We start from the raw sequence: 57,671 nt of genomic DNA on the forward strand, positions 1-57,671 counted from the left end.
CGGGCAGTCGTGCCTCCCCCAGTGCCTGAACGGCCTGGGAGGTACCCCCAGGCGGCACGGGTGGGCGCAGCGGCACCCCGCTCCGCCGGGCTGCGTCCCCACCCCCCCCACCCCCCTGGCGCCCGCCTCCGCGCCGGGTGACCGGGGAACGCCGGACCACTGCCCGGCGTCAGGAACCGACGTTGCTACTTCTTCCCGGCGTCCTCCACCGGAGGTGTCGGCGGAGCCGTCGGTCGCAGCTTCAGCCAGGTCAGGAAGAACACACCCAGGACCAGCATCCCCACCCCGGTCCACAGATTGATGTTCACCCCCTGCGCCTTGTCGATGTCCTCGTCGGACGCCACGAGGCCCGCGATCGTCACGATGACGCCGTAGATCACGAACAGCCCGCCGATGATCCGCCGGATGTCGAACAGCCGCGCGGCGGTGACGGACTTGGTCTCCAGCTCGGAGACCTCGTCCTGCACGTTCTTGTCGGAGTAGGAATCAGACATGCTCTCTCAATCCTCCCGCGATCAGAACGAGAACGGGATGTAGCAGGCGGCGGCCAGGACGACCGCCCCCCAGCCCAGCAGCGCCGGCTTGCGGTACCACGCGTCGTCGCCCTTGGCCGGCGGCTCCGCCATGCCGGGGGAGGTGGTGCCGTAGACCAGGCCCTGGAGGTCGGCGGTGGGCTTCGGCGCGGTGAACAGGGACACCACGACCATGACCACCGCGCCGGCGACGAAGCCCGCGATCGCGGAGACGAAGTTGGCGCCCTGGTCGGAGGGGATGTCGATGATGCCCTGCTTGTAGATGACGAAGTAGTTCACCATCGCGGCGGTCGTGCCCGCGATCAGGCCCCAGAAGCCGGACTTCATCGACGCCCGCTTCCAGAACATGCCGATGATGAAGACCACGAACATCGGCACGTTGAAGAAGGAGAAGAGCGTCTGGAGGTAGCTCATGATGTTGGAGAAGGAGGAGGCCAGGAACGCCGTGCCGATCGAGGCCAGGACGCCGATCACCGTGATCAGGCGGCCGAAGCGGACGTAGTAGCCGTCCTCGCGGTCCTTCACCACGTACTTCTGCCAGATGTCGGTGGTGAAGACGGTGTTGAAGGAGGAGATGTTGGCCGCCATGCCGGCCATGAAGGCGGCCAGCAGGCCGGTCACCGCGATGCCCAGGACACCGTTGGGCAGCAGTTGCTGCATGAGGTACGGGATCGCGTCGTTGTACTGGAGGTCCGAGCCGGGGGTGCCGATCTTCGGGACGAGGACCGCGGCGACCAGGCCCGGGATCATGACGACGAAGACGATGAAGATCTTCGGGAAGGCCGCGATCAGGGGCGTGCGCTGGGCCGCGGAGAGGTTCTTCGCCGACAGGGCGCGCTGGACCTCGGCGAAGTTCGTCGTCCAGTAGCCGAAGGAGAGGACGAAGCCGAGGCCGAGGACGATGGTCAGCCAGTTGGCGCCCAGGGGGTTCTCGCTGCCGATGCCCGTGCCGCCCCACGCCGTCATGAAGTCGGAGCCGTGGGACTTGGAGAGGGAGTCGGACAGGCCGTCCCAGCCGCCGACCTTCTTCAGGCCCAGGATGGTGATCGGGATGAGGCCGGCCAGGATCACGAAGAACTGGAGTACCTCGTTGTAGATGGCCGAGGAGAGGCCGCCCAGGGTGATGTACGCCAGGACGAAGAAGCCTGCCACCACGATGGCCACCCACTCCGGCCAGCCGAGGAGCGCCTCGACGACGATCGCGAGGGCGTAGAGGTTCACGCCGGCGATCAGGATGGCGGCGACGGCGAACAGGGCCGAGCTGAGCAGGTGGGAGGCCTTGTCGAAGCGGAGGAGGAGGAACTCCGGGACCGAGCGGACCTTCGAGCCGTAGTAGAACGGCATCATCACCAGGCCGAGGAAGACCATCGCCGGGATGGCGCCGATCCAGTACCAGTGGGTCGTGTAGACGCCGTACTGGGCGCTGTTGGCGGCCATGCCGAGGATCTCGGTGGCGCCCAGGTTGGCTGCGACGAAGGCGAGGCCGGTGACCCAGGCGGGCAGCGAGCGGCCGGACAGGAAGAAGTCCAGGCTGGTCTTGACCGAGCGGCGGGCGGCGAAGCCGATGCCCAGGACCACCACGAAGTAGATCCCGAGGATCGTGTAGTCGAGCCAGTTGGTGGGGAGTCGAAGCTCTGCGGCTAGATATGTGGAGCTTGTGGGGGTTTGCATTAAGCACTCGCTTCGTTCGCGAACTGATCCGCAGCGGAACCTACGCCTCCGCGTTCAGTAATTGAACACTTCCGGTGATGAACTTTGTTGGATTGTGATGTGCCGTGGGGATGGTGGGTTGTGATGTGTTATGTTTGATTGTGTTGAGTGTGCGTTCTGGTGACCCTCGTGGGTGGGTGCAGAGGAGTGCGGCAGTGAAGAAGACCTCGACCCGGCTGGCCGACGGCCGTGAGCTGGTCTACTACGACCTTCGCGACGACACCGTGCGCGACGCCGTGGACCGCCGTCCGCTGGAACGGACCGTCACCACGTCCGAGGTGCGCCGCGATCCGCTGCTCGGCGACTCGGTCGCCGTCGCCTCGCACCGGCAGGGGCGCACCTACCACCCGCCGGCCGACCAGTGCCCGTTGTGCCCCTCGGCCGGGGAGCGGCTGAGCGAGATCCCGGACTCGTCGTACGACGTGGTGGTCTTCGAGAACCGATTCCCCTCGCTGGCCGGCGACTCCGGCCGCTGCGAGGTCGTCTGCTTCACCTCCGACCACGAGGCCTCCTTCGCCGACCTGAGCGAGGAGCAGGCCCGGCTCGTGCTCGACGCCTGGACGGACCGCACCTCCGAGCTGTCCCATCTGCCCTCCGTGGAACAAGTCTTCTGCTTCGAGAACCGGGGCGCCGAGATCGGTGTGACGCTGGGTCACCCGCACGGGCAGATCTACGCCTACCCGTTCACCACCCCCCGCACCGCCCTGATGCTCCGTTCCCTCGCCGCCCACAAGGACGCGACGGGCGGGGAGAACCTGTTCGACGCCGTGCTGGAGGACGAGCTGGCCGGTGAGCGGGTCGTCCTGGAGGGTGAGCACTGGGCGGCCTTCGTGCCGTACGCGGCGCACTGGCCGTACGAGGTGCACCTCTACCCGAAGCGGCGGGTGCCCGATCTGCTCGGGCTGGACGAGGCGGCGCGCACAGAATTCCCCAAGGTCTACCTGGAACTGTTGAGGCGCTTCGACCGGATCTTCGGCGAGGGGGAGCCGCCGACGCCCTACATCGCGGCCTGGCACCAGGCCCCGTTCGGGCAGCTGGAGGAGTTCGAGGGTGTGACGCGGGACGACTTCGCGCTGCACCTGGAGCTTTTCACGATTCGCCGTACGTCCGGCAAGCTGAAGTTCCTCGCGGGCTCCGAGTCCGGCATGAACGTGTTCATCAACGACGTGCCCCCGGAGCACGCGGCCGAGCGACTGCGAGAGGTAGCGAGTTCATGAGCGGGAAGTACCTGGTGACAGGTGGTGCGGGATACGTCGGCAGCGTCGTCGCCCAGCACCTGGTGGAGGCCGGGCACGAGGTGGTCGTGCTCGACAATCTGTCGACCGGCTTCCGTGAGGGTGTGCCGTCGGGGGCCTCGTTCGTCGAGGGCGACATCCGCGACGCCGCCAAGTGGCTGGACGCCTCGTTCGACGGCGTGCTGCACTTCGCCGCCTTCTCCCAGGTCGGCGAGTCGGTCGTGAAGCCCGAGAAGTACTGGGACAACAACGTCGGCGGGACCATGGCCCTGCTGGAGGCCATGCGGGGCGCAGGCGTGCGGCGGCTCGTCTTCTCGTCCACGGCCGCCACGTACGGCGAGCCCGAGCAGGTGCCGATCGTCGAGTCCGCGCCGACGAGGCCCACGAACCCCTACGGCGCCTCGAAGCTGGCCGTCGACCACATGATCACCGGCGAGGCGGCGGCCCACGGGCTGGGCGCGGTCTCGCTGCGGTACTTCAACGTCGCGGGGGCGTACGGGGAGTACGGCGAGCGCCACGACCCCGAGTCGCATCTCATTCCGCTGGTCCTCCAGGTGGCGCAGGGCCGCCGTGAGGCCATCTCTGTCTACGGCGACGACTACCCGACGCCGGACGGCACCTGCGTGCGCGACTACATCCACGTCGCCGACCTGGCCGAGGCCCACCTGCTGGCCGTGGCGGCCGCCACCCCGGGCGAGCACCTCATCTGCAACCTGGGCAACGGCAACGGCTTCTCCGTCCGCGAGGTCGTCGAGACCGTGCGGCGGGTGACGGGCCACCCGATCCCCGAGGTGGTGGCCCCGCGCCGGGGCGGCGACCCGGCGGTCCTGGTGGCGTCGGCGGACACCGCCCGGGAGAAACTGGGCTGGAACCCGTCCCGCGCGGACCTCGCGGGGATCGTGTCGGACGCGTGGGAGTTCGCGCAGCGGCGCGCGGGCTAGTACTTACCGCAGTTACCGGAAGGGCGAGGGGTCAGGGCATGGGCGAGGCTGTCGCGGGGACCGTCGGCGAGCGGTTCCTGGAGCTGTACGGGGCGGAGCCGGAGGGGGTGTGGGCGGCGCCGGGCCGGGTGAACCTCATCGGGGAGCACACCGACTACAACGACGGCTTCGTGATGCCCTTCGCCCTGCCGCACCAGGCCGTCGCGGCCGTCTCCCGGCGCGAGGACGGCATCCTGCGGCTGCACTCGGCCGAGATCGGCGCCGACCCGGTCGAGCTGCGCGTCGCCGACCTGACCCCCGGCTCGGACAAGTCCTGGACCGCGTACCCCTCGGGCGTCGTCTGGGCGCTGCGCGAGGCGGGGCACGAGCTGACCGGCGCCGACGTCCACCTGGCCTCGACGGTCCCGTCGGGCGCGGGGCTCTCGTCCTCGGCGGCCCTGGAGGTCGTCGTCGCCCTGGCGCTCAACGACCTGTACTCCCTCGGCCTGCGCGGCTGGCAGCTGGCCCGGCTGTGCCAGCGCGCCGAGAACGTCTACGTGGGCGCCCCGGTCGGCATCATGGACCAGACGGCGTCGGCCTGCTGCGAGGCGGGCCACGCCCTGTTCCTCGACACCCGGGACCTGTCCCAGCGCCAGATCCCCTTCGACCTGGCCGCCGAGGGCATGCGCCTGCTGGTCGTCGACACCCGCGTCAAGCACTCCCACAGCGAGGGCGAGTACGGCAAGCGCCGCGCGGGCTGCGAGAAGGGCGCCGCGCTGCTCGGCGTCGACGCGCTGCGCGACGTGCCCTACGCCGAGCTGGACGCGGCACTGGAGCGGCTGGGCGACGAGGAGGAGGTGCGCCGCCTGGTCCGGCACGTGGTGACCGAGGACGAGCGCGTCGAGCGGGTGGTCTCGCTGCTGGAGTCCGGCGACACCCGGGCCATCGGCCCCGTCCTCGTGGAGGGCCACGCCTCGCTGCGCGACGACTTCCGCATCTCCTGCCCCGAGCTGGACCTGGTCGTCGACACGGCTCTCGCCTCCGGCGCCCTGGGCGCCCGGATGACCGGCGGCGGCTTCGGCGGCTCGGCGATCGTCCTGGTGGAGGCCACCGACGTGGACGCCGTCACCAAGGCCGTCGAGGACGCCTTCGCGGCGGCGGCCCTGAGGCCCCCGCGCGTCTTCGAGGCGGTGCCCTCGCCGGGGGCGCGGCGGGTGGGGTGACGGGCCGCGGGTGGCACCGGTTGCGGTTCGGTCTCCTCAGCCCCACCGCTTCACCAGCGTGTACTCCGTGATCCCCGGCGGGTAGTCGGGGATCACGCACAGGACGTCGTAGCCGTGCTTCGTGTAGAAGCCGGGGGCCTGGAAGTCCCAGGTCTCCACGCGGGCGGCGGTGCAGGCGCGTTCGGTGCGGGCGGTGCGTTCCGCCTCGTCGAGGAGGGCGGTGCCGAGGCCCGCGCCCCGGCACCGGTCGTCCACCCACAGGTAGGTCACGTGCAGCCAGGTCGCCCAGGTGTGGCCGACCAGGCCGCCCGCCAGGCCGCCGGACTCGTCCAGCACCCAGACGTGCAGCGGGAATTCGCGTTCGTGAGGGGTCCCGCGCAGGGAACGCAGGACGGAGGAGGCGGCTGTGTTCGTCTCTCGCAGGCGGGTGCGCAGCAGATCGCGCCGTTCCTTGTCGACTTCTGTCACAAGACGAAACATGCGGCTCACCATAAACGCGCCGCCGAGTCAGTTCTGCAAATAGCCTTCCGCTCCCGGCGCCCGTCCGTACTCTGATGAGCAGCACCGGTGGGGGCCGGTGCCGTTCAGGGGGCGAGACAGCCGGGTACGACACCCGGGGCGGGGGTAGCGGTTACTGCATGGCGGCGGCCGTGCGGCTGCGGCGACCCGTCCCGGAGTACCGAGCACAACAGCACAGCTGGATGCGGGGCCCTGGGCGTCGTACCCGTGCCGGTGCCGTCATCCGAGGACGGACAGACGATGGGTATCCCCTGCTCCTCGCCGGAGCTCGGGGGAGGGGGTTTCGTGGTTCGTATCCGAGTCCTGGTCGTCGACGACCATCGCATCTTCGCCGAGTCGCTCGCGGCCGCCCTGGCCGCCGAGCCCGACGTCGACGTCTCCGCGGCCGGCAGCGGTCCGGCCGCACTGCGCTGCCTGGAGCGGGCCGCCTCCGAGGGGCGGCGCTTCGACGTGCTGCTCGTCGACGCCGACCTGGGCGGCCGGGTGCCCGGCGCCCGGCCCGCCGTGCCCGTGCGGGAGGGCAACGAGGACGGGCTGGTGGACGGGATCTCGCTGGTCGCCGGGGTGCGGTCGGGGCAGCCGGGGGTGCGGATCGTCGTCCTCGCCGAGAAGGACGATCCCCGGCGGGCGGCCCTCGCCCTGGGGGCCGGAGCCTGCGGGTGGGTGGCCAAGGACTGCTCCCTGTCGCGGCTGCTCAGCGTCATCCGGGGCGTCCTGCGCGACGAGACGCACCTGCCGCCCGCGCTGCTCACCGGCGTCCTGCGCGAGCTGACCGCGGCCCGCAAGCACCGCACCGAGAGCGAGCTGCTGGTGGAGTCGCTGACCCCGCGCGAGCGCGAGGTGCTGCGCTGCATGGTCGCCGGGCTCGGCCGCAAGGCGGTCGCCGAGCGGCTGTACCTGTCCCCGCACACGGTGCGCACCCACATGCAGAACGTCCTCGGCAAGCTGGGCGTCCACTCCACCCTGGCCGCCGTGGCGCTGGCCCGCAGGGCGGGAGTGGGGCCGGCGGACCTGGACCAGCCCTCAGCCGGGGATGTTGTCGAACGGGGCGGTCAGCTGGCGTAGCAGGGCCGCCAGTTCGCCGCGCTGGGCGCGGGAGAGCTCGCCCAGGATCGCCCGCTCCTGCGCCAGCAGGCCCGCCAGCGACTGGTCGGCGCGGTCCCGGCCCTCGTCGGTGAGCCGGACCAGCACGCCGCGCCGGTCACTGGGGTCGGGCAGGCGCTCGACCAGGCCCTTCTTCGCCAGCCGGTCGATCCGGTTGGTCATCGTGCCCGACGTGACCAGGGTCTGGGTGAGGAGCTGTCCCGGGGAGAGCTGGTACGGGGTGCCCGCGCGGCGCAGCGCCGTCAGCACGTCGAACTCCCACGGCTCCAACTGGTGTTCGGAGAAGGCCAGCCGACGGGCGCGGTCCAGGTGCCGGGCCAGCCTGCTGACGCGGCTCAGCACCTCGAGCGGTTCCACGTCGAGGTCCGGGCGCTCCCGGCGCCACGCTGCGACCAGCCGATCGACCTCGTCCTCCATGACGATCAGTGTAGTGGTTGTGTCGACGTGAAGTCTCTTGAGGTCAACTGTCTTGACGTCGAGATACTTTCGGGTGACGCTGGGTACCCGTCCCGCACGGACACCCTCTGGAGGCTCCATGCCCGCCACCGCCCCCACCTGGGACCCCGCCCAGTACCTGCGCCACGCCGGCCACCGCGCCCGCCCCTTCACCGACCTCCTCGCCCGGATCCCCGACCTCCCCACCGACCCGCCCCGCATCGCCGACCTCGGCTGCGGACCCGGCAACGCCACCGTCCTGCTCACCGACCGCTGGCCCACCGCCCGCGTCACCGGCTACGACAACTCACCCCGGATGCTCGAACGGGCCCGCCAGTACGCCGGCCCCACCCCCGGCGGCGGCCACCTCGACTTCGCCCCCGCCGACGCCCGGACCTGGACCCCCGACGAGCCCTGCGACCTCCTCGTCAGCAACGCCACCCTCCAGTGGGTCCCCGGCCACGCCGACCGCTTCCCCGACTGGATCGACCGCCTCACCCCCGGCGGCACCCTCGCCCTCCAGGTGCCCGGCAACTTCGACGCCCCCAGCCACCGGCTGATGCGCGAGCTCGCCGGCTCCCGGCGCTGGCGGGACCGCCTCACCGGCGTCCTGCGCCACGACGACGCCGTCCTCACCCCCGAGGGCTACCTGGCCCGCCTGACCGCCGCCGGCTGCACCGCCGACGTGTGGGAGACGACCTACGTCCACCTGCTGCCCGGCGAGGACGCCGTCCTCGACTGGGTGAAGGGCACGGGACTGCGACCCGTACTCGACGCCCTCGCCGACGACCCGGACGCCCGCGACGCGTTCGTCGACGAGTACCGGGCGGTCCTGCGCGCCGCCTATCCCGCCGAGGCGCACGGCACCCCCTTCCCCTTCCGCCGCGTCTTCGCCGTCGCGCACAAGCCCGCGGGGGAGGCGGCCCGATGATCACCGGCCTCGACCACGTGCAGCTCGCCGCGCCGCCCGGCGCCGAACAACCACTGCGCGCCTTCTGCACCGGCGTCCTCGGCATGACCGAGATCCCCAAGCCGCCCGCGCTCGCCGCCCGCGGCGGCTGCTGGTTCGAGGCCGGCCCCGTCCAGCTCCACCTGGGCGTCGAGACGACCGGCTTCCGGCCCGCCCGCAAGGCACACCCCGGACTGCGGGTCACCGGCCTCGACGCGTACGCCGCCCGCCTCAAGGCCCACGGCACGCCCGTCACCTGGGACGACCACCTGCCCGGCCACCGCCGTTTCCACTGCGCCGACCCGGTCGGCAACCGCCTGGAGTTCCTGGAACCGGACGGACCCGACCGCCGGTGACCACCGACCGCGCCGGCGACCACCCGGCCGGTCTCACACCACGCCGTCCGCGGCGAGCGCGTCGATGTCCTCCCGCGACAGGCCGAGACCGCCGAGTACGGCGCGGGTGTGCTCGCCCAGCGCCGGGACCGCCTCCATGCGCGGCGCCCGGCCGGTCGGTCCCGGCGGGGCCAGCGCCGGGACGGGGCCGACCGGGGTGGGCACCTCGTGCACGCGCCCGCGCGCGGCCAGCTGCGGGTGGTCCCACACCTCGGTGAGCGTGTTCACCCGGGCGTTGGCCACCGGCACCGCGTCGAGCAGCCCGATCGCCTCGGTACTGGTCAGCTCCGCGAACCGGGCCGCGATCACCGCGCCCAGCTCCTCGCGGTGCGCGTCCCGGTCCGCGTTGGTGGCGTAGTGCGGGTGTCCGGCGAGCTCCGGACGGAGCAGGAACCCCGCGCAGAAACCGCGCCACTCCCGTTCGTTCTGCACCGCCGTCATCACGACCTTCCCGTCGCCCGCCGTGAACGGGCCGTACGGATAGATCGTCGCGTGCGCCGCGCCCGCCCGGGGAGGCGGCGGCGCGCCGTCGAGGGAGTAGTACAGCGGAAAACCCAGCCACTCCACGGTGGCCTCCAGCATCGACACGTCCAGATGCGCGCCCCGCCCCGTACGGCCCCGTTCGAGCAGCGCCGCCAGGATCGAGCTGTACGCGTACATCCCCGCGGCGATGTCCGACACCGGGACCCCCGCCTTGGCCATCTCCTCCGGCGTGCCCGTGACCGACAGCAGCCCCGCCTCGGACTGCACCAGCAGGTCGTACGCCTTGCGGTCGGCGTAGGGGCCCGGAGCGCCGTAGCCGGAGATGTCGCACACGATCAGCCCCGGATGCGCCGCCCGCAGCTCCCGCGCGCCCAGTCCGGCGCGGGCCGCGGCGCCCGGCGCCAGGTTCTGCAGGAAGACGTCGGCATCCGCGACCAGCCGGCGCAGCAGCTCCAGGCCCCGCGGGTCCTTGAAGTCCAGGGTGAGGGACTCCTTGTTGCGGTTGACCCACACGAAGTGCGAACTCAGACCCCGCGCCCGGGAGTCGTACGCCCGGGCGAAGTCCCCCGTCCCCGGCCGCTCCACCTTGATCACCCGCGCGCCGAGGTCGGCGAGCTGACGGCTGGCGTAGGGAGCGGCGATCGCCTGCTCCAGCGAGACGACGGTGACGCCGCGCAGTGGCTGCATGTGTTCTGCCCTCGCGGACCTGGCTCGTGGGGGACCCGGCTCTCGGGGACCCGCCTTCGCGGACCCGGCGCTTGCGGACCTGACTCTCGCCTACCTAGCTCTTGCGGTGCCCGATCAGCCGCGGCTTCGGCTCCAGACCGTCCAGGCCGTGCCACGCCAGGTTCACCAGGTGCGCCGCCACCTCCGCCTTCTTCGGGCGGCGCACGTCCAGCCACCACTGGCCGGTCAGCGCCACCATGCCGACCAGCGCCTGCGCGTACAGCGGGGCCAGCTTGGCGTCGAAGCCGCGGCTCTTGAACTCACGGCCCAGGATGTCCTCCACCTGGGTCGCGATGTCCGAGATGAGCGAGGCGAACGTACCCGTCGACTGCGGGATGGGGGAGTCCCGGACCAGGATGCGGAACCCGTCCGTGTACTCCTCGATGTAGTCCAGCAGCGCGAAGGCGGCCTGCTCGCACAGCTCACGCGGATGCCCGGCCGTCAGGGACCCGGTCACCATGTCCAGCAGCCGCCGCATCTCGCGGTCCACGACCACCGCGTACAGCCCCTCCTTGCCGCCGAAGTGCTCGTACACCACCGGCTTGGACACCCCGGCCCTCGCCGCGATCTCCTCCACCGACGTGCCCTCGAAACCCTTCGCCGCGAAGAGGGTGCGGCCGATCTCCAGCAGCTGCTGGCGGCGCTCGGCACCGGTCATCCGGGTGCGACGCGCTCGCCGCGGCTTCTCGTTGCTTGGGGTGCTGCTGGAGTCGGTCGCCACGGCGTCAATCATGCCGCCTTCGCCGTGTCCTTCCGGCGGCGGGCACCGTCCTGATCCGTGTTGCGGCGCGAATCGATACGCGAGCGTGACGGCCAGCGCACGTCGTACGCCCACCCGAACTGCTCGAACCAGCGGATCAGCCGGGCACTCGAATCGACCTGGCCGCGCATCACACCGTGCCGCGCCGACGTCGGGTCCGCGTGGTGCAGGTTGTGCCAGGACTCGCCGCAGGACAGGACGGCCAGCCACCACACGTTGCCCGAGCGGTCCCGGGACTTGAAGGGGCGCTTGCCCACGGCATGGCAGATCGAGTTGATCGACCAGGTCACGTGGTGCAGCAACGCCACCCGCACGAGTGAACCCCAGAAGAACCCGGTGAACGCACCCCACCAGGACATCGTGACCAGCCCGCCGATCAGCGCGGGCAGCGCCAGGGACAGCACGGTCCACAGGACGAACTGCCGGGAGATCGCACGCAGCGCCGGGTCCTTGATCAGGTCCGGGGCGTACTTCTCCTGCGAGGTCTGCTCCTCGTCGAACATCCAGGCGATGTGGGCCCACCACAGGCCCTTGATCAGCGCGGGCACCGTCTCCCCGTACCGCCACGGCGAATGCGGGTCGCCCTCGTCGTCGGAGAACTTGTGGTGCTTGCGGTGGTCGGCCACCCAGCGGACCAGCGGTCCCTCGACCGCCATCGAGCCCGCGATCGCCAACGCGATCTTCAACGGCCGTTTCGCCTTGAAGGAACCATGGGTGAAGTGGCGGTGGAACCCGATGGTGATGCCGTGGCAGCCCAGGAAGTAGAAGAAGACCAGCAACCCCAGGTCCAGCCAGCTCACGCCCCAGCCCCAGGCCAGCGGCACCGCCGCCACCAGCGCGAGGAACGGAACGGTGATGAACAGCAGCAGCGTGATCTGCTCCAGGGACCGCTTCTGCTCACCACCCAGCGTGGCGGAGGGCGCTCCTGCGGAGTCGGCCGGCTTCGGAGCGTCTGGGATCACATCGGAACTCATGGTCATGCGCGTCCCCTGTGGGGTCGAGGGTGGGTCCGGTGCCGGGCCGCGGAACCTGCACGGTCTTCCCTACGGTTCCGTAACCTACGGCGACGTAAGTATGGCAGTGCGTGGCCGCGCGGCAAGAGCCCCAGAGCCTGCGCGTCCTGACCGACACCTATCCTGGGAGTCGGTCGGACAGCGCGGTCCGCTCTGATTACTTCCCGGACGTCCGGCCCGGTAAGCGGCGCCCGCCGCGCGAGACGGCCGTACGGGTTCCCTCCCAGACGAGCTTCAACACTGCAAGGAGCCGCACCTGTGAGCAGTGCCGACGACCAGACCACCACCACGACCAGCAGCGAGCTGCGCGCCGACATCCGCCGACTGGGTGATCTCCTCGGGGAGACCCTGGTCCGGCAGGAAGGCCCCGAGCTGCTGGAACTCGTCGAAAAGGTACGCCGACTCACCCGCGAGGACGGCGAGGCCGCCGCCGAACTGCTGCGTGGCACCGAACTGGAGACCGCCGCCAAGCTCGTCCGGGCCTTCTCCACCTACTTCCACCTCGCCAACGTCACCGAGCAGGTGCACCGCGGCCGCGAACTGGGCGCCAAGCGCGCCGCCGAGGGCGGACTGCTCGCCCGCACCGCCGACCGCCTCAAGGACGCCGACCCCGAGCACCTGCGCGAAACGGTCCGCAACCTCAACGTGCGCCCCGTCTTCACCGCGCACCCCACCGAGGCCGCCCGCCGCTCCGTCCTCAACAAGCTCCGCCGCATCGCGGCCCTCCTGGACACCCCGGTCAACGAGTCCGACCGGCGCCGCCTCGACACCCGCCTCGCCGAGAACATCGACCTCGTCTGGCAGACCGACGAACTGCGCGTCGTCCGCCCCGAGCCCGCCGACGAGGCCCGCAACGCCATCTACTACCTCGACGAACTGCACGCCGGCGCCGTCGGCGACGTCCTCGAAGACCTCACCGCCGAACTGGAACGGGCCGGCGTCAAGCTCCCCGACGACACCCGCCCCCTCACCTTCGGCACCTGGATCGGCGGCGACCGCGACGGCAACCCCAACGTCACCCCCCAGGTGACCTGGGACGTCCTCATCCTCCAGCACGAGCACGGCATCAACGACGCCCTGGAGATGATCGACGAGCTGCGCGGCTTCCTCTCCAACTCCATCCGCTACGCGGGCGCGACGGAAGAACTGCTGACCTCCCTCCGGACCGACCTCGAACGACTCCCCGAGATCAGCCCCCGCTACAAGCGCCTCAACGCCGAGGAGCCCTACCGGCTCAAGGCCACCTGCATCCGCCAGAAGCTGGAGAACACCAAGCAGCGCCTGGCCAGGGGCACCGCCCACGAGGAAGGCCGCGACTACCTCGGCACCGCCGAGCTCATCGACGACCTGCGCCTCGTCCAGACCTCCCTGCGCGAACACCGCGGCGGCCTCTTCGCCGACGGCCGCCTCGCCCGCACCATCCGCACCCTCGCCGCCTTCGGCCTCCAGCTCGCCACCATGGACGTCCGCGAACACGCCGACGCCCACCACCACGCCCTCGGCCAGCTCTTCGACCGACTCGGCGAGGAGTCCTGGCGCTACGCCGACATGCCCCGCGAGTACCGCACCAAGCTCCTCGCGAAGGAACTGCGCTCCCGCAGGCCCCTGGCCCCCACCCCCGCCCCCGTCGACGCACCCGGCGAGAAGACCCTCGGCGTCTTCCAGACCGTCCGCCGCGCCCTGGAGGTCTTCGGCCCCGAGGTCATCGAGTCCTACATCATCTCCATGTGCCAGGGCGCCGACGACGTCTTCGCCGCGGCGGTGCTCGCCCGCGAGGCCGGACTGATCGACCTGCACGCCGGCTGGGCGAAGATCGGCATCGTGCCGCTCCTGGAGACCACCGACGAACTCAAGGCCGCCGACACCATCCTGGAGGACCTGCTCGCCGACCCCTCCTACCGGCGACTGGTCGCCCTGCGCGGCGACGTCCAGGAGGTCATGCTCGGCTACTCCGACTCCTCCAAGTTCGGCGGCATCACCACCAGCCAGTGGGAGATCCACCGCGCCCAACGCCGCCTGCGCGACGTCGCCCACCGCTACGGCGTACGGCTGCGCCTCTTCCACGGCCGCGGCGGCACCGTCGGCCGCGGCGGCGGCCCCACCCACGACGCCATCCTCGCCCAGCCCTGGGGCACCCTGGAGGGCGAGATCAAGGTCACCGAACAGGGCGAGGTCATCTCCGACAAGTACCTCATCCCGGCCCTCGCCCGGGAGAACCTGGAGCTGACCGTCGCGGCCACCCTCCAGGCCTCCGCCCTGCACACCGCACCCCGCCAGTCCGACGAGGCACTCGCCCGCTGGGACGCCGCCATGGACGTCGTCTCCGACGCCGCCCACACCGCCTACCGGCACCTGGTCGAGGACCCCGACCTGCCGACCTACTTCCTCGCCTCCACCCCGGTCGACCAACTCGCCGACCTGCACCTCGGCTCGCGGCCCTCCCGCCGCCCCGGCTCCGGCGTCTCGCTCGACGGACTGCGCGCCATCCCCTGGGTCTTCGGCTGGACCCAGTCCCGGCAGATCGTCCCCGGCTGGTACGGCGTCGGCTCCGGCCTCAAGGCCCTGCGCGAGGCCGGCCTCGACACCGTGCTGGACGAGATGCACCAGCAGTGGCACTTCTTCCGCAACTTCATCTCCAACGTGGAGATGACCCTCGCCAAGACCGACCTGCGCATCGCCCAGCACTACGTCGACACCCTCGTCCCGGACGAACTCAAGCACGTCTTCGACACCATCAAGGCCGAACACGAGCTGACGGTCCGCGAGGTGCTCCGCGTCACCGGCGAGACGGAACTCCTCGACGCCGACCCGGTCCTCAAGCAGACCTTCGCCATCCGCGACGCCTACCTCGACCCCATCTCCTACCTCCAGGTCGCCCTCCTCGGCCGCCAGCGCGAGGCCGCCGCCGCCGGCGAGGAAGTCGACCCGCTGCTCGCCCGGGCCCTCCTCCTCACCGTCAACGGCGTCGCCGCCGGCCTGCGCAACACGGGCTGAGGACCCGCACGCGAACACACCGGTGCCCCCGAGCTCGTACCAGAGCCCGGGGGCACCTCACGTCGAACGCGACGACCTCACACCGCGAAGAACGCCGCCGTCAGCAGCACGACCCCCGCCCCCGCCATCCCCCACGCCACCCGAGTCCGCCGCAACCCCCCGGCCACGACCACCGACGCCAACAGCAGCGCCCCACCCAACGGCACCCACGCGTACAGCACACCCGCCGGCCCCGACCGCACCACCTCGTCACCGCCGGGCTTCACCACCACCGAGTACGACCGCCCCCTCGCCACCGCGACCGAGTCCTCGATGACGACCCGCTCCCGCGCCTGCGACCCCGCCGACACCGGCACGTACGGACCACTGCACGTCCCGCCGCCGCACCGCGTCACCTCGACCGTGCCCCGCTCCCGGCCCTTGGTCAGCAGCACGTGCTGCGCCGTGCCCCACGACGCCCACACCCCCGCGATCAGGATCAACGCCGTGACCGTACCCATCGCAGCGACCCGGCCGAACCGCAGCAGGACGGCGGACACCGAGGACGCGGAGGAGGCCTGACGGGGACGAGCGGCGGCGGCGGAGGCAGGCATGGCCGGGATCATTGGCCATACCTGCGCGCCCGGTCAACTCACCCGCGCACCATCACCGGACAAGTCAGGAGTTGTACGTGCTCTGCGCCCGCTCCAGCCCCTCGATCACCAGAGCCTCCACCGCGTCCGCCGCCCGGTCGACGAAGTAGTCCAGCTCCTTGCGCTCCGTCGAGGAGAAGTCCCGCAGCACGAAATCCGCCACCGGCATCCGCCCCGGCGGCCGCCCGATCCCGAACCGCACCCGGTGGTAGTCGGGGCCCAGCGACTTCGTGATCGACTTCAGCCCGTTGTGCCCGTTGTCCCCACCGCCCAGCTTCAGCCGCAGCACGCCGTAGTCGATGTCCAACTCGTCGTGCACCGCCACGACGTTGCCGACCGGGACCTTGTAGAAGTCCCGCAGCGCCGTCACCGGACCGCCCGACACGTTCATGAACGACATCGGCTTCGCCAGGACCACCCGCCGACCGGCCGGCCCCGGCGGACCGATCCGCCCCTCGACCACCTGCGCCTGCGTCTTGCCGTGCCGCTTGAAACGCGCCCCGATCCGCTCCGCCAACAGGTCCGCCACCATGAAGCCGACGTTGTGCCGGTTCGCGGCGTACTCGGGGCCCGGATTGCCCAGACCGGCCACCAGCCAGGGCGCACCCGCGTCCGTCGTCACGTCCATCCCTCCTCACCGCCCGTTCGTCCACACATACACGTCGGCCGCTGCCCCGCACGGGAACAGCGGCCGACCACACGATGACCGTGCCGGAGGATCAGGCCTCCGCGGCCTCTTCGCCCTCACCCTCGGCGGCGGGCTCCTCGGCCTGCGCGGCCAGGACCTGGAGGACGACCGTCTCCCCGTCGACGCCCAGCTTGGTGCCGGACGGGAGCGCGATGTCCTTCGCGAGGATCGAGGCACCGGCCTCCAGACCCTCCACGGAGACCGTGACGGACTCGGGGATGTGCGTGGCCTCGGCCTCGACCGGCAGCGCGTCCAGGACGTACTCCAGCAGGTAACCGCCCGGGGCCAGCTCGCCCTCGGCCTGCACCGGGATCTCGACCGACACGGTCTCGCCGCGCTTCACCAGCTGCAGGTCGACGTGCTCCAGGAAGCCCTTGATCGGGTCACGCTGGACCGACTTCGGGATCGCCAGCTCGTTCGACTTGCCGTCGATGTCCAGCGCGATCAGCACGTTGGACGTACGCAGCGCCAGCAGCAGCTCGTGACCCGGCAGGGTCAGGTGCAGCGGGTCCGAACCGTGGCCGTACAGCACACCGGGGACCTTGTTGTCACGGCGGATACGACGCGCGGCACCCTTGCCGAACTCGGTGCGCGTCTCGGCGCTGAGCTTCACCTCGGACATGATCACTCCTCGTGGAAAACAGAAACGGACGTGGTCACCCGGCCACGAACGGCCTGCTACGAAGAGCGCGTCGATAACGGAGCGCCACACCCGCACACACGGGTACGGCCTCCCTCGCCGAGCAACTTCAGCAGTCTACTCGGAGAGGAAGGCCGTACCCAAAACGATCAAACAAGGGCACCGAACAGGCGGAACCCCGCCTGCAGAACGGTTACTGCACGACGCTCACTGCTCGTCGAACAGGCTCGTCACCGAACCGTCCTCGAACACCTCACGCACCGCACGCGCGATCGTCGGCGCGATCGACAACACCGTGATCTTGTCCAGCTCCAGCTCACTCGGCGTCGGCAGCGTGTTCGTGAACACGAACTCACTCACCTTCGAGTTCTTCAACCGGTCCGCCGCCGGACCCGACAGCACACCGTGCGTCGCCGTCACGATGACATCCTCCGCACCATGCGCGAACAACGCGTCCGCCGCCGCACAGATCGTGCCACCCGTGTCGATCATGTCGTCGACCAGGACGCAGATACGCCCCTCCACATCACCCACGACCTCGTGCACCGTGACCTGATTCGCCACGTCCTTGTCACGCCGCTTGTGCACGATCGCCAGCGGCGCGCCCAGACGGTCGCACCACCGGTCCGCCACCCGCACCCGGCCCGCGTCCGGAGACACCACCGTCAGCTTCGAACGGTCCACCTTCGCACCCACGTAGTCCGCCAGCAGCGGCAACGCGAACAGGTGGTCCACCGGACCGTCGAAGAAGCCCTGGATCTGATCCGTGTGCAGATCCACCGCCAGGATCCGGTCCGCACCCGCGGTCTTCATCAGATCCGCGATCAGACGCGCCGAAATCGGTTCACGCCCACGGTGCTTCTTGTCCTGCCGCGCGTAACCGTAGAACGGCACGATCACGGTGATGGAACGGGCCGACGCACGCTTCAACGCGTCGATCATGATCAACTGCTCCATGACCCACTTGTTGATCGGAGCCGTGTGGCTCTGGATCAGGAAACAGTCCGCACCACGCGCCGACTCCTGATACCGCACATAGATCTCACCGTTGGCGAAGTCGAAGGCCTTCGTCGGGACAACCCCGACACCCAGCTGCTGGGCGACCTCCTCGGCAAGCTCGGGGTGTGCGCGGCCGGAGAAGAACATCATCTTCTTCTCGCCGGTCGTCTTGATCCCGGTCACAGCACTTTCTCCTCAGAGGTTCGCAGCTGAGCTCATGAGCGCTCTCCCGACTGGCCGCGGGGGCGTCTCAGCTGGTGGGGTGCGGATGTGCACTTATCACGGTACGCCGAGTTCGACGCGCCGGTTTCCGGTCAGTCTTCGCCGCCCGCCTCACGGGACACCGCCTCGGCCGCCTTCGCCGCCGCGCTCCCCGGACGCTTCCGGGCCACCCAACCCTCGATATTCCGCTGCTGGCCACGGGCCACGGCCAGCGAACCGGGCGGCACATCCTTCGTGATCACCGACCCGGCAGCGGTGTAGGCACCGTCCCCGACCGTGACAGGCGCCACAAACATGTTGTCCGAACCGGTACGGCAGTGCGAGCCGATCGTCGTGTGGTGCTTGTCCTGACCGTCGTAGTTCACGAACACACTCGCGGCACCGATGTTCGTGAAGTCCCCGACCGTCGCGTCACCCATGTACGACAGGTGCGGAACCTTCGTCCCCTCACCGATCGACGAGTTCTTCGCCTCCACGAACGTACCGATCTTCGACTTCAGCCCCAGCCGGGTACCCGGCCGCAGATACGCGTACGGACCCACCGACGCCTGCGGACCCACATGAGCACCGTTGGCCACCGTGTTGTCCACCCGCGCCCCGGCCTCCACCCGCGTGTCCGTGAGCCGCGTGTTCGGCCCGACCTCGCAGCCCTCGGCGAGATGGGTGGCGCCGTGCAACTGCGTACCCGGGTGCACGACCACGTCCTGCTCGAACGTCACCGTCACGTCCACCCACGTCGTCGCCGGATCCACCACCGTCACGCCGGCCAGCATCGCCCCGGTCAGCAGCCGGTCGTTCAGGATCCGGCGCGCCTCGGCCAACTGCACCCGGTTGTTGATCCCCGCGATCTCCCGGTGGTCACCCGCCACCGACGCGCCCACCCGGTGCCCCGCCTCACGCAGGATCCCGAGCACGTCCGTCAGGTACTCCTCGCCCTGGCTGTTGTCCGTGCGCACCTTGCCCAGCGCGTCCGCGAGCAACTGCCCGTCAAAGGCGAACACACCCGAGTTGATCTCCCGGATCGCCCGCTGCGACTCCGACGCGTCCTTGTGCTCCACGATCGCCGTCACGGCACCCGAGGCCCCGTCCCGCACGATCCGCCCGTACCCCGTCGCATCCGGCACCTCGGCCGTCAGCACCGTCACCGCGTTCCCGTCGGCGGAGTGCGTGGCCGCGAGCGCCTTGAGCGTCTCGCCGGTGAGGAGGGGAGTGTCCCCGCAGACCACGACCACGGTCCCGTCCACGGCACCGCCCAGCGCCTCCAGACCCATCCGCACGGCGTGCCCGGTGCCGTTCTGCTGCTCCTGGACGGCGGTGCGTACGTCGGGGGCGACCTCGGCGAGGTGCGCGGTGACCCTCTCGCGGGCGTGCCCGACGACGGCGACCAGGTTCTCGGGGTCCAGCTCACCGGCGGCGGCGAGCACGTGCCCCACGAGGGACCGGCCGCACAGCTCGTGCAGGACCTTGGGTGTGGCCGACTTCATACGGGTGCCCTCACCCGCTGCGAGAACGACGACGGCTGCCGGGCGAATGGCGCTCACGGGATGCCCTTCGGCTGTTGAGGAGGTGGGGACATCCGCAGGATACCGGGGCGGTTTGCGGGGGACATGGGTGCGGGCCCTGACGGTCATGTCAGGGCCCGAACAAGAGCTCCCCCATCAGGATTTGAACCTGAACTTAAGGGACCAAAACCCTCAGTGCTGCCTGATTACACCATGGGGGATGAAACTCGACTAAACCGGACATTCGGTTAAGTCGCCGAGTCGGCACCCAACACTATGCCGTACCAAGCGCCTTCGATGCGACGGTACAGGTCGGCGCTCTTGAGGACTTTGATCGCGAGGCATCCGCGGTAGGAGTCTCCTACGTTCTTGCGCACCGTCTTGGGGTTGTGGCGCTTGAGAGCCGTAGCCGGCCCGCCGTAGCGCGACCGCCCGCTCCCGCGGTCCTTCGAAGTCCGCGTACGTGTGCTGTGCACGTGCCATGGGCATACCGTCCGGCCGGAATGCTCGCCTCCGGAGATGCATGGCTGAGGGTTCACCAGTTCGAGGGATATCGCGTCGTATCGTTTGTCGAAAGTCACCGGAAAAGGGGCGCCCGCCGCCCGTAGGCTGGAGGCATGACCACGACGGGGGAAGACCACGTGCCGGCCCGGGGTGGGCCTGGGTGGTGGGACAGGCGGCGCGGCGCGGTGCTCGATGTGAGCCTTGGTGCCGTGTCCGCGCTGGAGTGTGCGGCGGAGGGGATCCCGTTCGCGCGGGATGCCGGGATTCCGTTGGCGATGGGGGTCGTCTTCGGGCTGCTGGCCGGTTCGGTGCTGGTGGTGCGGCGGAAGTGGCCGATCGCGGTGGTGCTGGTGGCGATCGCCATCACGCCGGCGGAGATGGGCTTCCTGCTGGGTGTCGTCGGCCTGTACACGTTGGCGGCGTCGGAGTTGCCGCGGCGGATCATCGGGGCCCTGGCCGGGATGTCGTTCCTGGGGACGTTGATCGTGACGTTCGTGCGGTTGCGGCAGGACATGGGCCGGGACGGTGTGGACCTGGGGGACTGGTTCTTTCCGTTCGCGTCGGTCGGGTCGTCGCTGGGGCTGACCGCGCCGCCCTTGCTGCTGGGTCTGTACGTGGGGCAGCGGCGTCGGTTGATGGAGAGTCTGCGGGAGCGGGCGGACAGCCTGGAGCGTGAGTTGCAGTTGCTCGCTGAGCGGGCGGAGGAGCGTGCCGAGTGGGCGCGCAACGAGGAGCGGACGCGGATCGCGCGGGAGATGCACGATGTCGTGGCGCACCGGGTGAGTCTGATGGTGGTGCACGCGGCGGCGCTTCAGGCGGTGGCGCGGAAGGACCCGGAGAAGGCGGTGAAGAACGCGGCTCTGGTGGGGGACATGGGGCGGCAGGCGCTGACGGAGCTGCGGGAGATGCTCGGGGTGCTGCGTAGTGGTGGGGACGGTGTGCGGGTCGCGCGGGCGTCGGTGCCGTTGGCGGCGGTGGGGGTGGCTGCCGCGGCCGCGGCGTCGCGGGCGGCGGAGGGCGGGGAGCTGTCCGCGGAGGGGCCGTGTCTGTCGGAGTTGGACGAGTTGATCGGGCAGTCGGAGGCGGCCGGGATGGTCGTGGATCTGTCGGTGGAGGGGGAGGTGCGGCTGTATGCGGCGGAGGTGGAGTCGACGGCGTTCCGGGTGGTGCAGGAGGCGTTGACGAACGTGCACAAGCATGCGGCGGGGGCGAAGACCTATGTGCGGTTGGCGCATCGGGTCTCGGAGATCGCGATGCAGGTGGAGAACGAGCCGCCGCCGGAGGCTTCGGCCGCGGGGTCGGCGCGGTTGCCGTCGGGGGGGAACGGGTTGGTGGGGATGAAGGAGCGGGTGGCCGCTCTGGGGGGTGTGTTCGTGTCGGGGCCGACCGACGCGGGGGGTTTTCGGGTGTCGGCGGTGATTCCGGCGTAGTCGTGCCGGTGTGTCAGCCGGTGGTGGTGAGGCGGGTGGGCCGGGTGCCGGTGACGAGGGTGGCGAGGGCGGTGTCGATGGTGGGGCCGAGGTACCAGTCGCCGGTGTGGTCGAGGGTGTAGACGCGGCCTTCGGTGTCGATGGCGATGAGGGCCTGGCTGTCGGTTTCGATGCCGAGGGGGCAGGTCTGGGTGTCGAGGGCGCGGTCGAGGTCGCCGAGGGTGCGGGCCATGTGGAGGCCGTGCAGGGGGTCGAGGTGCACGGTGGCGGGGGCGATGTGGCGGCCGGGTCCGGTGGGGGCGAGGTGGAGGCCGCCGAATTCGGCCCAGGCTTCGACGGCGGCGGGGAAGACGGTGTGGCGGTGTCCTGCGGGTGTGGTGTGTGCGCGCAGGGTGTCGGCCCAGATTTCGGCTTGTTTGATGTCCCAGCGTCCTGGTTGCCAGCCGGCGTCGCGCAGTGCGGCGTCGACGGGGACGGGGAAGCGGGTGGTGGAGGTGCGGTCGGCTTGCATCGGCCCTTGGTTCGTTTCGGTCGGCTGGTTCGCCGGGGTCGGCTGGGTCGGCTCGGGCGGCGGAGTCGGCTCGGTCAGTCCTTGTCCGTGGCGGGGTCGACGATGCGGACGCCGAAGTGGGCGCTGAGGGCGGTGCAGGCGCGGCAGGGTGGGGCGAAGGCGCCGTGGAGGGGGTCGCCGTCCTCGCGGATGCGGCGGGTGGTGAGTTTGGCGTGTTTGAGTGCTTTGCGGGCTTCGCCGTTGGTCATGGGTTTTCGTGCGGCGCGTTTGCTGCGGGCGGCGTCGGCGGTGGCCAGGTGGCGTGAGATGAGGATCGTCTCGGCGCAGCGGCCGGTGTAGCGGTCTCGTTGGCCGCTGGTGAGGGTGTCGAGGAAGTCCTGTACGAGGTGGTGCAGGGAGGGTGGGGTGTCGGCGCGTGTCGCGGTGCCGGTGAGGGTGGTGCCGCGTACGGAGAGGGCGGCGGCGACGGTGGGGAGTATGCCGTCGCGGCGGTGTCGGAGGGTGGGGGCCCGGTGGGTGTCGGTGCTGCTCCAGCCGATGCGGGGGTCGCCGCGGCGGGGGTCGTCGGACCGCCCGGTGTCGGGTCCCGTCTGTGTCGCACTCATGATCGTCTTCCCCTCCTGAGCATCCCCCCGGAGGTCACAGGGTGCCAAATCGTGTGGCTGCTGCGGAAGCTGGGGCGTGGCGACACGCCCGGTTGGGGGCGGTGTGTCACGGGAGGGTGACGGCTGGTCACGGGTGCGGGGGTGCGGGTGTCGGGTGCGGGGTCCGGTGCCGGTGACCCCTCAGGCCGTACCGCATAGGCTGTCGGCACCGCGCTCGTACGCGGTGGACCCAGACAGTGCAGGCAGATCAGACAGATCTGGCAGCAGACAGACGCCGCAGGGGGCAACTGCCATGACGACAGGTCGGCTCGGGCAAGCAGCCGCGCCGCCGAACGCGGCCTATGCCGGGCAGGTCGTGCATTTCCCGGATCCGGTGCGGGCGGCACGTCACCCGAGAGGGGTACGGGTGGACGCGGGTGGTTATCCCGATTTCTCGCCGTACGCGCGTGCGGTCGCGGAGATCGCGGATCCGCCGGAGGGGTTCGGGGTCGACGAGTTGCGGTTGACGGACTACGTGTCGGCGAACGCGGCTCTGGCGGCGTCGGGGCACGAGTTGTGGGACACGGTTCCGGCGGTGGCGACGCCGCACGGCTGGACGTGGCATCACGTGACGGGTTCGCGGCGGATGGAGCTGGTCCCGGTCGAGGTGAAGGCGCTGCTGCGGCACCACGGTGGGATCGCGACGGCTGTGGTGGACCAGGGGAAGCGGGGGACGCGGCCGTTGCAGGAGACGCGTCCGGCGCACTTCGGTCTGCCGAAGTCGGGGGTGGCGGTGACGGAGCAGCAGGTGCAGGGGGTCGAGGAGGATCTCGGGTACCGGCTGCCGGGCGCCTACCGGTCGTTCCTGAAGGCGGCGGGTGGTTGTGCGCCGGTGGGTACGGCGCTCGACGCGGAGCTGGGGCTGCTGGTGGATCAGCCGTTCTTCACGGTGCGTGAGGAGGCGGCGGTCAACGACCTGGTCTATGTGAACAAGTGTCTGCGGGACCACCTGACGAAGGACTACCTGGGGGTGGCGTTCGTCCAGGGGGGTCTGCTCGCCGTGAAGGTGAAGGGCGAGCGGATCGGTTCGGTGTGGTTCTGCGCCTACGACGATGTGCGGGACGTGGATCCGTCCTGGCCGCCGGCGGACCGGGTGGAGCGGCTGTTGCTGCCCTGCGGTGAGGATTTCGACGCGTTCCTGTCTCGGCTGGCGGGTTCTCCGCCGGAGTTGGAGACGGTGGCGAACCTGATGGTGGACGGCGGTTTCGCGCGTGCGGTGCCCGTGTCGGCGTCGGTAGGGGAGTGAGCTGGCGATGGTGACGTTCGCGCAGGCGCAGGAGCGCGCGGAGGAGTGGGTCAACGGCGACTTGCCGGCGTATCAGCATCGTGAGGTGCGGGTGCGGGAGTTCGGCCTCGGGTTCGTGGTGTGGGCCGAGGACCGTGCGGACGGCCCGCGTTCGGACGGGGGTGCGCAGCGGCTGGTGATCGCCCGGGACAGTGGCGAGGCGACGTTGTGGCCCGCGCTGGCGGTGGGTGAGGTGATCCGCCGGTACGAGGAGGAGTACGGCCGTTCCGAGGAGGCGCAGGCGGCGGTTGCGGCGCCTGCGGCGCGGGTGGACCTGAATCAGACGTCGTTCTTGTTGAGTCCGCCGGAGTGGTTGCAGGAGGCGGCGGACCGGATCGGCATTCCGGATCGTCGGCGGGGCGACGAGGGGCGCGGCGACACGGGGGGTGCCGGGGTGTCTTCGGCTCCCGCCGATGCGGCGTCGGCTTCGGCTTCGGCATCGGCTTCGGCGTCGGCCGGGGCCTTGTCCGGGAGCGGTGCCGGGTGGCCGGCCGCGGGCTCCGGGGCGGGTGCGGGTGGCTCCGGCGCGGGTGCGCCGGGTGTGCCGGGTGCGCCTGCCGGGGCGACGCCCTGGGCGGGGACGGACACCAACGCGGACGCCGGTGAGGACGGTTCCGTACCGCTGCCCCAGACCGTGTTCGCGCCGCCGTTGAGCGGTGCCGACGAGGACACGCCGCCGCCGTCCACCATGCCGGAGGCCAAGACCGCGCTGATGTCGGGCGGGAGTCAGCTTCCGCCGACGGCGCTCGCGCCGGCGATCGGCGACCCGAACGCGCCAGGTGCGCCCGGTGTGCCCGGTGCGCCTGGTGTGCCCGGTGCGCCGGGTGCTTCCGCCGGTGCGGGCACGCCGCCGCCCGCCGCCCCGGTACCGCCCGCGGCCGGTCCGTCCGCCGGTCCGGGGGCGTCCGCCGCGCCGGGCCGGCCGCCCGCGTCGAACGCCGGGGACATCGCCGACGCCGCGACCAGCAAGGCTTCGCCGCCGCCCCGCCGTGGCGGTGGCTCGTCCACACCGCCCCCGCCGGGCGCCCCGGGTGTGCCGGGTGCGCGTCCGGTGAGCCCGCCCGCGCCGTCGGGGGCCCCCGCGCCGGGTGCGGCGGCGGGAGGCTATGTGCCGACGCAGCTGGTGTCCTCGCTCGGTCCCGAGGGGCCGGGCGCCCCGGGCGCCCCGCCGCAGTCCGCCGTCCCGCAGCCTCCGGCCGGTGCGCCGGGGACGCCGCCTCCGCCGGGTGCGCCGGGCGGGGTGCATCACGCGGCCACGATGCTGGCCGACCCGGGCCGGACGGGCGGCGGTGCCCCGCAGCCCCCCGGTCCGCCCGGTCCGCCCCAGCCCCCTGGTCCGCCCGGGCCCCCTGGTGTGCCGGGCGTGCCGGGTGCTCCGGCTGCTCCGGGTGCGCCTTCCGGGCCGGGTGCGCCGCCGCCTCCGCCGACCGCTCCCGGTGCGCCGGGTTCCGCGGGCGGTGCGGGCGGTGCCGTGCACCACGCGCAGACCGTGCTGGCCCCGCCGTCCCTGGGCGGCCCCGGCGGCATCGGCGCGCCCCCGCCGCCGCCCGGTGCCGTGCCCCCGCCGCCCGGACAGCCCGTGCCCGGTGTCCCGTCGGCGTACGGTTATCCGCCGCAGCCCACCGGTCAGCCGACCGTCGGCCCCGGCTACCAGGCCGTCCTGCGCTACCGCGCCCAGGACGGTTCCGAGCAGCAGCTGATCCGGCGTTCCGCGCCGGGGACGCCGCACCCGGAGTGGCAGATCTTCCACGAGCTGCGGTCCATGAACGTGCCGCCGGACCAGGTGCTGGAGCTGCACACCGAGCTGGAGTCCTGCGAGCTGCCGGGCGCGTACTGCGCGCGGATGATCCGGGAGCAGTGGCCGCAGGCGCGGATCACCTCGATCGCGCCCTACGGTCCGGACCACGCGAGCCGGCAGCAGGGCATGCGGCAGCTGCTGGCCCACCAGGGCGAGTTGCACCAGGTGGCGGACGGGCCGGCGCGGCCGGCGCCGGTGCGTGCTCCGTTGCCGCAGGTGCAGCCGGTTCCGCCGGTTCCGCCGGAGGCCGTCGGGCAGGAGCTGGCCGGTGCGTTCGGTCCGGGGGTCTTCCGGTTCGAGCAGGCAGCGGTGTCCCGGCAGGGTGTGCCGCCGATCGTGGCGCACACGCTGGTGGCCGCGGGGCTGCCGGTGGACATGGGGCCGTTCTTCTGGGCGCAGGCGCAGCCGGGTCGTCCGGTGCCGACGCTGGCGGAACTGGCGACCGAGCGCGGGGTGCAGCCGGCCTCGGACGCGGGCTCGTATCTCGTGGTGGGCAGCGACTTCGGCCGGGCGGTCTGTGTGCAGTACGGCACGGCGGCCATCGTGGCGGTTCCGGTGGAGGCGGGTCCGGGCGGTGCGCCCGTGCCGCCGCAGTTCGTGAACACGGGGCTGCCGGAGTTCGCGCGCTGTCTGGCGCTGCTGGGCCGGATGTGGCGGCTCAGGTTCGGTCTGAACCAGGAGCAGGCGGGCCGCTGGACGGTGGACTTCCAGGCGCAGTTGGCGGCGCTGGACCCGGCGGCGCTCGGGTCGCCGGAGAGCTGGTGGTCGGTGCTGCTGGAGCAGATGTGGGACGGGCTGCTGTGAGGCTCTCGCGTCGCTGACGTACCCGACGGGCGGGGCCCGGTCGACTCACTGGTCGGCCGGGCCCCGCCCTTTCGCGTGCCGGTGTGTCGGATTATGTGGGCTTACGTCTGATCCATAAAGTCGGTCAGGTCCATGTGATACGGCAGATTCACCACAAGCGTGACGCGAAGGGTGATTCAGGGGTGATGAGCGTGAGCGGTGCATCGGCTTCCCCCCACGGTTTCGTGACCGTACGCGGGCGCGAGCGCGGTTACCGTCCCGAGCAGGTGGAGGCGTACGCCGCGGCCCTGTCCGAGGAGCGCGACGCGGCCTGGGAGCGGGCCGCTCGGCTCACCGTGCTGGCCAGGGAGATGCAGGAGGACCTGGAGGACCTGCGGGAGGTGGTCGCGCAGCTCGCCTCGCAGGACTACGAGGTGCTGGGGGAGCGCGCGCGTGACCTGTTCCGGCTGGGCGAGGCGGAGGCCGGGGCGGTGCGCGAGCGGGCGCGCCGGGCCGCGCAGGAGTTGACGGAGGACGCGCGGGCGCACGCCGCAGGTGTGCGGGAGGCGGCCCGGGACCATGCCGACGCCGTGCGCGCGGAGGCCGACGAACGGGCCAGGCAGCGGTTGCTCGCGGCGCGCGCGGAGGCCGACGAGGCGCGGATCGAGGCGCGGCGGGAGGTGAAGGCGGCGCGTGCGGAGGCGCTGTCCGCGCTGCGTGAGATGCGCAGGCGCACCGCCGGGGCGGCTGCCGAGCAGCGCAGGGTGCTGGCCGAGCGGTGGGCCGCGGCCGAGCGGGCCGAGCAGGAGCGCGCGCGGGCGTTGGACGCTCGTCACGAGGAGTCGGTGGCGCGTGCCGAGCAGGGAGTGCGTGACGCCGAGCGGGAGTTGGCCGACGCCGGGAGGGCGGCCGAGCAGCGGCAGGAGGAGGCCCGGGCCCGGGCGGCCGAGGTGGTCGCCGAGGCGCGGGCGTGCGGCGAGCGCATCGCCCGCGACACGGAGCGGGTGCTGCGCGAGCACGGGGAGCGGTGGGACGAACTTCAGGCCCACATGGCCTCCGTGCGGAGCAATCTCAGCTCGCTGACGGGGCGTGCGGTGGAGTGACACCCCGGCCCCGGCCCCGGCCCCGAGGAGGGCCGAGGCCGGGTCGGCGGGAGGGCCCGGGGCGGGTTGGGGGGCCGGTGGAGACCGGCGGGTGGGCCGGTCCGGCGGTGTCCGTGTCGGGGTCGGTCGCCCCCTGCGGGCCGCGCCCGACAGGATCCGGCCCGCCACCGCCTCGTAGTGCCGGCGCTGCTCCGGGGCCTCGCGCCGGCCGGAGAGCATCGTGCCGAGCCGGCCGCGGGCGAAGCCCGCGATCGCGGGCCGGGTGACGGGGAGTTGGGCCGGGGCGAGCAGCGGCCCGGTGCGTGCTCCGGCGACGGCGGTACCTCTCGTCAAGTCGGGCGGTACGCGGACAGGGGCAGGCACTGGACGGTAGGGGTGCGGCCGTGGCCCCGGTGCCGCGGGTTCCGCTTGCGTCCGACGTCGCGGGAGGGGGCACGCTCGATGGGTCTCAGGGAGGAGGCCGACCCCGACGTCCGCTCCGCCGAAGGGTGGACTGCCCCTAGGGGTACCTCCGTACTACGGGTCGGGGAGGGTTCGTACCGACGGAGGACGAGAGGGGGCCGGTGGCGTCCTTAGTCTGGCTTTACACCGCTGGGGGGCGGTGAACCGGACCCGCGGGGGTGGGGTTTTCCTCAGTAGAAGACTGCGCTGAACACCAGCGCGGTCGACCCCCGGTCCCGGCCAGACTCTTCGAGACGGCAGCACGGCGGCACGGCACCGCGTGACAGCACACACCACGACGGTCGCGGCACCGGCGGCTCACTCGATGACCGACATAGGAGACTTGACATGACATCGGCCGTAAGTATTCCCACGCACGGGGGCACCGGAGGGCGTACGGCCGTTGCCGCGCGAGCGCGGCAGGTCGTGAAGGCCTACGGATCGGGCGAGACCCGGGTGGTCGCCCTCGACCACGTGGACGTGGACATCGCGCGCGGCCAGTTCACCGCGATCATGGGCCCCTCGGGGTCCGGCAAGTCCACGCTGATGCACTGCCTGGCCGGTCTGGACACCGTGACCAGCGGGCAGATCTACCTCGACGAGACCGAGATCACCGGCCTGAAGGACAAGAAGCTCACCCAGCTGCGCCGGGACCGGATCGGCTTCATCTTCCAGGCGTTCAACCTGCTCCCGACGCTCAACGCGCTGGAGAACATCACGCTGCCCATGGACATCGCCGGCCGCAGGTACGACCGCGCGTGGCTGGAGAGGGTCGTGGAGACCGTGGGGCTCGCCGGGCGGCTCAAGCACCGGCCCACCCAGCTCTCCGGCGGCCAGCAGCAGCGGGTCGCGGTGGCCCGGGCACTGGCCGCCCAGCCCGAGATCATCTTCGGCGACGAGCCGACCGGAAACCTGGACTCGCGCGCGGGCGCCGAGGTGCTCGGCTTCCTGCGCCGGTCGGTCACGGAGCTCGGCCAGACCATCGTGATGGTCACCCACGACCCGGTGGCCGCCAGCTACGCGGACCGGGTGCTGTACCTCGCCGACGGCCGGATCGTGGACGAGATGTACAAGCCCACCGCCGACGCCGTGCTGGACCGGATGAAGGACTTCGACGCCCGGGGGCGCACGTCATGACCGTCGTGAAGACCTCGATGCGCAACTTCTTCGCGCACAAGGGCCGCATGGCGCTCTCGGCGGTGGCGGTGCTGCTGTCGGTGGCGTTCGTGTGCGGCACCCTGGTGTTCACCGACACGATGAACACCACCTTCGACAAGCTCTTCGCGGTCACCTCGTCCGACGTGACGGTCGCCCCGAAGGACGCCAAGGCCGAGGACACCCCGCAGAGCGGGGTTCCCGAGTCGCTGCCCGCGTCCACGCTGGAGAAGATCCGTTCGGCCGACGGCGTGAAGTCGGCCGAGGGCGCCGTCGTCTCGATGAACGTGACGGTCGTCAACGCCGACAACGACAACGTGGGGGCCACCAACGGCGCCCCGACCCTCGCCGGGAACTGGACCAGGAACGACCTGCGGTCCATGGAGATCACCTCGGGCCACGCCCCGCGCGGCCCGACCGAGACGATGATCGACTCCGACACCGCCGACAAGCACGACCTGAAGATCGGCGACGAGCTGCGCACCATCGCGCAGACCGGCGACTTCAAGGCCAGGATCGTCGGCATCGCCTCCTTCACCGTCACCAACCCCGGTGCCGCGGTCGTCTACTTCGACACCCCCACCGCCCAGCGTGAACTGCTCGGCGGCCCGGACCGGTTCAGCCAGTTCAACGTCACCGCCGCCGACGGTGTCACCGACGCGCAGCTCAAGCGGAACGTCTCCGGCGCGCTGGGCGACACGTTCAAGATCCAGACGGCCAAGGAGGCGTCGGACGAAGGCCGCGCGGAAGTCGGCGAGTTCATGGACGTCATCAAGTACGCCATGCTCGGCTTCGCCGGGATCGCCTTCCTGGTCGGCATCTTCCTCATCATCAACACCTTCTCCATGCTGGTCGCCCAGCGCACCCGCGAGATCGGCCTGATGCGGGCCATCGGCTCCTCACGGCGGCAGGTCAACCGCTCGGTGCTGGTCGAGGCGCTCCTCCTCGGCGTCGTCGGCTCGGTCCTCGGGGTCGCGGCCGGTGTCGGCATCGCCGTCGGCCTGATGAAGCTGATGTCGGCGGCGGGCATGAACCTGTCCACCGACGACCTGACCGTCAAGACGGCGACGCCCGTGATCGGCCTGGTCCTGGGTGTCGTGGTCACCGTCCTGGCCGCCTACCTGCCCGCCCGCCGGGCCGGCCGGATCTCCCCGATGGCCGCCCTGCGCGACGCCGGCACCCCGGCCGACGGCAAGGCCGGCTGGATCCGCGGTCTGATCGGCCTGGTGCTCACCGGCGCCGGTGTCGCCGCGCTGCTCACGGCCGCCTCCGCAGACAAGGCGAGCGACGGCTCCCTGATGCTCGGCGCGGGCATCGTGTTCTCGCTCGTCGGCTTCGTCGTCATCGGCCCGCTGCTGGCCGGTTTCGTGGTGCGGGTGATCAGCGCGGTGCTGCTGCGGGCCTTCGGTCCCGTGGGCCGCCTGGCCGAGCGCAACGCCCTGCGCAACCCGCGCCGCACCGGCGCCACCGGTGCCGCCCTGATGATCGGCCTCGCGCTGGTGGCCTGCCTGTCCGTCGTCGGTTCCTCCATGGTCGCCTCGGCCACCAGCGAGCTGGACAAGACGGTCGGCGCGGACTTCATCGTCCAGGGCAACCAGCGGATCGTGCCGCAGGCCGAGAAGGCCATGACCGGCACGGCCGGCCTGGAGCACGTCACCCGCTACAAGGTGCTCGACGCCACGCTGACCTCGCCCGACGGCAAGACGGACGACGACGGCGTCACGGCCGCCGACCCGACCTACGCCGAGGACGTGCGCCGCGCGACGACGGAGGGCAAGCTCTCCGCCGCCTACGGCACCGACGCCATGTCGGTCGGCTCCGACTACGCCGAGAAGCACGGCGTGCACGTCGGCGACACCGTCTCCGTCGCCTTCAAGGGCGGCGAGACGGCGAGGCTCAAGGTCGCCGCGATCACCAGCGACGACGTGGCCATCGACCAGGGCGCCCGGTACATCGGCATCGAGACGATGAAGAAGTACCTGCCGGCCGAGAACGTCCCGCCGAACACGATCATGTTCGCCAAGGCCAAGGACGGCCAGGCCGACCAGGCGTACGCCGCGCTGAAGAAGTCGCTGGACGCCTACCCGCAGTACCAGGTGGCCGACCAGACCGACTACAAGCAGGAGCTGAAGGACCAGATCGGCCAGCTGCTGAACATGGTGTACGGCCTGCTCGCCCTGGCGATCATCGTCGCCGTCCTGGGTGTGGTGAACACCCTGGCGCTGTCGGTGGTCGAGCGGACCCGGGAGATCGGCCTGATGCGGGCCATCGGTCTCTCCCGCCGCCAGCTGCGCCGCATGATCCGCATGGAGTCCGTGGTCATCGCCCTCTTCGGCGCGCTGCTCGGCCTCGGGCTGGGCATGGGCTGGGGCGCCACGGCCCAGAGGCTGCTCGCCCTGGAGGGCCTGAACGTCCTGGACATCCCCTGGCCGACGATCATCGGGGTCTTCATCGGCTCGGCCTTCGTGGGCCTGTTCGCCGCCCTGGTCCCGGCCTTCCGGGCGGGCCGTATGAACGTCCTGAACGCCATCGCGACGGAGTAGACCCCTTCCGACGGCCACCGCACACGGGGGTTGCGGGGGAGGGCCCGGCGCCGACGTCCCACAGGGGCGCGGTCGCCGGGCCCTTTTCGGGTCCGGCCACCGCCGCGTCGGCCATCGCCGTGCCGGTCGCTGCCGTGCGGGTCGCCGTCGTGCGGGTCGCCGTCGTGCCGGCCATCGCCGTGTCGGCCGCCGTCGTGCGGGTCGCCGTCGTGCGGGTCGCCGCCGTGTCGGCCATCGCCGTGCCGGCCGCCGCCGTGCCGGTCGCCGCCGTGCCGGTCGCTGCCGTGCTGGCCATCGTCGTGTCGGCCGCCGTCGTGCGGGTCGCCGCCGTGTCGGCCGCCGCTGTGTCGGCCATCGTCGTGCGGGTCGCCGCCGTGTCGGTCGCCGTCGTGTCGGCCACCCGCACCCCGCGCCATCCACAGCCCCCGGCGCCGTCGAGCAGACCGACGTAACCTGGACACCCCCGACCCTCACCGAGTCGGGCTACTCGTGTTGTCCCACCCCAGGACGGAAGCGCCCCCTCCATGAGCCTGCACGGTCTGCTAGACGCCGTCGTCAAGGACACCGCCCTCGCGGAAGCGATCTCTGCGGCCGCGGACGGCAACCGCATGTACGTCGACCTGGTCGGCCCGCCCGCGGCCCGCCCCTTCGCGATCGCCGCCCTGGCCCGCGAGACGGGCCGCACGGTGCTGGCGGTGACGGCCACCGGACGCGAGGCGGAGGACCTGGCGGCGGCGCTGCGCTCGCTGCTGCCGCCCGAGGGCATCGTGGAGTACCCCTCCTGGGAGACCCTGCCGCACGAGCGGCTCAGCCCGCGCAGCGACACCGTCGGCCGCCGCCTCGCCGTCCTGCGGCGCCTGGCCCACCCCCGCCCCGACGACCCCGAGACCGGTCCGGTCTCGGTCGTCGTCGCGCCCGTGCGCTCCGTGCTCCAGCCGCAGGTCAAGGGCCTGGGCGACCTGGAGCCGGTGGCCCTGCGCACCGGGCAGAGCGCCGACCTGGAAGAGGTCGTGGAAGCACTGGCGGCAGCGGCGTACGCGCGGGTCGAGCTGGTGGAGAAGCGCGGCGAGTTCGCCGTGCGCGGCGGCATCCTGGACGTCTTCCCGCCGACCGAGGAGCACCCCCTGCGGGTCGAGTTCTGGGGCGACGACGTCGAGGAGATCCGCTACTTCAAGGTCGCCGACCAGCGCTCCCTGGAAGTGGCCGAACACGGCCTGTGGGCGCCGCCCTGCCGCGAGCTGCTGCTGACCCCTCACGTGCGCGAGCGGGCTGCCGCCCTCGCCGAGGACCATCCGGAGCTGGGCGAACTGCTCGGGAAGATCGCCGAGGGCATCGCGGTGGAGGGCATGGAGTCCCTGGCCCCGGTCCTCGTGGACGACATGGAGCTGCTCCTGGACGTGCTGCCCAAGGGCTCGATGTCCCTGGTCTGCGACCCGGAGCGGGTGCGCACCCGGGCCGCCGACCTGGTGGCGACGTCGCAGGAGTTCCTCCAGGCCTCCTGGGCGGCCACCGCGGGCGGGGGCGAGGCGCCGATCGACGTCGACGCGGCCTCCCTGCGGTCCCTCGCGGACGTCCGGGAGCGGGCCCGCGAGCTGGCCATGATGTGGTGGTCGGTCTCGCCCTTCGCCGCCGACGAGACGCTGACGTCGGCCAGCGACGCCGAGGGCGACTCGGACACCCTCAAGCTCGGCATGCACGCCCCCGAGACCTACCGCGGCGACACCGCCAAGGCGCTGGCCGACACCAAGGGCTGGCTCGCCGACGGCTGGCGCGCCGTCTACGTCACCGAGGCCCACGGCCCCGCCTCCCGCACCGTCGAGGTCCTCGGCGGCGAGGGCATCGCCGCCCGCCTCGACCACGACCTCGGCACGCTCAGCCCCTCCGTCGTGCACGTCTCCTGCGGCTCGATCGACCACGGCTTCGTCGACCCCGCCCTCAGGCTCGCCGTGCTCACCGAGACCGACCTGACCGGCCAGAAGGCCGCCGGACGCGAGGGCGCCCGGATGCCCGCCCGGCGCCGCAAGACCATCGACCCGCTCACCCTGGAGGCCGGCGACCACATCGTCCACGAGCAGCACGGCGTCGGCCGCTACGTCGAGATGGTGCAGCGCACCGTCCAGGGCGCCACCCGCGAGTACCTGGTCGTGGAGTACGCCCCCGCCAAGCGCGGCCAGCCCGGCGACCGGCTCTACATCCCCACCGACCAGCTGGAGCAGATCACCAAGTACGTCGGCGGCGAGGCCCCCACCCTGCACCGCCTCGGCGGCGCCGACTGGACCAAGACCAAGGCCCGCGCCAAGAAGGCGGTCAAGGAGATCGCCGCCGACCTGATCAAGCTGTACAGCGCGCGGATGGCCGCGCCGGGCCACGCCTTCGGCGCGGACACCCCCTGGCAGCGCGAGCTGGAGGACGCCTTCCCCTACGCGGAGACCCCGGACCAGCTCACCACCATCGCCGAGGTCAAGGACGACATGGAGAAGACGGTCCCGATGGACCGCCTGATCTGCGGCGACGTCGGGTACGGCAAGACGGAGATCGCGGTCCGCGCCGCCTTCAAGGCCGTCCAGGACGGCAAGCAGGTCGCCGTGCTCGTCCCCACCACCCTGCTGGTGCAGCAGCACTTCGGGACGTTCAGCGAGCGCTACGCCCAGTTCCCGGTGAACGTGCGGGCGCTGTCCCGCTTCCAGAGCGACACCGAGTCGAAGGCGACCCTGGAGGGCCTGCGCGAGGGCTCGGTGGACATCGTCATCGGCACCCACCGCCTGTTCTCCTCCGAGACGAAGTTCAAGGACCTCGGCCTGGTCATCGTCGACGAGGAGCAGCGCTTCGGCGTCGAGCACAAGGAGCAGCTCAAGAAGCTGCGCGCCAACGTCGACGTGCTCACCATGTCCGCGACGCCCATTCCGCGCACCCTGGAGATGGCGGTCACCGGCATCCGCGAGATGTCCACGATCACCACCCCGCCCGAGGAGCGGCACCCGGTGCTGACCTTCGTGGGCCCCTACGAGCACAAGCAGATCGGCGCCGCCATCCGCCGCGAGCTGCTGCGCGAGGGCCAGGTCTTCTACATCCACAACCGCGTCGAGTCCATCGACCGCGCGGCGGCCAGGCTCCGCGAGATCGTGCCCGAGGCGCGCATCGCCACCGCCCACGGCCAGATGTCCGAGCAGGCCCTGGAGCAGGTCGTCGTGGACTTCTGGGAGAAGAAGTTCGACGTGCTGGTCTCCACGACCATCGTCGAGTCCGGCATCGACATCTCCAACGCCAACACCCTCATCGTCGAACGCGGCGACAACTTCGGCCTCAGCCAGCTCCACCAGCTGCGCGGCCGCGTCGGCCGGGGACGCGAGCGCGGCTACGCCTACTTCCTCTACCCGCCGGAGAAGCCGCTGACGGAGACCGCGCACGAGCGGCTCGCCACCATCGCCCAGCACACCGAGATGGGCGCGGGCATGTACGTGGCGATGAAGGACCTGGAGATCCGCGGCGCGGGCAACCTGCTCGGCGGCGAGCAGTCCGGCCACATCGCGGGCGTCGGCTTCGACCTGTACGTACGTATGGTCGGGGAGGCCGTCGCCGACTACCGGGCCTCCCTGGAGGGCGGGGTCGAGGAGGAGCCGCCGCTCGAGGTCAAGATCGAGCTGCCCGTCGACGCGCACGTCCCGCACGACTACGCCCCCGGCGAGCGGCTGCGCCTGCAGGCGTACCGGTCCATCGCCTCCGCCAACAGCGAGGAGGACGTCAAGGCCGTACGCGAGGAACTCGTCGACCGCTACGGCAAGTTGCCCGAGCCGGTGGAGAACCTGCTGCTGGTCGCCGGGTTGCGCATGCTCGCGCGGGCGTGCGCCGTCGGCGAGATCGTGCTCCAGGGCAACAACATCCGGTTCGCGCCGGTGGAGTTGCGCGAGTCCCAGGAGCTGAGGCTCAAGCGGCTCTACCCCGGCAGCGTCATCAAGCCGGGCACGCACCAGGTGCTCGTGCCGCGCCCGAAGACCGCGAAGGTGGGCGGCAAGCCGCTGGTCGGGCGGGAACTGCTCGGCTGGGTGGGCGAGTTCCTGACCTCGATCCTGGGGTCGTAGCACTCCTCGATCCTGGGGTCGTGGCACTCGCGGCCCCGGCCCGCCCACGGAAGGCCGTCCACGGGGAGGCCGTCCACGGGGAGGTCATCCACGGGGAGGTCATCCACGGGGAAGCCGTCCACGGGGACAGTTCCGTGGACGGCTTCGCCGTGTCCGCCTTACGGGGAGCGGCTACTGCTGCTCCCGGCCGCCGCCCTGCTCGCGCCCGAAGCCCATCCTGCCCTCGGCCTGCTGCTGCGCGGCGTCGACCTGCTTCTCGTACTTGCCGCCGGTCCTCTGGTTGACCTGGCGTTCGGCGGCGTCGGACATCTTCCTTGACCTGTCCTTGTCCTTGCCGGCCATGCTCTTCATCTTGTCGAGGATGCCCATGCAGAGCTCCTTCCGAGACGTGACTCACTGTCGACGGTACGGCAGATATGTCCCGGGTGCCCACTGACGCCCGCTTAAGGCCCACTATGGCCCGGACCTCTCCCTCGCTACGGTGGTGGCTGCGAACGGCAAGGGGAGGGGCGCGCATGAGGCGGCACAGCAGGATCCGTACCGGATGGGCCGCGGGGGCGGTCCTCGCCCTGGCCCTGGTCACCGGCTGCGAGGGCCTGGAGGCGGACGACGACGCCCCGCCCCCGGGCAGCGGCGCCGACGCCCCCGTCTCCGGCCACGCCGTCAGCCCGCTGGACAACCCGGACGGCACCCGGCCGGGCCTCGCCCCGGTCGCGGGCGACCGTGCGCGGGCGAGTGCCCGCGAGCTGATCGACACGCTGAGGACCAAGGGGCGCGGTCCGAAGACGGGCTACGACCGCGACGAGTTCGGCTACGCCTGGATGGACTCCGCCGACGGTGTCCCGCTCGCCCGCAACGGCTGCGACACGCGAAACGACGTGCTGAAACGCGACGGTGAGAAGGTGCGTTTCAAGTCCGGCTCGGACTGTGTGGTCATCGCGATGACGCTGGACGACCCGTACACCGGGACGAGTATCGAGTGGCGCAAGCAGAAGGCGAGCGAGGTCCAGATCGACCACGTCGTGCCGCTGTCCTACAGCTGGCAGATGGGCTCCTCGCGCTGGCCGGAGGGCAAGCGTGAGCAGTTGGCCAACGATCCGCTCAATCTGCTCCCCGTCGAGGGTCGCGCCAACTCCGCCAAGAGCGACTCCGGACCGGCCTCCTGGCTGCCGCCCGCCAAGTCGGTCCGGTGCGCCTACGCCGTCCGCTTCGCCCAGGTCGCCGTCAAGTACGCGCTGGCGGTGACCGAGGCGGACCGGGCGACGATGGCGAAGCAGTGCCAGGGCTGACGCGCCCGGCGCGGCGGGGTCGCGAGTGCCCCGAGGGCGGGCGGAGCAGGGCCGCGATGCGGTCGGCGGGGGTCTCCCGGAGGGGTGACAGGCCGAGCCGCTGGTGACCGGCGGCGACGCCCGGCAGGGTGCTGACGACGAGTGCGGCGCGCAGCTCGGCGTCCGGGTCCTGGGGCAGGGCGGCGCCGGTGCCGTCGATCTGCGTGGACGGTTACGGGCTCGCCGCGGCCCGGGAGCGACGGGGACTCCCCGTGGACGGTGAGCGTGTTCCGGCGCTCAGAACTGGCCGTTGCCGAGGAGTTCGCCGTCGGCGTCGTAGATCGTGACGAGGCCGTTCTCGCTGTCCTTCCAGTCGGCGAACGCGGAGGCGAGGAGCTTGGCCGGGCCCATGCCCTCGCCCATGATGCCGCCGGTGAAGTCGGTGTAGACGTCGGCGGCGTCCAGGATGTCGTTCTGCTCGTCGGCGCCCTGCACCTTGGTGACGTGGGAGACGGCGTCCTTCTCCTTGGGCGTCCCGTGTTCGCGCACGAACGCCTTGAACTGCTCGGCCTGGGACGCCTTCTCGACGGCCTTGTCCTCGGCGGGCTCCGCCTCGGACGCGTCGTCCGCCTTCGCCCCGCCGTCCGCCTTCTCGCCGCCGTCCGCCTTCGCGGCACCGTCCGACGCCGCCCCGCCCGCCTTCTCGCCCGCGCTCGCCGAGGTGCGGCTCTCGCTCCTGGCGTCGCCGTCCCCGTCGGCCGAGTTCGCCGACAGCGCGCCGATGACGGCGATCCCCACCACGGCACCCAGCGCGATCTTGGTCTTCATGCCCATGACGTCAGTCCTCTCCCCAAAGACAGCTCGAATCGATCGACCGTGAACCGGAGCCCATTCGCCTCGGCCGGTGCGATGTGTCAATCAGAGCAGAGGCTGTGAACCGAGTCAACATGGTTCACGGGAGGGTGCGAGTACACGATGTGAATCGGAGTCCAGTCGCGTCCCTCGGTAGGATCGGCGCCACACACCAGGACGAGGGGGCCCCGACCGTGCAGGACAACGGGACAGAGGTGACCGCCGCCGGCATCGCCCGGCTCGCCGGCGTCGGCCGCGCCGCCGTCAGCAACTGGCGCCGCCGCCACGCCGACTTCCCCCGACCGGTCGGCGGCACCGAGACCAGCCCGTCCTTCGCCCTCGCCGACGTCGAGGCCTGGCTGCGCGCCCAGGGAAAACTCGCCGAGGTCCCCCCACGCGAACGCCTCTGGCAGCAACTCGTCGGCCACCCCGAGGGCCCCGCCGCCGCCCTGGTGCACGCCGGCTGCGCCCTTCTGCTCGTCCACGACCGCCCCATCCTCTGGCTGGAGGCGAGCGCTGGCTCCGACGAACGCCTCGCCGCCCTGCTGCCCGCCGCCCTCGACCAGGTACTCGACGCCCGCTTCGGCCCCGGCCCCGAGCGCGCCGTCACCACCCCGGACGCCCCCCGGCTGCTCCCCTCCACCCCGCTCCTGCGCGGCGCCGCCGACCTCGCCGCCGGACCCGGCGCCCGCAAGGCGTACGAGTTCCTGCTCGGCCGGCACCTCGACGCCAACCCGCGCCAGTACACGCCCACCCCGGACCCGCTCGCCGAGCTGATGGCCGAAATCGCGGGCCCCGCCCGCACGGTCCTCGACCCCGCCTGCGGCACCGGATCCCTGCTCCGCGCCGCCGCCACCACCGCCGGGCCCGGCCCCGAGCTGTACGGCCAGGACAACGACCCCGCACTGGCCGCCCTCACCGCGCTGCGCCTCGCCCTGAGCACCGACGCCGCCGTGCGGATCGCCGCGGGGGACAGCCTGCGCGCGGACGCCCGCACCGGCCTGCGCGCCGACACCGCGCTGTGCCACCCGCCGTTCAACGAACGCAACTGGGGCCACGACGAACTCGCCTACGACCCCCGCTGGGAGTACGGCTTCCCGGCCCGCACCGAATCCGAACTGGCCTGGGTGCAGCACGCCCTGGCCCGGGTCAGGGACGGCGGCACCGTCGTCGTCCTCATGCCGCCCGCCGCGGCCTCCCGCCGTTCCGGCCGCCGGATCCGCGCCGACCTGCTGCGCCGGGGCGCGCTGCGCGGCGTGATCGCCCTGCCGGTCGGCGCCGCGCCCCCGTACAACCTCCCCCTGCACCTGTGGGTGCTGCGCCGGCCCGAGCGGGCGCCCGCGCGGCCCGGGCTCCTGCTCGCCGACGCGGGGCAGTTCGCCGGGGAGGGGCGCGGCGGACCGGACTGGCGGTCCGTGCGGGAGGCCATGCTCGGCGCCTGGGGCGAATTCGACCGCACCGGAGGGGTCAAGGAACGGCCGGGCCTGGCCCGCTGCGTGCCCGTCATCGAACTCCTCGACGACGACGTCGACCTGGCCCCCGCCCGCCACCTGCCGCCCCCCGACGCCGCCGGCGACACCGGACGGCTCACGGACGTGCGCGAGCGCCTGGACGAGACCCTGCGGCTGACCGCGCGACTCGCCCCCGCGCCCCCCGGCACCTCGCGCCCCGCGCCCCACCGGCCGCTCACCACCGTCGGCGAACTCGCCCGCGGCGGCGCCCTCACCCTGCGCACCGGCACCAACGGCGGCCACGCGCGCGTACCGCTGCTCACCGACCACGACGTCCTCACCGGCACCGGCCCCTCGGCCACCCTCCCGGAGGGCGACGAGGAACCCGTCCTGACCGAGCCCGGCGACGTCGTCGTGCCCGTGCTCGGCGGCGGCTCCGTCGCCCGCGTGATCGACGACGCCACGGCCGGCGCCGCGCTCGGGCGCAACCTCGTGCTGCTGCGTCCCGACCCCACCGCCCTCGACCCCTGGTTCCTCGCCGGGTTCCTGCGCGGCACCGCCAACCACCGGCAGGCCAGCAGCTACGCCTCCACCGCCACCCGCCTCGACGTACGGCGCCTCCAACTGCCCCGACTGCCCCTCGACGCCCAGCGCGGCTACGGCGACCGCTTCCGCGCCCTCGACGAGTTCGAGCGCGCCCTGCGGCTCGCGGGCCGCCTCGGGGAACAACTGGTGCGGGGCATGTACGACGGGCTCACGGACGGCACGGTGGACCCGGGCCGGTGACCGGCCGCCGGGCGGCCCGACAACGGTTCGGCACAACCGTGACCCGTTGTCCGCCTCGGCCTATACGCTCGGACTCCCCCTCCGAACGGCTCGGCCCGTTCGGCACGTCGGCACCACCGGTCCAGGAGCAGTCATGTACGGCAACAGCGCCGGGCCGCCGCCCACCCGCGGCGCGGCCACGGTCATCACCCTGCGCGTGCTGTACGCCGCCGCCGGGTTCCTGACGTGCGGTCTGCTCGCCTGTGTACCGCTGTTCCGCGTCGCCGTCCTGCGCGGCCGCTGGTACGACTGGACGGCCGCCTGGCTGAGCATGCCCTTGTCCATCGCCTGCCTCGCCGTGGTCGGTTCGGTGCCCGAGACGGACCACCGGACGGACGCCGCGACGGCCGGGCTGCTGCTCATCGGGGCAGCGGCCACCGCGTACTTCCTGGTGATCGACATACGCCTGCACGCCGCCCCGCGCCCCTTCACCGGCCATCGGCCGCACCCCGCCCCCGTCGCCGGCCCGCACCACGCTCCCGGGTACCCGCCGCCACCCGCCGTCCAGCCCCTCGTCGCCCCGTCGCACCACCAGCCGGCCCCCGCCCGCATCGACCAGGTCCGCGCCGAACTCGACGAGCTCAGCGCCTACCTGCGCCACCACGACGGCGGCCACCACGACGGCGGCCACCACGACGGCGGCGGCCAGGGCGGCGGCCACCCCCACGGCGGCCACCCCCGGAGCGGAAGGTGACCGTGGCGACCGGACGCGTGGTCGCCGGCCGCTACGAGCTGGCCACGCTCATCGGCCAGGGCGGCATGGGACAGGTCTGGACGGCCTACGACCGGCGCCTGGACCGGCGCGTGGCGGTGAAGCTGCTGCGCCCCGACAAGGTGGCCGGCCAGGAGGCCGACGAACTGCGCCGCCGGTTCGTGCGCGAGTGCCGGATCACCGCACAGGTCGACCACCCCGGCCTGGTCACCGTGCACGACGCGGGCAGCGAGGGCGAGGAGCTGTTCCTCGTCATGCAGTACGTCGACGGCGCCGACCTCTCCGACCACCTCGCCGAGCACGCGCCCTACCCGTGGCAGTGGGCCGTCGCGGTCGCCGCCCAGCTGTGCGCCGTACTGAGCGCCGTGCACGCCGTGCCGATCGTCCACCGCGACCTCAAGCCGCGCAACGTCATGGTCAAACAGGACGGCACCGTCACCGTCCTCGACCTCGGCGTCGCCTCCGTCATGGACGCCGACACCACCCGCCTCACCCACACCGGCACCCCCATCGGCTCGCCCGCCTACATGGCGCCCGAACAGGCCATGGGCGGCGCCGTCGGCCCGTACACCGACCTGTACGCACTCGGCGTCCTCCTGCACGAACTGCTCAGCGGCGACGTCCCGTTCGCGGGTTCCACGGCGCTCGGCGTGCTGCACCGGCACCTGTACGAGCCCCCGCTGCCCGTGCGCCGCATCCGCCCCGAGGTCCCGGAGGCGCTCGAAGCCCTGGTCCTGCACCTGCTCGCCAAGGACCCGCAGCACCGCCCCGGCTCCGCCCAGGAGGTCTACGAGCACCTCGCGCTGCTGCTGCCCGCCCGCGGCATGCCCACCGGCGGCCCCCTGGACCCCACCCGCCCCTTCGTACGCCCGCACGCCCCCTGGCCCGACCGCGCCCGCACCCCCGCGCCGCGACCGGCACCCGTGCCGGCTCCCGCGCAGGCCGGGAAGCCGGACGTCGCCCGCGCCGTCGACGACGTCAAACGCCTGCTCGGCGAGGGCCGCATCACCCAGGCCGTCGACGTCCTCGGCGCGATCCTGCCCGCCGCCGCCGAACAGCACGGCGAACGCTCCCCGGTCGTGCGCACCCTGCGCAAGCAGTACGCGGCGACTCTCCTCGACGACGGCCAGTACCGGCGCGCCCTGCCCGAACTGCGCCGCCTCGCCGACGAACGCGCCGCCGAGGCCGGCCACGCCGACCCGCAGTCCCTGCGCCACCGCTACGACGCCGCCCAGTGCCTGGAACAGCTCGGCGAGCCCGCCGCCGCCCTCGCCGAGTACCGGGCACTGCTGCCGTACTACGAGAACCAGTACGTCGCCCCTGACCCCGACCTCGCCCACGACGTCCGCCGCCGCGTCGGGCACCTCCTGCTCGCCCTCGGCGACCGCGCCGCCGCCCACGACACGCTGGCCCGGCTGCTGCACGACGTGGAGCGCGTCCACGGCCCCGGCCACCCGCTCGCGGCCGACGTCCGGCGCACCCTGGAGTGGCTGGGCCGGATGCGCGGCTGACCACCGGCCGCCGCCCACACGACCGGGCGCGAGGCGGTGCCCGAAGTCCTGATGAATCGTTGGTCCAATGGGTTGGCCAGAGCCGGGCCACTGCCTAACATCGATCACCGCAAGACTTTGTGCGCCCGCCCGTCGCCCGACCACCACCCCTGGTGGAGGCGCTACGCGCCGCACCTGTCCCTTGCAATCTCCAAACGGGAGGTTCCCTTGCACCGCCGCCGCCGTCGCCCCGCGCTTCTCCTCACCGCCGCGATCGCCGCAGCGGCACCCCTGCTCACCGCTTGCGGCAACGACGCGCATCCGGGCGCGGCGGCCGTCGTCGGCGACCAGCGGATCACCGTCGCCCAACTGGAGAACCGCGTCGACGAGGTGCGCGAGGCACAGCGCGCCGCCGTCCCCGACGACACCCAGTACCAGCAGGTCGTCGCCCGGACCGGCACCCTCACCCGCGACACCCTGCACGGCATGGTCCTCGACCGGGTCCTGCACCGCGCCGCCCAGGACGCCGGAGTGACCGTCAGCCGCAAGGAGGTCCAGGACATGCGCGGCGAGCTGGAGGGGCAGGCCGGCGGCCCCGAGCAGCTGGAGACGGTCTGGCTCCAGCAGTACGGCGTCGCCCCCGACCGCCTCGACGACAACCTCGTCGTCCAGATCGAGGCCCAGAAACTCGCCCAGAGCCTCGGCACCGACACCAGCCGCCCCGAGTTCTGGCAGGCCCTGTCCAAGGCGTCCAAGAAGCTCGACGTCGACCTCAACCCGCGCTACGGCACCTGGGACGTCCAGAAGAGCAGCCGCGTCGACACCCGGACGCCATGGGTGCGCGAGATCACGGCGGCGGCCTCCCAGCAGCCGGCATAGCGCCACCGACCTGCGACGATACGGCCCCCTGTGGACAACTCGGGGGGCCGTCGGCGAGGTGCGTTAGGTTCGGGGAGTGAACGCAACCACCGCCGGCGCGACCGCCCCCGACCAGGGCCGGATCGTCCTGCTCACCACCAGCCACCGCGTCGCTCCCGGCCTGCTGTCCTGGCCCGCCTGGCAGGCCCTGCGCACCGCCGACCGCGTCCTGTGCGCCGACGCGGCCCACCCGCAGCTGCCGTACCTGCGCGAGGCGGGCATCCGGGTCGACGAGGCGGCCCCGACCGCACAGGAGCTGGTGGCCGCCTGCGCCGGCGGCCGCACCGCGGTGGTCGTCGCGACCGGCGAGGGCGACCCCGCGCTCACCGACGGCCTGGCCCGCCTCGCCGGCACCGGCCGCGTCGCCATGCCCGACCTCGAACTGCTCCCCGCCTCCTACGACCTCCCGGGCGCCCGCCTCCTCGACCTCGTCCAGGTCATGGACCGCATCCGCCTCGAATGCCCCTGGTCCTCGCAGCGCACCCACAAGGGCCTGGCCAAGTACGCCATCGAGGAGGCGTACGAACTCGTCGAGGCCATCGAGGACGGCGACCGCGACGAACTGCGGGAGGAGTTGGGCGACGTGCTCCTCCAGGTCGTCTTCCACGCCCGCATCGCCGAGGACGACCCCGACGCCCCGTTCTCCGTCGACGACGTGGCCGGCACCATCGTCGACAAGCTCGTCCACCGCCACCCGCACGTCTTCGGCGACGAGAGCGCCGACACCCCCGAGGAGGTCCGGGAGCACTGGCTGCGCACCAAGGCCGTCGAGAAGCAGCGCACCTCGGTCACCGAGGGCGTCCCCCTCGGCCAGCCCGGCCTCGCCCTCGCCGCCAAGCTCCACTCCCGCGTCCGCACCGCCGACCTGGACGTCCCGCTGCCCTCCGGCGAGGGCGTCGGCTACCAGCTGCTCGCCCTCGCCGCCCGGGCCGAGTCCGAGGGCACCGACCCCGAGGCGGCCCTGAGAGCAGCGGCCCGGGCGTACCGGGACGCGATCAGGGCGGTCGAGGGATGACCGGCCACCCGCCCGTTCCCGGCCCCGCTTCCGGCCCCGCCCCCGAGCTGTTCACCTGGGAGTTCGCGAGCGACCCCTACCCCGCCTACGCCTGGCTGCGCGAACACGCCCCCGTGCACCGCACCCGGCTGCCCAGCGGAGTGGAGGCCTGGCTGGTCACCCGGTACGCCGACGCGAAGCAGGCCCTCGCCGACCCGCAGCTGTCCAAGAACCCGGCGCACCACGACGAGCCCGCGCACGCCAAGGGCAAGACCGGCATTCCGGGGGAGCGGAAGGCCGAGCTGATGACCCATCTGCTGAACATCGACCCGCCGGACCACACCCGGCTGCGCCGACTGGTCAGCAAGGCGTTCACGCCCCGCCGGGTGGCCGAGTTCGGCCCCCGGGTGCAGGAGCTGGCCGACGGTCTCATCGACCGGTTCGCCGCCACCGGCTCCGCCGACCTGATCCACGAGTTCGCCTTCCCCCTGCCCATCTACGCCATCTGCGACCTGCTCGGCGTCCCCCGCGAGGACCAGGACGACTTCCGGGACTGGGCGGGCATGATGATCCGTCACGGGGGCGGGCCGCGGGGCGGTGTGGCGCGGTCCGTGAAGAAGATGCGCGGATACCTGGCCGAGCTCATCCACCGCAAGCGCGCCGCGCTGCCGCCCGAGCCGACGCCGGGCGAGGACCTCATCTCCGGCCTGATCCGCGCCTCCGACCACGGCGAGCACCTCACGGAGAACGAGGCCGCGGCCATGGCCTTCATCCTGCTCTTCGCCGGCTTCGAGACCACCGTGAACCTCGTGGGCAACGGCCTCTTCGCCCTGCTCACCCACCCCGAGCAGCGGGAGCGGCTGCAGGCCTCCCTCGCCGCCGGGGAGCGGGGTCTGCTGGAGACCGGCGTCGAGGAACTGCTGCGCTACGACGGCCCGGTGGAGCTGGCCACCTGGCGCTTCGCCACCAGGCCGCTGACCATCGGCGGCCAGGACGTCGCGGCCGGCGACCCCGTCCTCGTCGTCCTCGCCGCCGCCGACCGGGACCCGGAGCGGTTCAGCGACCCGGACACCCTGGACCTCGCCCGGCGCGACAGCCAGCACCTGGGGTACGGCCACGGCATCCACTACTGCCTCGGCGCCCCGCTCGCCCGGCTGGAGGGGCAGACGGCGCTGGCCACGCTCCTCACCCGGCTGCCGGACCTCCGCCTCGCCGCGGACCCGGCCGAACTCCGTTGGCGCGGCGGCCTCATCATGCGGGGCCTGCGCACCTTGCCGGTGGCCTTCACGCCGTTCGCGTCATCGGCCGGCAACGGTGCGTCGACGCCGCGAAGGTGACACGCGCTCAGCTCTGTGATCTTCACGTGATCTGCGCGGCATGAACTTGTGACTAGTGATGATCTCCCTATACGTTCACGGATCAACGTGGTGGCGAGCGTCATCCGCCGCGTGGCCCCCGTCGTCTTGTGAAAGGTCGTCGCATGCTCTCCGGGAACGGTCGTCACCGCCGCCCCCGCCAGGCACCCGCTCTGGTCGTCGCCGCCGGAGTGACCGGCTCCGCCATCGCGATCCCGCTGCTCGGTGCCACCGGCGCGCACGCGGCCGACTCGGCGGCCTGGGACCAGGTGGCCGAGTGCGAGACCGGCGGCGCCTGGAGCCAGAACAGCGGCAACGGGTACTACGGCGGCCTGCAACTGTCCCAGAAGGCCTGGGAGCAGTACGGCGGCTTGGACTACGCCCCCAGTGCCGACCAGGCCAGCCGCTCCCAGCAGATAAGAATCGCCGAGCGGATGCGCGCGGACCAGGGCATCGCCGCCTGGCCGACCTGCGGTCTGCTCGCCGGTCTGGGCAACGACTCCGGGGCCGCGGGCGGCGGCTCGGACGCGGCCGGAGACGGGGCGTCGGAGGGTTCGGACACCTCGGGGGGGACGGACACCACCAAGTCGTCCGATTCACCCACGACCACCAAAACGCCCGAGTCGTCCCCGTCGCCCGACTCGTCCAACGGGGAAGGGACGTCGGAGTCGAGCTCCGGGACGTCCTCTTCGTCCCCTTCACCCTCTTCGTCGCCGTCGTCTGACGCCTCGTCCGACGCCTCGTCCGACGGTTCGGGCGGCTTGTCCGAGGACGCGGACCAGTCCGCCAAGCCGGACACTTCGCCCGAATCCGACCCCTCCACCCGGGCCGAACCGCAGGAGACCGAGGGCTCGTCCGGTGCCGGCCGGCACCGCGGCGACAGCGCGGAGGAGGGTGCGGGGAAGGCGGGCCTCACGGACACGTCGACGGGGCGGCACGCCTCGCGCGACGGTGACGCGCGGGAGGCGGTCGGAGGCGGCCGTTACGTCGTCCGCGCGGGCGACAGTCTGTGGGCCATCGCCGACTCCCTTGAGGTCGAGGGCGGGTGGCCCTCGCTGTACGCCGACAACGAGACCGTCGTCGGTGCCGACCCCGATCGCATCCTGCCCGGTCAGACGCTTACTCTCACGGGCGAATCGGGCGAAAAGTAGGGGCAGTTCGCGTCACGGTTAGAGACCGTATGTCCTATTTGGATCTCGTGAGAGATAGGTCTCAGAAGCCGTGATCGTCTTTGAAAATCCGCGGAGCGCGTGTCTACGGTCATGACCGCTCGCCACCGCGGGCCCCGACAGCCGCAACGCCGAATCCTGCCAGCGGCCGTACGGGAACAGTCGTCGCGTCAAGCGCCGCAGGCAGGAGCGGGGGACCCAAGGTAAGCGCCGTACCGGGCAGTTCGCCCGGAGCGGCTAGGGGTGGAGCCGAGTTCCGCGAGGAACCCGGCCGGGCAACTCAACCGGCCCGAACCCGACAGCTCACCTCGCAGGCGTCGGTGAGGGGATCAACCATGCTGTTTTCCGGCAAGGGCAAGCACCGTCGTCCGTCCAAGGCCACCCGTGCCATCGCCGTCGCCGGTGTCACCGGTGTCGCCGTCGCCGCTCCGCTGATGGCGGCCGGCAACGCCTCCGCCGCCACCGCGTCCGAGTGGGACGCCGTCGCCCAGTGCGAGTCCGGCGGCAACTGGTCCATCAACACCGGCAACGGTTACTACGGCGGTCTGCAGTTCTCCGCCTCCACCTGGGCCGCCTACGGCGGTACGCAGTACGCCTCCACCGCCGACCAGGCGAGCAAGTCCCAGCAGATCCAGATCGCCGAGAAGGTGCTCGCGAGCCAGGGCAAGGGTGCCTGGCCGGTCTGCGGCACCGGTCTGTCGGGCGCCGCGTACACCGGTGGCGGCTCGCAGGACAGCGGCTCCGGCAGCTCCGAGAGCGCGCAGAGCCAGAGCGGCGGTGCCACCGCCGAGCGCTCCACCGAGCAGAAGGCCTCCCGCTCCTCGGAGCGTCCCGCCGCGGAGCGGAAGACCGAGAAGGCCGAGAAGAAGACCGTCACCACCCCGACCGGCAAGAAGGTCGAGAAGGGCGACGGCGAGTACAAGGTCGTCAAGGGCGACACCCTCAGCTCGATCGCCGAGGAGCACCACGTCAAGGGCGGCTGGGCGAAGCTGTTCAAGCTGAACGACGACATCGTCGACGACGCCGACCTGATCTACCCGGGCCAGCAGCTGCACCTCAAGTAAGCGGCGGCGGCTCCCGCGACTCCCGCCCCGGTGCGTGTTCCCCCGTACGCACCGGGGCGGGTTTTTCACGTCCCGCGCTCGCGGGGTGCCCGGCCGGTTTCCGGAAACGTCTTTGTTCCGTTCGGAAACAATTTACTCTCGGTTCTGTCCAGCGGGTGGGCGATCGGCTGGCCGATCGCCCGGAGCCGGTTAGGCTCGGTCCCGCAGAGCCGCCGCGGTCCCGCGGGACCCGCGCGTCACACCGAAGCGTCACATTGAAGAAGGAGATGCTCGTGCCGTCCATCGACGTCGTCGTAGCCCGGGAAATCCTGGACTCCCGAGGCAACCCCACGGTCGAGGTCGAGGTCGGCCTCGACGACGGCAGCACGGGTCGTGCCGCCGTTCCGTCCGGCGCCTCCACCGGTGCCTTCGAGGCCATCGAACTCCGTGACGGCGACCAGAGCCGTTACCTCGGCAAGGGCGTCGAGAAGGCCGTGCTGGCCGTCATCGAGCAGATCGGCCCGGAGCTGGTCGGCTACGACGCCACCGAGCAGCGCCTGATCGACCAGGCCATGTTCGACCTGGACGCCACCGACAACAAGGGCTCGCTCGGCGCCAACGCCATCCTCGGCGTCTCCCTGGCCGTCGCCCACGCCGCCTCCGAGGCCAGCGACCTGCCGCTCTTCCGCTACCTGGGCGGTCCGAACGCGCACCTGCTGCCGGTGCCGATGATGAACATCCTGAACGGCGGCTCGCACGCCGACTCCAACGTGGACATCCAGGAGTTCATGATCGCGCCGATCGGCGCGGAGTCCTTCTCCGAGGCCCTGCGCTGGGGCGCCGAGGTCTACCACACGCTCAAGAAGGTCCTGAAGAACAAGGGCCTGGCCACCGGCCTCGGCGACGAGGGCGGCTTCGCCCCGAACCTCGGCTCCAACCGCGAGGCCCTCGACCTCATCCTGGAGGCGATCAAGGAGGCCGGCTACACCCCCGGCGAGCAGATCGCCCTCGCGCTCGACGTCGCCGCGTCCGAGTTCTACAAGGACGGCTCCTACACCTTCGAGGGCAAGGAGCGCACCGCCGCCGAGATGACCGAGTACTACGCCGAGCTGGTCGAGGCGTACCCGCTGGTCTCCATCGAGGACCCGCTGTTCGAGGACGACTGGGACGGCTGGAAGACCATCACCGCCAAGCTCGGCGACAAGGTCCAGCTGGTCGGCGACGACCTGTTCGTCACCAACCCGGAGCGCCTGGCCCGCGGCATCGAGGAGAACTCGGCCAACGCCCTGCTGGTCAAGGTCAACCAGATCGGTTCGCTGACCGAGACCCTGGACGCGGTGGAGCTGGCCCAGCGCAACGGCTTCAAGTGCATGATGTCCCACCGCTCCGGCGAGACCGAGGACGTCACCATCGCCGACCTGGCCGTCGCCACCAACTGCGGCCAGATCAAGACCGGTGCCCCGGCCCGCTCCGAGCGCGTCGCCAAGTACAACCAGCTGCTGCGCATCGAGGAGATCCTCGACGACGCCGCGGTGTACGCCGGCCGCAGCGCGTTCCCCCGCTTCAAGGGCTGACCGCCCCGGTAGAAGGCAGCGTCGTACGTACGTCCCCGTATCCGGTCCCGTACCGTGTGCGGGGACGTACGCGCGTGCACGGGAGGCGGAGACCAGATGGCCGTGAAGGACCGGGACCGTTTCTCCACCGCGACCAGGATCAGGATCATCGGGGAGCAGACCGCGGCCCGGGTCTACCGTTCGCAGACCAGGCGCCAGGCCCGGCGCTCCCGGCTGACCGGCCGGGCCGCGCTGCTCGCGATGGTGTTCTGCTCGCTCGTCGTGGCGCTCGCCTACCCGATACGGCAGTACGTCGCCCAGCGCGCCGAGGTCGCCGATCTCCAGCGGGAGCAGCGGGAGACCCGGCAGCGGGTCGAGGACCTGCGCGACCTCAAGGCACGCTGGCAGGACGACGCCTACGCCGAGCAGCAGGTCCGGCTGCGGCTGCACTACGTGATGCCGGGGGAGACGGGGTTCGTCGTCGTCGACCCGGAGGCGGCCGAGCAGACCCGTGCCGAGGCCGGCGCCGCGGACCGCCCCTGGTACCGGAACGTGTGGGACGGGGTCGACAAGGCCGACGCCGCCGCCCACCGGCAGTGAACCGACCGCGCCGACCGTGCCGATCGCACCGACCGTGGTGGCAGCTCCGATCCGGCCGTACCGGCCGCTCCGGCAGTGACTCAACAGGAAGACCAGCAGAAGACAGTCATGCAGACTCCCCCGCCGACCACCCCGCGCACCGAGCCGACCGACGCGGACGTGGCGGCCTTCAAGCAGCAGCTCGGACGCCCCCCGCGCGGCCTGCGCGCCATCGCGCACCGCTGCCCGTGCGGTCAGCCGGACGTCGTGGAGACGGCGCCGCGGCTGCCCGACGGCACGCCCTTCCCCACGCTGTACTACCTGACGTGCCCGAAGGCGGCCTCCGCCATCGGCACGCTGGAGGCGAACGGCGTGATGAAGGAGATGACCGAGCGCCTGGGCACCGACCCGGAGCTGGCCGCCGCCTACCGCGCCGCGCACGAGGACTACGTCCGGCGCCGGGACGAGATCGAGGAGCTGACCGGCTTCCCGAGCGCGGGCGGCATGCCGGACCGCGTGAAGTGCCTGCACGTGCTGGTCGCCCACTCGCTGGCCGCCGGTCCCGGGGTCAACCCGCTGGGCGACGAGGCGATCGCGATGCTGCCCGAGTGGTGGCGCAAGGGGCCGTGCGTGACTCTCTCCGAGACCTGCGGGGAGGACGCCAAGTGACCCGGGTCGCCGCCATCGACTGCGGTACGAACTCGATCCGGCTGCTGGTGGCCGACGTGGACCCGGCGACGGGCGCGCTGACCGACCTGGACCGGCGCATGACCATCGTGCGGCTCGGCCAGGGCGTCGACCGGACCGGGCGGCTGGCGCCCGAGGCGCTGGAGCGGACCTTCGCCGCGTGCCGGGAGTACGCCGAGGTCGTCAAGGCGCACGGCGCCGAGCGGCTGCGTTTCGTGGCGACCTCCGCCTCCCGCGACGCGGAGAACCGGGACGACTTCGTGCGCGGGGTGCTGGACATCCTGGGCGTCGAGCCCGAGGTCATCTCGGGCGACCAGGAGGCCGAGTTCTCCTTCACCGGGGCGACGAAGGAGCTGACCGGCCGCGCGGACCTCGGCAGGCCCTACCTGGTCGTGGACATCGGCGGCGGCTCCACCGAGTTCGTCGTCGGCGACGACCACGTGCGGGCCGCCCGCTCCGTGGACGTCGGCTGCGTCCGGATGACCGAGCGGCACCTGGTGCGCGACGGCGCGGTGACCGACCCGCCGTCCGAGGCTCAGGTCGCGGCCGTACGGGCCGACATCGAGGCGGCCCTGGACCTCGCCGAGCAGTCCGTTCCACTGCGCGAGGCACGCACGCTGGTGGGGCTCGCCGGGTCGGTGACGACGGTGTCCGCGATCGCGCAGGAGCTGCCGGAGTACGACTCCGCCGCCATCCACCACTCCCGCGTCCCGCTCCACCGGGTCCGGGAGATCACCGACTGGCTGCTGCGCTCCACCCACGCGGAGCGTGCGGCGGTTCCTTCCCTGCATCCGGGCCGGGTCGACGTGATCGCGGCCGGGTCCCTGGTGCTGCTGGCGATCATGGAGCGGACGGGCGCGGAGGAGGTCGTCGTCAGCGAGCACGACATCCTCGACGGCATCGCGTGGTCGATCGCGTAGGGCGCTCGCGCGGGGGCTTGCACGGGGTGCCTGCGCGGGGGCTTGCGCGGGGTGCCCGCGGTGGCCCGGCGGTAGCGGTCTGAGCAGGGCGGACGACGATTGAGCGGGTGCCGGGGGGCCTCTCGGGTCCCCCGGTGACGTGCCGTCGGGAAAGTTCGTGAAGTTCTTCACAAGGAATTGGGCCCCGTCGGGCGACGAAAGCGCGCGCGTTGACCCTTTTGGGGTTTCAACAGCCCTTTGAACGTGTTCAGGTCGGTGTCGGGAAGGGATCAGTCGGCGCCCTCGCGCAAGGGTGGTCCACCGTTCCGGAGTCGCGGAGGCGCAGCTCACGCGGCATTGACAACGGGGTCCCCTACACGCTGGTTCCTCCCACCGCCATGATCTCCGTCACGTGAGCGGCGGATAGTAGCACAGCCTCCACCGAACCTTGTGAAGGGGCGCACGATCCACCCCCCTCAGTCGGGTGGATACTCGATGGCATGAGCACCACGGAGCGTCCCAGGATCCTCGTAGTAGGCGGTGGGTACGTAGGCCTGTACGCAGCTCGACGCATCCAGAAGAAGATGCGTTACGGCGAGGCGACCGTCACCGTCGTCGACCCGCGGTCGTACATGACCTACCAGCCCTTCCTCCCCGAAGCCGCCGCCGGCAGCATCTCCCCGCGGCACGTCGTCGTCCCCCTGCGGCGCGTGCTTCCGAAGGCGGAGGTCCTCACCGGCCGGGTCACCACCATCGACCAGGACCGCAAGGTCGCCACCGTCGCGCCGCTGGTCGGCGAGGCGTACGAGCTGCCCTTCGACTACCTGGTCATCGCGATGGGCGCGGTCTCCCGCACCTTCCCGATCCCCGGCCTCGCCGAGCAGGGCATCGGCATGAAGGGCATCGAGGAGTCCATCGGTCTGCGCAACCACGTCCTGGAGCAGCTGGACAAGGCCGACTCCACCACCGACGAGGAGATCCGCCGCAAGGCGCTCACCTTCGTCTTCGTCGGCGGCGGCTTCGCCGGCGCGGAGACCATCGGTGAGGTCGAGGACATGGCCCGCGACGCGGCCAAGTACTACAACAACGTCTCCCGCGAGGACATGCGCTTCATCCTCGTGGACGCCGCCGACAAGATCCTCCCCGAGGTCGGCCCCAAGCTCGGCCAGTACGGCAAGGAGCACCTCGAGGGCCGCGGCGTCGAGGTCTACCTGTCCACCTCCATGGACTCCTGCGTCGACGGCCACGTGGTGCTGAAGAACGGGCTGGAGGTCGACTCCAACACCATCGTGTGGACGGCCGGCGTCAAGCCCAACCCGGCGCTCGCCCGCTTCGGTCTGCCGCTCGGCCCCCGCGGCCACGTCGACACCCAGGCGACCCTCCAGGTCCAGGGCACCGACTACATCTGGGCCGCGGGCGACAACGCCCAGGTGCCGGACCTCGTCGGCCGCAAGGCGGGCAACGAGAACGCCTGGTGCCCGCCGAACGCCCAGCACGCGCTGCGCCAGGCCAAGGTCCTCGGCGACAACGTGATCTCCGGCATGCGGGGCTTCCCGCAGAAGGAGTACAGCCACGCCAACAAGGGCGCGGTGGCGGGCCTCGGCCTGCACAAGGGCGTCGCGATGATCGTCATGGGCAAGATGAAGATCAAGGTCAAGGGCCGCCTCGCCTGGTACATGCACCGCGGCTACCACGGCATGGCGATGCCGACCTGGAACCGCAAGATCCGTGTCTTCGCGGACTGGACGCTCGGCATGTTCCTCAAGCGCGAGGTCGTCTCCCTCGGTGCGATGGAGACCCCGCGCGAGGAGTTCTACGAGGCCGCCAAGCCGGCTCCGAAGCCCGTCGCGGCGAAGGCCGCCGACCAGGGCGAGAAGTCCGCGAAGCAGGAGAAGACCGAGGCCAAGGCCTCCTGACGCCCTGTCGCTCCAGGCCGCAGCAGTCTCGAGCAGTACCCCGAAGGGGCCGTCCGCCATCCGTGGTGCGGACGGCCCCTTCGCGGTGCGCGCGTGCCGCGCCGCCCGGACGACAAGACCGTTGGTGTGTACAGCTATTTTGCCGAGTCGTAACGCGCGCCGGGGACTGTACGGCGGGCTCCCAGGTGTTTACGTGGTGTTGGACATTCCGGGATCGCTCGTCACGGAGGACGCCATGGCTGACGCCGCACTGCGGCTGCAGAACCTCTTCGAACAGTTGCTGGGGGCACCTCTCCCGGTGCGCATCCGCGCCTGGGACGGTTCGCAGGCGGGTCCGCCGGGCGCGCCGACGCTGGTCGTCCGCAACCGCAGGGCACTGCGCCGTCTGCTGTTCAAACCGGGTGAACTGGGCCTGGCCCGCGCCTGGGTGGCCGGTGACATCGACATCGAGGGCGACCTCTACACCGCCCTCGGGCTGATGGCCGGCCTCATCTGGGAGCGCGGCGAGGACGCCCGCGGTCTGGTCGAGGCGCTGCGCGACCCCGAGGTCCGGGCCGCCGTACGCGGCCTGGTGAGGCTCGCCGGTCCGCCGCTGCCGCCCGCCCCGCCGCCGGAGGAGGTCCGCCGGGCCCGCGGCCACCTGCACACCAGGCGCACCGACAAGCGGGCCATCAGCCACCACTACGACGTCGGCAACGACTTCTACGAACTCGTCCTCGGCCCCTCCATGGTGTACTCCTGCGCCTACTGGCCCGCCCCGCCGGCCGAGGGCGGCACGCTGGAGGACGCCCAGCGCGACAAGCTCGAACTCGTCAGCCGCAAGCTGAACCTGAGCCCCGGTCAGCGTCTCCTCGACGTCGGCTGCGGCTGGGGCTCCATGGCGATCCACGCGGCCCGCGAGCACGGCGTGAGCGTCGTCGGCGTGACCCTCTCCCAGGAACAGGCCGCCTACGCCCGCAAGCGGGTGGCCGACGAGGGGCTCACCGACCGCGTGGAGATCCGCGTCCAGGACTACCGGGACGTCGCGGACGGACCGTACGACGCGATCTCCTCCATCGGCATGGCCGAACACGTCGGTGCCGAGCGCTACCTGGAGTACGCCACCGACCTGCACAAGCTGCTCAAGCCCGGCGGACGGCTGCTGAACCACCAGATCGCCCGCCGCCCCCAGCGGGACGAGTCCGCCTACAGCGTCGACGCGTTCATCGACGCCTACGTCTTCCCCGACGGCGAGCTGGCCCCGGTCGGCACCACCGTCACCCAGCTGGAGCGGGCCGGGTTCGAGGTCCGCGACGTGGAGTCGATCCGCGAGCACTACGCGCTCACCCTGCGCCGCTGGGTGGCGAACCTGGAGTCCGACTGGGCGGCGGCCACCCGGCTGGTCAGCCCCGGCCGTGCCCGGGTCTGGCAGCTGTACATGGCCGCCTCCGCGCTCGCCTTCGAGCGCAACCGCATCGGCGTCAACCAGGTCCTCGCCGTGAAGACGCCCGACTCGGGCGCCTCCGGGATGCCGTTGCGGGCCCGTGTGTGGGGTGCGCCCGGCCAGGCCTGAGCACACATGGCCTGAGCGCACATCGCCTGAGCACACATGGCAAGAGCGCACACATCCCGAAGGGCCGGGCCCCCGCGTGGGGACCCGGCCCTTCGGTGTGCCGCGTCGCGGCGGGGTCACTCGGCCTTGATGGCGTTCAGCATGTTCAGCCGGGCCGCGTTGCGGGCCGGCCACATGGCGGCCAGGACGCCGACCAGACCGGCCAGCACCACGAAGATCCCGATCCGGCCCCAGGGCAGGACCAGCGCGTACCCCGGGATCTGGTCGGCGACGGTCTCGCCGATCGCCCAGCCGAGGAACGTGCCCAGACCGATGCCGACCACCGCGCCGAACACCGAGATGACCACGGCCTCCAGCCGCACCATCCGCTTCACCCGGCGCCGGTCCAGACCGATCGCGCGCAGCATGCCGATCTCCTGCTGCCGTTCGAAGACCGACATCGCGAGCGTGTTGACGACGCCCAGCACCGCGATGATCAGGGCCATCGCCAGCAGGCCGTACATGATGTTCAGCAGGGTGTTGATGGCGCCGCCGAACTCGTCGCGGATGTCCTGCCGGTCCATCACGGTGATCGCGGGGTTGTCGCCGAGCGCGTCGACGAGGACCTTCTCGTTCGCCGCGGACTGGCCGCCGTCGATCTTCACGAAGATCTGCCGGATGGACGGCTTCGTCTCGTGCGGGTCCACGACCTTGCGGTCGACGAGGACGGGGGAGAGGAACTCGCTGTCCTTGTAGACGGCGCCGACCGTCAGCGTGGCCTTCTGGTCGTCGTCGAAGGTGACGGGGACGGTGTCGCCGACCTTCCAGCCCCTGCTCTCGGCCGTCTCCTCGGCCACCGCGATCCGGCCCTCGGCGAGCGAGCCCGCGCTGCCGCTGACGACGTCGACGGACAGGACCTTCTCGATGTCGCCCGGGGTGACGGCGGAGGCCGACAGGTACACGTCGTCGACCCGGAAGTAGGCCTCCTGCTGGGGGGAGACCGCGGACACGCCCCGGGCCTTCTCCAGGGCCGTCAACGCGGACCGGTCGAGGTCGCCTCCGTTGGCCATCGAGACCATGTAGTCGGCCTTGATGTTGTCCGTGGTCATCTTGTCGATGGCGGTGCCGACCGTGACGCCGAGCACCGACAGGCCGGTCACCAGCGTCAGTCCGATCGCCAGCGCCGACGCGGTGGCGCCGGTGCGGCGCGGGTTGCGGACCGCGTTCTGGCCGGCCAGCTTGCCCGCCACCCCGAAGGGCCCGACGAGCAGCGGACGGACGAGGGCGATCACGGGCCGGGACAGCAGCGGGATGAGGACGATCACGCCGATCAGGGCGAAGAACGCGCCCGCGCCGATGTACAGCCGGCCGTCGTCGCCGCCGGTCGAGGCGCCCGCCACGATCCCCACCGCACCGAGGGCGGTGACGGCCGCGCCGATGGAGTTGCGCAGCACCAGCGACTTGGTGGTGGCCACCGCGTGGACGCTGTTCATGGCCGCCACCGGCGGGATCTTCGCGGCCCGGCGGCCGGGCAGCCAGGCGGCGAACACCGTGATCAGCACGCCCACCGCGAACGCCGCGACCACCGGCGTGGCGGACAGGACCAGCGGGCCGTTCGGCGTCTTCAAGTCGAACGCGGACATGCCGGAGCGCAGTCCGACGGCCAGAGCGACGCCGAGGGCGAAGCCGACGGCCGAGGCCACCAGACCCACCAGCGCGGCCTCGGCGAGCACCGAGCGGGTGATCTGCCTGCGGGACGCGCCGACGGCCCGCATCAGCGCGATCTCCTTGGTGCGCTGCGCGACCAGCATCGTGAAGGTGTTGGAGATCAGGAAGACGCCGACGAAGAGCGCGATGCCCGCGAAGCCGAGCAGGAGCTGCTTCAGGTTGCCCAGGCCCCGTTCGATCTGGGCGGCCTGCTCGTCCGCGAGCGCCTGGCCGGTCTGGGCCTCGGCGGTGTCCGGCAGCAGCGGCTTGACCGCGCCCAGGATCTTCGCGTCGTCCGCGCCGGGGGCGGCGGTGACGGTGGCGCTCTCGAAGTAGCCCGGTTCGAGGTACTGCTTCTGGGCGACGGCGGTGTCGAAGAGGACCAGGCTGCCGCCGGCGTTGACGGCGCCGTCCTCGGTGGTGAACACACCGCTGAGGGTGTACTCCTTCACCGGGCCGTTGGTCGCGACGCGCACCCGGTCGCCGACCTCGTACTCGCCCTTGGCGGCGGTCTCCTCGTCCAGGGCGATCTGGCCGTCCTCGACCGGTCCGGAGCCGTCGGTGAAGGTGTAGGCGGCGTCCTTGCCGTCCTTGCCGGGGGCGAAGTTGGAGCCCTTGTTGGACCAGCCGACGCCGATCAGCTTCCCGTCGGGGTCGGCGACACCGGCGAAGCCCTCGACGCGGCCGTAGACCCCGGCGACGCCGTCCACGGCGGAGATCCGGTCCAGGAGCCTGGTGGGCAGGCCGGGCTCCTCCTTGGGCTT

General features: G+C 71.8%; 48 protein-coding genes and 1 riboswitch (1 of these 49 running past the window's edge). Of the genes, 30 read left to right on the plus strand and 18 right to left on the minus strand.

Annotated elements, in window-relative coordinates; all coding sequences use genetic code 11:
* Window positions 1–185 precede the first annotated feature (185 nt).
* Complete coding sequence (locus tag IE94_RS0128470; protein ID WP_030189829.1) at window positions 186–494, minus strand: hypothetical protein; 309 nt, start codon at window positions 492–494, stop codon at window positions 186–188.
* Between the two features lie 21 nt (window positions 495–515).
* The gene (locus tag IE94_RS0128475) at window positions 516–2,204 is read right to left on the minus strand and encodes a sodium:solute symporter family protein (RefSeq protein ID WP_030189831.1); all 1,689 of its coding nucleotides are present in this window, start codon (window positions 2,202–2,204) and stop codon (window positions 516–518) included.
* A gap of 194 nt (window positions 2,205–2,398) precedes the next feature.
* Here IE94_RS0128475 and galT point away from each other — a divergent pair, with 194 nt between their 5' ends.
* Genes galT through galK form a run of 3 tightly spaced genes read left to right on the plus strand, consistent with a single transcriptional unit; the run spans window position 2,399 to window position 5,621 of the window.
* Window positions 2,399–3,460, plus strand: coding sequence for a galactose-1-phosphate uridylyltransferase (gene galT, locus IE94_RS0128480; RefSeq protein WP_030189834.1), 1,062 nt, complete (start codon window positions 2,399–2,401; stop codon window positions 3,458–3,460).
* A complete protein-coding gene (galE, locus tag IE94_RS0128485; protein ID WP_030189840.1) occupies window positions 3,457–4,419 on the plus strand; it encodes a UDP-glucose 4-epimerase GalE in 963 nt (320 codons plus the stop codon). Before galT ends, galE begins: the two co-directional genes overlap by 4 nt.
* A gap of 38 nt (window positions 4,420–4,457) precedes the next feature.
* On the plus strand, window positions 4,458–5,621 hold the full coding sequence (galK, locus tag IE94_RS0128490) for a galactokinase (protein WP_030189842.1): 1,164 nt from the start codon (window positions 4,458–4,460) through the stop codon (window positions 5,619–5,621).
* Between the two features lie 36 nt (window positions 5,622–5,657).
* Here the strand turns inward: galK and IE94_RS0128495 are convergent, their stop codons facing one another.
* Window positions 5,658–6,113 carry a GNAT family N-acetyltransferase gene (locus IE94_RS0128495; RefSeq protein WP_030189843.1) on the minus strand — a complete coding sequence of 152 codons (456 nt, stop codon included), beginning with the start codon at window positions 6,111–6,113 and terminating at the stop codon, window positions 5,658–5,660.
* Between the two features lie 312 nt (window positions 6,114–6,425).
* On the opposite strand from IE94_RS0128495, the gene IE94_RS0128500 reads away from it, so the two are divergent.
* Window positions 6,426–7,205, plus strand: coding sequence for a response regulator transcription factor (locus IE94_RS0128500; RefSeq protein ID WP_030189844.1), 780 nt, complete (start codon window positions 6,426–6,428; stop codon window positions 7,203–7,205).
* Here the strand turns inward: IE94_RS0128500 and tamR are convergent.
* Window positions 7,164–7,661: a MarR family transcriptional regulator TamR gene (gene tamR / locus IE94_RS0128505; RefSeq protein WP_030189845.1), complete on the minus strand. Its 498-nt coding sequence runs from the start codon at window positions 7,659–7,661 to the stop codon at window positions 7,164–7,166. The two genes, IE94_RS0128500 and tamR, sit on opposite strands and share 42 nt — an antisense overlap.
* A gap of 118 nt (window positions 7,662–7,779) precedes the next feature.
* Between tamR and IE94_RS0128510 the strand changes: the two genes are divergently transcribed.
* Together IE94_RS0128510 and IE94_RS0128515 are read left to right on the plus strand one after the other, a co-directional pair.
* Window positions 7,780–8,610, plus strand: coding sequence for a trans-aconitate 2-methyltransferase (locus IE94_RS0128510; protein WP_030189846.1), 831 nt, complete (start codon window positions 7,780–7,782; stop codon window positions 8,608–8,610).
* Window positions 8,607–8,984: a VOC family protein gene (locus tag IE94_RS0128515; RefSeq protein ID WP_030189848.1), complete on the plus strand. Its 378-nt coding sequence runs from the start codon at window positions 8,607–8,609 to the stop codon at window positions 8,982–8,984. The genes IE94_RS0128510 and IE94_RS0128515 overlap by 4 nt, the downstream gene beginning before the upstream one ends.
* A gap of 33 nt (window positions 8,985–9,017) precedes the next feature.
* Here IE94_RS0128515 and IE94_RS0128520 read toward each other — a convergent pair whose 3' ends face one another.
* From IE94_RS0128520 to IE94_RS0128530, 3 genes are all read right to left on the minus strand, one after another.
* On the minus strand, window positions 9,018–10,193 hold the full coding sequence (locus IE94_RS0128520; RefSeq protein WP_030189850.1) for a CaiB/BaiF CoA transferase family protein: 1,176 nt from the start codon (window positions 10,191–10,193) through the stop codon (window positions 9,018–9,020).
* A 94-nt stretch (window positions 10,194–10,287) separates the two neighbouring features.
* Window positions 10,288–10,965: a TetR/AcrR family transcriptional regulator gene (locus IE94_RS0128525; protein ID WP_030189851.1), complete on the minus strand. Its 678-nt coding sequence runs from the start codon at window positions 10,963–10,965 to the stop codon at window positions 10,288–10,290.
* Complete coding sequence (locus tag IE94_RS0128530; RefSeq protein WP_030189854.1) at window positions 10,962–11,972, minus strand: acyl-CoA desaturase; 1,011 nt, start codon at window positions 11,970–11,972, stop codon at window positions 10,962–10,964. Before IE94_RS0128530 ends, IE94_RS0128525 begins: the two co-directional genes overlap by 4 nt.
* Window positions 11,973–12,263: 291 nt before the next feature.
* Here IE94_RS0128530 and ppc point away from each other — a divergent pair, with 291 nt between their 5' ends.
* Window positions 12,264–14,999 carry a phosphoenolpyruvate carboxylase gene (gene ppc / locus IE94_RS0128535; protein WP_030189856.1) on the plus strand — a complete coding sequence of 912 codons (2,736 nt, stop codon included), beginning with the start codon at window positions 12,264–12,266 and terminating at the stop codon, window positions 14,997–14,999.
* Between the two features lie 77 nt (window positions 15,000–15,076).
* Here the strand turns inward: ppc and IE94_RS0128540 are convergent, their stop codons facing one another.
* The 5 genes from IE94_RS0128540 to glmU all read right to left on the minus strand — a co-directional run bounded on the left by IE94_RS0128540 (window position 15,077) and on the right by glmU (window position 19,721).
* On the minus strand, window positions 15,077–15,604 hold the full coding sequence (locus IE94_RS0128540) for a hypothetical protein (protein WP_030189859.1): 528 nt from the start codon (window positions 15,602–15,604) through the stop codon (window positions 15,077–15,079).
* Between the two features lie 52 nt (window positions 15,605–15,656).
* A complete protein-coding gene (pth, locus tag IE94_RS0128545) occupies window positions 15,657–16,259 on the minus strand; it encodes an aminoacyl-tRNA hydrolase (protein ID WP_030189861.1) in 603 nt (200 codons plus the stop codon).
* Between the two features lie 91 nt (window positions 16,260–16,350).
* Window positions 16,351–16,941 carry a 50S ribosomal protein L25/general stress protein Ctc gene (locus IE94_RS0128550; RefSeq protein ID WP_030189863.1) on the minus strand — a complete coding sequence of 197 codons (591 nt, stop codon included), beginning with the start codon at window positions 16,939–16,941 and terminating at the stop codon, window positions 16,351–16,353.
* Between the two features lie 225 nt (window positions 16,942–17,166).
* Window positions 17,167–18,141, minus strand: a complete 975-nt coding sequence (locus IE94_RS0128555; protein WP_030189865.1) for a ribose-phosphate diphosphokinase — start codon at window positions 18,139–18,141, stop codon at window positions 17,167–17,169.
* Between the two features lie 131 nt (window positions 18,142–18,272).
* On the minus strand, window positions 18,273–19,721 hold the full coding sequence (gene glmU, locus IE94_RS0128560) for a bifunctional UDP-N-acetylglucosamine diphosphorylase/glucosamine-1-phosphate N-acetyltransferase GlmU (protein ID WP_030189867.1): 1,449 nt from the start codon (window positions 19,719–19,721) through the stop codon (window positions 18,273–18,275).
* Window positions 19,722–20,299: 578 nt separating this feature from the next.
* Between glmU and IE94_RS0128565 the strand changes: the two genes are divergently transcribed.
* Complete coding sequence (locus IE94_RS0128565) at window positions 20,300–21,616, plus strand: sensor histidine kinase (RefSeq protein ID WP_030189869.1); 1,317 nt, start codon at window positions 20,300–20,302, stop codon at window positions 21,614–21,616.
* 13 nt (window positions 21,617–21,629) lie between these two features.
* Here IE94_RS0128565 and IE94_RS0128570 read toward each other — a convergent pair whose 3' ends face one another.
* On the minus strand, window positions 21,630–22,127 hold the full coding sequence (locus tag IE94_RS0128570) for an SUKH-3 domain-containing protein (RefSeq protein WP_030189871.1): 498 nt from the start codon (window positions 22,125–22,127) through the stop codon (window positions 21,630–21,632).
* A 74-nt stretch (window positions 22,128–22,201) separates the two neighbouring features.
* Complete coding sequence (locus tag IE94_RS0128575) at window positions 22,202–22,732, minus strand: YwqJ-related putative deaminase (protein WP_030189873.1); 531 nt, start codon at window positions 22,730–22,732, stop codon at window positions 22,202–22,204.
* A 292-nt stretch (window positions 22,733–23,024) separates the two neighbouring features.
* On the opposite strand from IE94_RS0128575, the gene IE94_RS0128580 reads away from it, so the two are divergent.
* The 7 genes from IE94_RS0128580 (at window position 23,025) to mfd (ending at window position 35,958) form a co-directional block, all read left to right on the plus strand.
* Window positions 23,025–24,017: an SMI1/KNR4 family protein gene (locus tag IE94_RS0128580; RefSeq protein WP_030189875.1), complete on the plus strand. Its 993-nt coding sequence runs from the start codon at window positions 23,025–23,027 to the stop codon at window positions 24,015–24,017.
* Window positions 24,018–24,024: 7 nt separating this feature from the next.
* A complete protein-coding gene (locus IE94_RS0128585; RefSeq protein WP_030189877.1) occupies window positions 24,025–26,658 on the plus strand; it encodes an SUKH-4 family immunity protein in 2,634 nt (877 codons plus the stop codon).
* Window positions 26,659–26,849: 191 nt separating this feature from the next.
* The gene (locus tag IE94_RS0128590) at window positions 26,850–27,740 is read left to right on the plus strand and encodes a coiled-coil domain-containing protein (RefSeq protein ID WP_030189880.1); all 891 of its coding nucleotides are present in this window, start codon (window positions 26,850–26,852) and stop codon (window positions 27,738–27,740) included.
* Window positions 27,741–28,529: 789 nt separating this feature from the next.
* On the plus strand, window positions 28,530–29,318 hold the full coding sequence (locus IE94_RS0128595) for an ABC transporter ATP-binding protein (RefSeq protein ID WP_030189881.1): 789 nt from the start codon (window positions 28,530–28,532) through the stop codon (window positions 29,316–29,318).
* Window positions 29,315–31,879, plus strand: coding sequence for an ABC transporter permease (locus tag IE94_RS0128600; RefSeq protein WP_030189883.1), 2,565 nt, complete (start codon window positions 29,315–29,317; stop codon window positions 31,877–31,879). Before IE94_RS0128595 ends, IE94_RS0128600 begins: the two co-directional genes overlap by 4 nt.
* A gap of 119 nt (window positions 31,880–31,998) precedes the next feature.
* Window positions 31,999–32,331: a hypothetical protein gene (locus tag IE94_RS37320; RefSeq protein WP_157849403.1), complete on the plus strand. Its 333-nt coding sequence runs from the start codon at window positions 31,999–32,001 to the stop codon at window positions 32,329–32,331.
* A gap of 72 nt (window positions 32,332–32,403) precedes the next feature.
* On the plus strand, window positions 32,404–35,958 hold the full coding sequence (gene mfd / locus IE94_RS0128610; RefSeq protein WP_030189888.1) for a transcription-repair coupling factor: 3,555 nt from the start codon (window positions 32,404–32,406) through the stop codon (window positions 35,956–35,958).
* Between the two features lie 171 nt (window positions 35,959–36,129).
* Here the strand turns inward: mfd and IE94_RS0128615 are convergent, their stop codons facing one another.
* The gene (locus IE94_RS0128615) at window positions 36,130–36,327 is read right to left on the minus strand and encodes an antitoxin (protein WP_030189890.1); all 198 of its coding nucleotides are present in this window, start codon (window positions 36,325–36,327) and stop codon (window positions 36,130–36,132) included.
* 146 nt (window positions 36,328–36,473) lie between these two features.
* Between IE94_RS0128615 and IE94_RS0128620 the strand changes: the two genes are divergently transcribed.
* Entirely contained in the window at window positions 36,474–37,247 is a 774-nt protein-coding gene (locus tag IE94_RS0128620) for an HNH endonuclease family protein (protein ID WP_030189892.1), read from the plus strand.
* Here IE94_RS0128620 and IE94_RS40055 read toward each other — a convergent pair.
* The gene (locus IE94_RS40055) at window positions 37,183–37,446 is read right to left on the minus strand and encodes a TetR/AcrR family transcriptional regulator (protein ID WP_157849404.1); all 264 of its coding nucleotides are present in this window, start codon (window positions 37,444–37,446) and stop codon (window positions 37,183–37,185) included. The genes IE94_RS0128620 and IE94_RS40055 overlap by 65 nt on opposite strands.
* Before the next feature lie 77 nt (window positions 37,447–37,523).
* Window positions 37,524–38,060 (minus strand): hypothetical protein, encoded by a 537-nt coding sequence (locus IE94_RS0128625; protein WP_030189893.1) that lies wholly within the window; start codon window positions 38,058–38,060, stop codon window positions 37,524–37,526.
* 212 nt (window positions 38,061–38,272) lie between these two features.
* Here IE94_RS0128625 and IE94_RS0128630 point away from each other — a divergent pair, with 212 nt between their 5' ends.
* From IE94_RS0128630 to IE94_RS0128695, 14 genes are all read left to right on the plus strand, one after another.
* Entirely contained in the window at window positions 38,273–40,315 is a 2,043-nt protein-coding gene (locus IE94_RS0128630) for an N-6 DNA methylase (RefSeq protein WP_030189895.1), read from the plus strand.
* 133 nt (window positions 40,316–40,448) lie between these two features.
* On the plus strand, window positions 40,449–41,048 hold the full coding sequence (locus IE94_RS0128635; RefSeq protein ID WP_030189897.1) for a hypothetical protein: 600 nt from the start codon (window positions 40,449–40,451) through the stop codon (window positions 41,046–41,048).
* A 38-nt stretch (window positions 41,049–41,086) separates the two neighbouring features.
* A complete protein-coding gene (gene pkaE / locus IE94_RS0128640) occupies window positions 41,087–42,577 on the plus strand; it encodes a serine/threonine protein kinase PkaE (RefSeq protein WP_280922731.1) in 1,491 nt (496 codons plus the stop codon).
* A gap of 207 nt (window positions 42,578–42,784) precedes the next feature.
* Window positions 42,785–43,435: a SurA N-terminal domain-containing protein gene (locus IE94_RS0128645; RefSeq protein ID WP_030189901.1), complete on the plus strand. Its 651-nt coding sequence runs from the start codon at window positions 42,785–42,787 to the stop codon at window positions 43,433–43,435.
* A gap of 76 nt (window positions 43,436–43,511) precedes the next feature.
* Window positions 43,512–44,489, plus strand: a complete 978-nt coding sequence (locus IE94_RS0128650; RefSeq protein WP_030189903.1) for a nucleoside triphosphate pyrophosphohydrolase — start codon at window positions 43,512–43,514, stop codon at window positions 44,487–44,489.
* A complete protein-coding gene (locus IE94_RS0128655) occupies window positions 44,486–45,805 on the plus strand; it encodes a cytochrome P450 family protein (RefSeq protein WP_030189906.1) in 1,320 nt (439 codons plus the stop codon). Before IE94_RS0128650 ends, IE94_RS0128655 begins: the two co-directional genes overlap by 4 nt.
* A gap of 143 nt (window positions 45,806–45,948) precedes the next feature.
* On the plus strand, window positions 45,949–46,974 hold the full coding sequence (locus IE94_RS0128660; RefSeq protein ID WP_030189908.1) for a transglycosylase family protein: 1,026 nt from the start codon (window positions 45,949–45,951) through the stop codon (window positions 46,972–46,974).
* 183 nt (window positions 46,975–47,157) lie between these two features.
* A riboswitch (cyclic di-AMP (ydaO/yuaA leader) is annotated at window positions 47,158–47,324 on the plus strand.
* Between the two features lie 3 nt (window positions 47,325–47,327).
* Entirely contained in the window at window positions 47,328–48,056 is a 729-nt protein-coding gene (locus tag IE94_RS0128665) for a transglycosylase family protein (RefSeq protein WP_030189910.1), read from the plus strand.
* 272 nt (window positions 48,057–48,328) lie between these two features.
* On the plus strand, window positions 48,329–49,609 hold the full coding sequence (gene eno / locus IE94_RS0128670; RefSeq protein ID WP_030189912.1) for a phosphopyruvate hydratase: 1,281 nt from the start codon (window positions 48,329–48,331) through the stop codon (window positions 49,607–49,609).
* Between the two features lie 96 nt (window positions 49,610–49,705).
* The gene (gene divIC, locus IE94_RS0128675) at window positions 49,706–50,188 is read left to right on the plus strand and encodes a cell division protein DivIC (protein WP_030189914.1); all 483 of its coding nucleotides are present in this window, start codon (window positions 49,706–49,708) and stop codon (window positions 50,186–50,188) included.
* Window positions 50,189–50,296: 108 nt separating this feature from the next.
* Window positions 50,297–50,836, plus strand: coding sequence for a DUF501 domain-containing protein (locus IE94_RS0128680; RefSeq protein ID WP_030189915.1), 540 nt, complete (start codon window positions 50,297–50,299; stop codon window positions 50,834–50,836).
* Window positions 50,833–51,774, plus strand: coding sequence for a Ppx/GppA phosphatase family protein (locus IE94_RS0128685; protein ID WP_030189919.1), 942 nt, complete (start codon window positions 50,833–50,835; stop codon window positions 51,772–51,774). Before IE94_RS0128680 ends, IE94_RS0128685 begins: the two co-directional genes overlap by 4 nt.
* A gap of 479 nt (window positions 51,775–52,253) precedes the next feature.
* Window positions 52,254–53,669: an NAD(P)/FAD-dependent oxidoreductase gene (locus IE94_RS0128690; RefSeq protein ID WP_037923796.1), complete on the plus strand. Its 1,416-nt coding sequence runs from the start codon at window positions 52,254–52,256 to the stop codon at window positions 53,667–53,669.
* A 235-nt stretch (window positions 53,670–53,904) separates the two neighbouring features.
* A complete protein-coding gene (locus IE94_RS0128695; protein WP_030189926.1) occupies window positions 53,905–55,221 on the plus strand; it encodes an SAM-dependent methyltransferase in 1,317 nt (438 codons plus the stop codon).
* A gap of 116 nt (window positions 55,222–55,337) precedes the next feature.
* Here the strand turns inward: IE94_RS0128695 and IE94_RS0128700 are convergent, their stop codons facing one another.
* On the minus strand, window positions 55,338–57,671 hold the 3' portion of the coding sequence (locus tag IE94_RS0128700) for an ABC transporter permease (RefSeq protein WP_030189928.1). The gene runs 198 nt beyond the window's last position; the window shows 2,334 of its 2,532 coding nt (coding positions 199–2,532); its start codon lies beyond the right edge, outside the window — the gene reads right to left on this strand; the stop codon is at window positions 55,338–55,340.

The sequence above is a fragment of the Streptomyces violaceorubidus genome, assembly GCF_000717995.1.
Taxonomy (GTDB): Bacteria; Actinomycetota; Actinomycetes; order Streptomycetales; family Streptomycetaceae; genus Streptomyces; species Streptomyces violaceorubidus.

Coding starts and splice junctions, on each gene's coding strand:
- IE94_RS0128470 (WP_030189829.1), bottom strand. CDS start 494: ATGTCTGATTCCTACTCCGACAAGAACGTGCAGGACGAGGTCTCCGAG.
- IE94_RS0128475 (WP_030189831.1), bottom strand. CDS start 2,204: ATGCAAACCCCCACAAGCTCCACATATCTAGCCGCAGAGCTTCGACTC.
- galE (WP_030189840.1), top strand. CDS start 3,457: ATGAGCGGGAAGTACCTGGTGACAGGTGGTGCGGGATACGTCGGCAGC.
- galK (WP_030189842.1), top strand. CDS start 4,458: ATGGGCGAGGCTGTCGCGGGGACCGTCGGCGAGCGGTTCCTGGAGCTG.
- IE94_RS0128495 (WP_030189843.1), bottom strand. CDS start 6,113: ATGGTGAGCCGCATGTTTCGTCTTGTGACAGAAGTCGACAAGGAACGG.
- tamR (WP_030189845.1), bottom strand. CDS start 7,661: ATGGAGGACGAGGTCGATCGGCTGGTCGCAGCGTGGCGCCGGGAGCGC.
- IE94_RS0128510 (WP_030189846.1), top strand. CDS start 7,780: ATGCCCGCCACCGCCCCCACCTGGGACCCCGCCCAGTACCTGCGCCAC.
- IE94_RS0128515 (WP_030189848.1), top strand. CDS start 8,607: ATGATCACCGGCCTCGACCACGTGCAGCTCGCCGCGCCGCCCGGCGCC.
- IE94_RS0128520 (WP_030189850.1), bottom strand. CDS start 10,193: ATGCAGCCACTGCGCGGCGTCACCGTCGTCTCGCTGGAGCAGGCGATC.
- IE94_RS0128525 (WP_030189851.1), bottom strand. CDS start 10,965: ATGATTGACGCCGTGGCGACCGACTCCAGCAGCACCCCAAGCAACGAG.
- IE94_RS0128530 (WP_030189854.1), bottom strand. CDS start 11,972: ATGACCATGAGTTCCGATGTGATCCCAGACGCTCCGAAGCCGGCCGAC.
- IE94_RS0128540 (WP_030189859.1), bottom strand. CDS start 15,604: ATGATCCCGGCCATGCCTGCCTCCGCCGCCGCCGCTCGTCCCCGTCAG.
- pth (WP_030189861.1), bottom strand. CDS start 16,259: ATGGACGTGACGACGGACGCGGGTGCGCCCTGGCTGGTGGCCGGTCTG.
- IE94_RS0128550 (WP_030189863.1), bottom strand. CDS start 16,941: ATGTCCGAGGTGAAGCTCAGCGCCGAGACGCGCACCGAGTTCGGCAAG.
- IE94_RS0128565 (WP_030189869.1), top strand. CDS start 20,300: ATGACCACGACGGGGGAAGACCACGTGCCGGCCCGGGGTGGGCCTGGG.
- IE94_RS0128570 (WP_030189871.1), bottom strand. CDS start 22,127: ATGCAAGCCGACCGCACCTCCACCACCCGCTTCCCCGTCCCCGTCGAC.
- IE94_RS0128575 (WP_030189873.1), bottom strand. CDS start 22,732: ATGAGTGCGACACAGACGGGACCCGACACCGGGCGGTCCGACGACCCC.
- IE94_RS0128580 (WP_030189875.1), top strand. CDS start 23,025: ATGACGACAGGTCGGCTCGGGCAAGCAGCCGCGCCGCCGAACGCGGCC.
- IE94_RS0128585 (WP_030189877.1), top strand. CDS start 24,025: ATGGTGACGTTCGCGCAGGCGCAGGAGCGCGCGGAGGAGTGGGTCAAC.
- IE94_RS0128595 (WP_030189881.1), top strand. CDS start 28,530: ATGACATCGGCCGTAAGTATTCCCACGCACGGGGGCACCGGAGGGCGT.
- IE94_RS0128600 (WP_030189883.1), top strand. CDS start 29,315: ATGACCGTCGTGAAGACCTCGATGCGCAACTTCTTCGCGCACAAGGGC.
- mfd (WP_030189888.1), top strand. CDS start 32,404: ATGAGCCTGCACGGTCTGCTAGACGCCGTCGTCAAGGACACCGCCCTC.
- IE94_RS0128615 (WP_030189890.1), bottom strand. CDS start 36,327: ATGGGCATCCTCGACAAGATGAAGAGCATGGCCGGCAAGGACAAGGAC.
- IE94_RS0128620 (WP_030189892.1), top strand. CDS start 36,474: ATGAGGCGGCACAGCAGGATCCGTACCGGATGGGCCGCGGGGGCGGTC.
- IE94_RS0128625 (WP_030189893.1), bottom strand. CDS start 38,060: ATGGGCATGAAGACCAAGATCGCGCTGGGTGCCGTGGTGGGGATCGCC.
- IE94_RS0128635 (WP_030189897.1), top strand. CDS start 40,449: ATGTACGGCAACAGCGCCGGGCCGCCGCCCACCCGCGGCGCGGCCACG.
- IE94_RS0128655 (WP_030189906.1), top strand. CDS start 44,486: ATGACCGGCCACCCGCCCGTTCCCGGCCCCGCTTCCGGCCCCGCCCCC.
- IE94_RS0128660 (WP_030189908.1), top strand. CDS start 45,949: ATGCTCTCCGGGAACGGTCGTCACCGCCGCCCCCGCCAGGCACCCGCT.
- IE94_RS0128665 (WP_030189910.1), top strand. CDS start 47,328: ATGCTGTTTTCCGGCAAGGGCAAGCACCGTCGTCCGTCCAAGGCCACC.
- divIC (WP_030189914.1), top strand. CDS start 49,706: ATGGCCGTGAAGGACCGGGACCGTTTCTCCACCGCGACCAGGATCAGG.
- IE94_RS0128680 (WP_030189915.1), top strand. CDS start 50,297: ATGCAGACTCCCCCGCCGACCACCCCGCGCACCGAGCCGACCGACGCG.
- IE94_RS0128690 (WP_037923796.1), top strand. CDS start 52,254: ATGAGCACCACGGAGCGTCCCAGGATCCTCGTAGTAGGCGGTGGGTAC.
- IE94_RS0128695 (WP_030189926.1), top strand. CDS start 53,905: ATGGCTGACGCCGCACTGCGGCTGCAGAACCTCTTCGAACAGTTGCTG.